Below are 55,743 nucleotides of genomic sequence, written 5' to 3'. Positions count from 1 at the left end.
CGGCTGTTCAAGCTGGCGGTCAGCCTGGGCGGGGCCGAGAGCCTGGCCTCGCACCCGTCCAGCATGACCCACTCGGACTATACGCCCGAGGCCAAACAGCGCAGCGGCATCGGCGATAATCTGGTGCGCCTGTCGGTCGGCATTGAGAACGTCGAGGACCTGTGGGCCGACCTGCAACAGGCCCTGGCCGCGATCTGAGGTGGAAGGCGGGCGCCGTTCGCGGCGCCCGCCGATCCCGTCAGCCCGCCGCCTTCACCGCCGCCGCCACGTCGGCGACCACGCGCTTGACCAGGGCCTCGTCGTCGCCCTCGGCCATGACGCGGATCAGTTTTTCCGTGCCCGAGGGGCGGACCAGCAGACGCCCCGAACCGTTCAGCGCGGCTTCCGCCTCCACGATGGCCGCCTTGACCTTGGCGTCTTCCAGCGGCTTGCCAGCGGTGTAGCGGACGTTCTGCAGCAGTTGCGGCACCGGCTCGAACTGCCGCGCCAGGTCGCTCATCGGCACGCCGGTCTCGACCAGGACGGCCAGCACCTGCAGCGCCGCCATCAAGCCGTCGCCGGTCGTGGCGTGGTCCTTCAGGATGATGTGGCCCGACTGTTCGCCGCCGATGTTGAAGCCGCCGGCGCGCATCCGCTCCATGACGTAGCGGTCGCCCACCTTGGTGCGCTCCAGCGTCAGCCCCTCGGCCTTCAGCTTCCGCTCCAGCCCCAGGTTGGACATGACGGTGGCGACCACCCCCTTGCCGTTCAGTCGACCGCGTTTGGCCCAGTCCAGACCGATCAGGGCCATGATCTGGTCGCCGTCGACCACGTGGCCCTTTTCGTCGCAGATGATGACCCGGTCGGCGTCGCCGTCCAGGGCGATGCCGATGTCGCAGCGATAGCGCTTCACCGCCTCGGACACGGTTTCGGGATGGGTCGAGCCGCACTCGGCGTTGATGTTCAGGCCGTTCGGCTCGACGCCGACGGGGAAGACCTCGGCCCCCAGCTCATAGAGGGTGGTCGGCGCCACGCGGTAGCCGGCGCCGTTGGCGCAGTCGATGGCGATGCGCAGCCCCTTGAGGCTGAGCCGCTTGGGGAAGGCCGACTTGGCGATCTCGATGTAACGCGGCGGGGCGTCGTCGATGCGCTTGACCCGGCCCAGCTTGTTGGCGGGGGCCAGGTCCTGATCCAGCCCCTCGTCCATCATGGCCTCGATCTTCAGCTCGATCTCGTCCGACAGCTTGTAGCCGTCCGGCCCGAACAGCTTGATGCCGTTGTCCGCATAGTCGTTGTGCGAGGCCGAGATCATGATGCCCAGGTCGGCGCGCATCGAGCGCGTCATCATGGCCACGCCCGGCGTCGGCAGGGGACCGAAGGTGCGCACGTCCATGCCCACGCTGGCCAGACCGGCCACCAGGGCCGGCTCGATCATATAGCCGGACAGGCGCGTGTCCTTGCCGATCACCACCAGATGGCGGCGGTCGTCGTCGGTGCGGAACAGCTTGCCCGCCGCCAGCCCCACACGCAAAGCCACCTCGGCCGTCATCGGATGGGTGTTGGCCCGGCCGCGGATGCCGTCGGTGCCGAAGTATTTTCTCTCGCCCAAGGGCGTCGTCCTTCGCTGGCGGCGCCGGAGGATTTGCAAAGAAACCTTCCGAAACCCATTTTTTGATGTCGCCGGCCTGCGCTTCCCCTAGACGAAAATCAAAGGGCGAGACGGGCGGAACCCTCTCGCTTACCTCTTACGGCGGCGTCGCGCAAAGCGCGACCGCCCGGCCCCTTCACCGGAGCAGACCATATGTGCGGCATCATCGGCATTACGGGCGCAGGCGCCGTCGTTCCCCGTCTGATCGACAGCCTGAAGCGGCTGGAATACCGTGGCTATGATTCCGCCGGGATCGCCGCCGTCGTCGACGGCCGCATCGAACGCCGCCGCGCCAAGGGCAAGATCCGCGAGCTGGAGGCCGTGCTGACCGCCGAGCCCCTGGCCGGGACCATCGGCATCGGCCACACCCGCTGGGCCACCCACGGCGCGCCGACCACCGCCAACGCCCACCCGCACAAGGCCGGCCGCGTCTGCCTGGTCCACAACGGCATCATCGAGAACTTCGCCGAGCTGAAGGCCGAGCTGGAAGCCGAGGGCCGCGTCTTCGAGAGCCAGACCGACACCGAGGTCGTCGCCCACCTGCTGGATCACAAGCTGGCGGCGGGTCTGGCCCCGCTGGACGCCTTCAAGGCGACGCTGGACCGGTTGACCGGAGCCTATGCCCTCGCCGTCCTGATCGAGGGCGAGGACGGGCTGATCCTGGGCGCCCGTCGCGGCAGCCCGCTGGTGGTCGGCTGGGGCGAGGGCGAGATGTACCTCGGCTCGGACGCCCTGGCCGTCGGCCCCTTCACCCAGAAGATTTCCTATCTGGAAGAGGGCGATTACGTCGCCATGACCCGTTCGGGCGCGCGCATGTTCGACGCCTCGGGTCATCCGGCCGACCGCGCCGTGGTCCAGGTCTCGGCTTCGTCCGCCATGGTCGAGAAGGGCGCCTATCGCCACTTCATGGAGAAGGAAGTCCACGAACAGCCCGACAGCGTCCAGCACACCCTGTCGGAATACCTCGACCTGGTGACCGGCACGGCCAAGCCGCAAGCCGTGGACTTCGCCGCCGTCGACCGCATCCAGATCATCGCCTGCGGCACCGCCTTCTACGCCGGCCAGATCGGCAAATACGCCTTCGAGAAATATGCGGGCCTGCCCTGCGACGTCGAGATCGCGTCCGAGTTCCGCTACCGCTCGCCGGCCCTGACGCCGGGCACGGTCGCCGTGGCCGTCAGCCAGTCGGGCGAGACCGCCGACACCCTGGCCAGCCTGACCTGGTGCAAGGCGCAAGGGCTGAAGACCGCCGCCGTGGTCAACGTCCACACCTCGTCCATGGCGCGCGAGGCCGAAATCCTGTGGCCGACCCATGCCGGGCCGGAAATCGGCGTCGCCTCGACCAAGGCCTTCACCGCCCAGGTCTCGGCCCTGCTGGCCCTGGCCGTCGCCGCCGGCGTGGCGCGCGGCCGCATCGACGCGACGCGCGAGGCCGAACTGGTCAAGGCCCTGTTCGAAGCGCCGCGCCTGATCGCCGAGGCCCTGCAGATGGACGGCCAGATCCGCACCATCGCCCACGACCTGGCCAAGGCCACCGACGTGCTGTTCCTCGGCCGGGGCGCCATGTTCCCCCTGGCCATGGAGGGCGCGCTGAAGCTGAAGGAGATCAGCTACATCCACGCCGAGGGCTATGCCGCCGGCGAGTTGAAGCACGGCCCCATCGCCCTGGTGGACGAAAAGACCCCGATCATCGCCCTGGCCCCGCTGGACGAGGTGTTCGAGAAGACCGCCTCCAACCTGGCCGAGGTCGCCGCGCGCGGCGGCCCCGTCGTCATGATCGCTCCGGCGACCGCCCCCGACCCGCACGGCGCCGGCATCCGCCGTGTCGACGCCCCCGACTGCCACCCGCTGATCGCGCCCCTGGTCTATGCCGTGCCGGTGCAGTTGCTGGCCTATTACACCGCGGTCCAGAAGGGCACGGACGTCGACCAGCCCCGCAACCTGGCCAAGTCCGTCACTGTCGAGTGACGTAACCCGCAGGTGGGCGGCGTTTGGAACCGTCACGATTTCCGCCTATGAAGGCCGGCTAACGGCTGTTCAGGACGACCGATGACGACTTCTCCCGCCCGCCTTCGCAAGGCGGTTCTTCCCGTGGCCGGCCTGGGCACCCGCGTCCTGCCCGGCACCAAGACCACGCCGAAGGAGCTGCTGAACGTCGTCGATCGGCCGATCCTCAGCTACATCGTCGAAGAGGCGCGCGAGGCGGGGATCGAGCACATCGTCTTCGTCACCGGCCGCGCCAAGCAGGCGATCGAGGACTATTTCGACCACCAGATCGAGCTGGAGGCCCAGCTTCTGGCCAAGGGCAAGACCGAGCTGCTGGCGGCCATGAACGCCGAACTGGCCACGGCCGGCGAGATGAGCTTCACCCGCCAGATGCAGCCCAAGGGTCTGGGCCACGCCGTATGGTGCGCCCGCGACATCATCGGCCACGAGCCCTTCGCCGTCATCCTGCCCGACGTCATCGTCGATTCGCAGCCCGGGGCCCTGAAACAACTGGCGGACCTCTACGCCGAGGTCGGCGGCAACGTCATCGGCGTAGAGGCCGTGCCCGAAGCCGCTGCCCACAAGTACGGCATCATCGACCCTTCCGCCCAGGAAGGCCGCCGCTTCGCCATGAAGGGCATGGTCGAGAAGCCCGCGCCGGGCACGGCCCCGTCCAACATGTCGATCTCGGGCCGCTACATCCTGCAGCCGGAAATCTTCGACCTGCTGGAAACCCAGGAGCGCGGCGCCGGCGGCGAGATCCAGCTGACCGACGCCATGGACCGGCTGATGAAGACCCAGACCTTCACCGCCTATGAATACGAGGGCGTCACCCACGACTGCGGCGACAAGATCGGCCTCTTGCGCGCCAACGTCGCCCTGGCCCTGAAACGCCCCGACCTTGGCGAGGCGACCCGCGCGGCGATCACCGCCCTGCTCTGAGCGTCCACGCCGGACCCGGACCGGGAACGCGCTTGTGAAGGTCCCGGCGACTGAACGAGGCGTTTCCCTCAGAACAAAGACCGCGCTGGCCTGTTGTCAGGCATCAGTCGGTCGCTGGTCTTTTTGAGGAGGGACAAGCGCAGCGGAAGGGCGATCAGGAGATCGCAAGATGCAATCGACGATCATAGGGGCAGCCTTGCTGCTCGCCATCGCCGCCCCGAGCGGCGCCGAGCCGCAAGCGACACGGCCCGCAAGAAACGCCGAAACCGTCATCGTTTCGTACGCCGACCTCGACCTGAGCCAGCCGCCGGGGTCAAAAATTCTGGACCACCGCCTCAGGGCGGCGGCGCGACGCACCTGCAGCGACGCCAATCTCGTCATGAGCCACTATCTGGTGCGCCACGCCTGCATCAAGGACGCCGTGGCGGACGGTTGGGCGCAGGTCGCCGCCCGCCGCTCGACCCAATCCGCCGAGAGCCGCACGGTCACGCTTGCGGCCCTGCGCACCCCGGACCAGCCCTAGAGGCCGCCGCGCGCTCCCACCGTCGCGGAGCGCGCGCCGCGCTTTCGCCCGCCTTCGCCATCAGCTAGGCAGGAAGGAGAGAGAGACGACACAGGGTTCGACCGATGCGCGTGATGATTCTGGGCGGCGACGGCTTCTGCGGCTGGCCCACGGCGCTGCATCTGTCGGCGCGCGGCTGGGAGGTGCTGATCATCGACAACCTCAGCCGCCGCAACATCGACAATGAGCTGGAGGTTCAGTCCCTGACCCCCATCCGCACCATGGGCGAGCGCATCGCCGCGTGGCGCGAGGTCTCGGGCCGCACGATCGACTTCGTCAACCTGACCGTGGGCAAGGAGTTCGACCGCCTGGTCGCCCTGATCCGCGACTGGAAACCCGACAGCGTCGTCCACTTCGCCGAGCAGCGCGCCGCCCCCTATTCGATGAAGTCGGCGCGGCACAAGCTCTACACCGTCGACAACAATCTGAACGCCACCAACCACCTGCTGGCGGCCATCGTCGAGAGCGGGCTGGACGTCCACCTGACCCACCTGGGGACCATGGGGGTCTATGGCTACACCACGGCCGGCCTGCGCATCCCCGAGGGCTATCTGAAGGTCACGGTGGACACCGACTTCGGCCCTTCCGAACAGGAGATCCTGTTCCCGCCGAACCCCGGCAGCATCTATCACATGACCAAGACCCAGGACGCCCTGCTGTTCCAGTTCTACGCCAAGAACGACGGCCTGCGGATCACCGACCTGCACCAGGGCATCGTCTGGGGCGCCCAAACCGAGGAAACCCGTCAGGACGAACGCCTGATCAACCGTTTCGACTATGACGGCGACTACGGCACGGTGCTGAACCGCTTCCTGATGCAGGCTGCGGTCGGCTATCCGCTGACGGTGCACGGCTCGGGCGGCCAGACGCGCGCCTTCATCCACATCCAGGACACGGTGCGCTGCGTCGAGCTGGCGCTGAAGAACCCGCCCAAGTCGGGCGACCGGGTCAAGATCCTGAACCAGATGACCGAGAGCCGCCGCGTGCGCGACCTGGCGCATATGGTGGCCGACATGACCGGCGCCGAGGTCCACAACGTGCCCAACCCGCGTCAGGAGGCTGACGAGAACGAACTGGTCGTCGCCAACGACCAGTTCCGCGACCTGGGGCTGAAGCCCATCACCCTGGCCGAGGGCCTGCTGGCCGACGTGACCGACATCGCCCGCCGCTACGCCGACCGCGCCGACCGGACCAAGATCCCTTGCGTCTCCAGTTGGAACGGCAAGCGCGCCCAAGCGCTGCAGTCTCAGGCGGCGGACATCACGCCCCCCGCCGCCGCCAAAACCGCCTGACTGCATCGCCTGACCGGACCGCCATGACCCAGCCTGCCCCCGCCGCCCTGTCCCTGCTGGTCTTCGGCGGCGGCTATCTGGGACTTGAGGCGGCGCGCGAGGCCATCCGACGCGGCGGCCGCGCCTTCGCCACCTCGCGCGATCCGAGCCGGCGCGCGGAGTTGACGTCGGCCGGCGTCGTCGCTGTCGACCCCGCCGACGCCAAGGCCCTGCAAGCCGCCGTCGTCGCCGCCTCGGCCATCCTGATCACCGCCGCGCCCGACAGCGCCGGCTGCCCCGGCCTGAAGGCCCTGATCCCGGCCATCACCGCCGCGGGCGCCTATCCCGACTGGATCGGCTATGTCTCCTCGACCGCCGTCTATGGCGACCGGGCGGGCGGCTGGGCCTTCGAGGACGACGAACTGAACGCCGCCAGCCTGGAGGGCGCGCGCCGGGTCCGGGCCGAGCGGGACTGGCTGGACGCCGGGCGCGGCATGGGGCTGACGGTGCAGATCTTCCGCCTGCCCGCCATCTACGGCCCGGGCCGCTCGCCGGTCGATCGCCTGCGCGACGGCGCGGCGCGGTTGGTGCGAAAGCCCGGCCAGGTGTTCAACCGCATCCATGTCGAGGACGCCGTCGCCGGCGTCTTCGCCTCCATGGCCCGACCGCATCCGGGCCGCGCCTACACCCTGGCCGACGACGAGCCGGCCCCGGCGGACGTGGTGATGGAGTGGACGGCGGCGCGCCTAGGCCTGCCCAACCCGCCCGAGGTGGCGCTGGACGACCCGTCGGTGTCGGACGCCATGCGGCGCTTCTACAACGACTCCAAACGCCTCTCGAACGCCCGCGCCAAGGCCGAACTCGGCTGGCGACCGAAATACCCGACATGGCGCGAGGGGATCGAACCCCTGCTGCCGACGCGTAATTAGACCCTTGCCCCACACATGCCGTCACCCTCGGGCTTGACCCGAGGGTCGGGGCCGGCGCGAGCGCCTCCAACCAAGTGCCCGCTGAACGCTCGATCCTCGGGTCAAGCCCGAGGATGACGGCATGAAGTCGGACACGCCCGTCTTCGGCGCTCAAGCAGCGAGCGACCGCGTCGCGCGCGTTAGCGCCCCTTCCCTCTTAGAAAGGAAGAATGTTCCGCTGGCGGCTGTAGCTCATGGTGCCGACGTTGGCGCCCAGGCGCAGGCCGACGCCGGTGCGGATGGGGGCCAGGACGATGCCGTCGGCGCGCTGATAGTTCACGCCCAGGCCGGCGACCAGATAGGCCGAGCCCTCGACGCCGGGGTAGCGGCGATAGAGCATGTCGGGGTGATAGAGGCCGTAGACCAGGGTGAAGACCCGGCTGGCGTTGCCGCCCACGTCCCAGCCGATCGAGATGCCCTGCCAGAAGACCTCCTGCGAGGCCGACAGGTCCTTCATGTGCAGGGCGCCGCGGCCGTAGCGAACGCCGATGGCGGCGGCCCCGGCGGCTTCCTCACCGGCGATATAGGCGGTCGGACGGTCGCCCTGTTCGGCGAAGACGCGCTCGAGGGCCGAGCCCATGGCCTCGGCGGCGATGCCCATTTCACGCGAGCCGGCCGAGACCAGTTCCTCGAAGGTGTAGGCCTGGGCCGTCTGGTCCGAAGCGATCGGGTAGTTGGGGTCGGTCGGCTGGCGCGTCGTGGCGCAGGCGCCGAGGCCCACGGGAAGCGCGCCGGCGGCGGCGAGACCAAGGCTGGAACGGATCAGTTGGCGGCGATGCATGTCGAGGCTCCTGACAGAGGACGGGGCGCCCATCGTCGCGGGCTTGGCCTACCGTCCGTGTCTTTTGCGGCAGCCTTGGGGCTTCAAGGTTAACGGAACCTTGCTTGGCCGTATTCGCGGCGGTCCCAGCCGATCAAGGCTTCGTCAGCAGGGCTCAGGCAGCCCGAGGCGCGGCCCATAGCGGCCTCAAGCAGCGCAAAGCGCGATAGCCCCCCAACAAAGAAAGAAGCCGGAGCTTTCGCTCCGGCTTCGTATCAGCTCCTCAGGACGCCGCCGGCCTTGGCCGCAGCGGCGACGACCTTGGCCGTCAGGGCCTCGATCTCGGCTTCGGTCAGGGTGGCGGCGCGCGGCTGGATCTCGACCTCCAGGGCGACCGACTTCTGGCCCTCGGGCACGCCCTGGCCGCGATAGACGTCGAAGACGCGCACCTCGGCGATCAGGGCCTTGTCGGCGCCGACGACCGCGCGGGTCAGATCGCCCACGGCCTTGGCCTCGTCCAGCAGGAAGGCGAAGTCGCGGCTCAGCGGCATCAGGTTGGGCAGGTCCGCCGCGCCCCGCGCCTTGCCGCCTTTTCCACGCGGTTCCGGCACGGCGTCGAGGATGATCTCGAAGGCCAGCATGGGACCGTCCGCGTCCAGGGCCTTGAGCACGCGGGGGTGCAGGGCGCCGAACTCGACGATGACGTTCTTCGGACCCAGTTGCAGGCGGGCCGAGCGGCCGGGGTGCCACCAGTCCTGGTTGCTCCCTTGCGCCAGTTGCAGCGAGGCGACCGGGGCGCCGATCTCTTCCAGCAGAGCGAACAGGTCGCCCTTGAGGCCGAACAGGGCGTCCTCGCCTGCGCCGCCCCAGTGGCGGTCGGGGTGGGGCGCGATCAGACCGGCGATGGCGGTGCGCTGGCCGTTCGGCTGATCGTTCAGATAGACGGGGCCGATCTCGAACAGAGCCGCGTCGGCGTGGCCGCGCGCGGCGTTGCGGGCCGCCGCCTGGATCAGGTTGGGCAGGATCGACGGCCGCATGCAGTCAAGGTCGGCCGCGATGGGGTTTTCCAGCACCAGGCGATCATCGCCGCCGCCGAACAGGACGGCGGTGGACTGCTTGGTGAAGGACCAGGTCACGGCCTCGGCGTAGCCCAGGGCCGCCAGGGCGCGACGGGCGACGCGGACGCGGGCCTGACGCGGATTCAGCACGCCGCCGGGGGCGCGGGCGACCTCGGGCAGGGGCGTATGCGGCAGGGCGTGGAAGCCCTCGATGCGCGCCACTTCTTCCACCAGATCGGCCGGGCCTTCGACGTCGCGGCGCCACGACGGCGGCACCACGGTCCAGGCCGCGCCGCGCATGACGGTGAAGCCCAGCGCGGTCAGGATTTCGAAGATGCGGTCGTCGGTCAGGCTCAGGCCCGACAGGCGCTTCACATAGGCCGGGTCGAAGGCGAAGCCGGCGGGGGCGGCCGGGGCCTGACCCGTCACCGTGATCTCGGACGGCTCGCCGCCGCACAGGTCGAGGATCATCTGGGTGGCCAGCTCCAGGCCCGGGACGACCGAGGCCGTGTCCACGCCGCGCGCGAAGCGGTACTGGGCGTCCGAGCTGATGCCCAACGAGCGGCCCGTCTGGGCGATGACCAGAGGGTCGAACCAGGCGCTCTCGACGAAGACATCGACCGTCTCGTCCGAACAGCCGGTCGACTCGCCGCCCATGACGCCGCCCAGACCGATGGGACGCTCGCCGTCGGCGTCGGCGATGACGCAGTCGGCGTTTGAGGCGGCATAGGTCTTGCCGTCCAGGGCGATCAGGTGCTCGTGCTCGCCCGTATCCTTGGCGACCAGACCGGCGCGCACGACGATCGTCTGGCCCGACAGCTTGGCCACGTCATAGACGTGCAGCGGCCGCGCCCGGTCGTAGGAAATCAGGTTGGTGATATCGACCAGACGGTTGATCGAGCGCAGGCCGATGGCCGTCAGACGGTGCTGCAGCCAGGCCGGCGACGGCCCGTTCTGCACGCCGCGGATCACGCGCCCGGCGAAGACCGGGCACAGGTCAGCGTTGTCGATCCGCACCGTGATCGGCGAGGCGAAGCCGCCGGCGACCGGCTGGATCTCCGGCGTCGTCAGCTTGCCCAGACCCGTCGCGGCCAGGTCGCGGGCGATGCCCGCCACGCCCAGCCAGTCGGGGCGGTTCGGCGTCACCTCGAAGTCGATCACCGGCTCGGCGCCGAAGACCCCGGCGGCGGGCATGCCGACCTGCAGATCGTCGCTCAGCTCCAGGATGCCGTCGCTGTCGTCGGCCAGTTCCAGCTCGGCGCCCGAGCACAGCATGCCGTGGGACACCACGCCGCGCACCGGCTTTTCGACCAGAGTCACGCCCAGGCCGGGCACATAGGCGCCGATGGGGGCGTAGATGGTGGTCAGGCCCGGCCGTGCGTTCGGCGCGCCGCAGACGATCTCTTTCAGACCGTCGACCGTTTCGACCTGACAGACCTGAAGCCGGTCGGCGTTGGGGTGACGCTCGGTCGAAAGGATCTTGGCCACGGTGAAGGGCGCCAGCGCCGCGATGGGGTCATGGACTTCCTCGACCTCCAACCCGGCCATGGTCATGGCGGCGGCGACCGCTTCGACGTCGGCGGTCGTGTCGAGGTGTTCCTTCAGCCAGGAAAGGGTGAACTTCATGCCGCAGCTCCGTCGCCGAGCGCCTGGACCATATTGTCGAGAAAGCCCGATGCGCCGGTGAAGCCGACGCCGAGGAAGCGACAGTTGATGAACTGGCAGTTCTTGAACGGCACCACGCCGACGACCTGACGCGGCCCCAGGGGCGACAGCATCAGATTGCGCGGATCGCCGTTGGAGACGCCCATGTCGCAACCGTCGAACGAGCAGCCTTCCACCGGCAGGATCACGGCGGGTCCCTCGATCAGGCAGCCTTCGAAGCGGCGGTTCTCGATCATCTGCGAGCCGGCGCGCGCCGTCTCGAGAAACAGCTGCGGCAGCCAGACGTTGACGTTGGCGTAGGTCGGCCCCGCGCCGAGGGGCTCAAGGGTGATGGCGGCGTTGTTGTTGACGTCGGTCATGCCTGAGCCGCCTGTTCGCGCGCGCTGAGAAGGTCCTGTTCGATGCCGTCCAGCAGTTCCGACGATCCGGTAAAGCCGACCTGCACGAACCGGCACCGCACGAAGCGGCAATTGCTCACGCCGACCGCGCCCGCGATCAGTTCGCCACGCGGCTCGAGCAGCAGGGTGCGCGGGTCCTTGGCCACGCCCATGTTGCAGCTGTCGAAGCTGGTGCCGTTCATCACGGCCATCACCGCCGGCCCCTCGATCAGGCATTCTGTGAAGGTCTTGTCGGCGATAGAGGTCTGGCCGGCGTTCATATGATGGACCGCCAGCGAAGGCAGCCAGACGGCCTCCTTCTCGAAGCTTGTGCGGGCCACCAGTTCGCGGCCGAACTTTTCTTCGGCGGACATCGGGGTCTGGTCGGTCATGTCAAAGCTCTCGAAAATCAGCTGAGGCCGCTGGCCGGGTTCGGCGCGGCGAAGGCGGAGAAGCCGTAGTGCGCCAGCCAGCGCGTATCGGCGTCGAACATGGGGCGCAGGTCGGAGACGCCGTATTTCAGCATGGCCAGGCGATCGACGCCCATGCCGAAGGCGAAGCCCTGATACTCGTCCGGGTCGATGCCGCAGTTGCGCAGCACGTTCGGGTGAACCATGCCGCAGCCGAGGATCTCGAGCCAGTCCTCGCCCTCGTTCAGCGTCAGCTTGCCGCCCGAGCGGTCGCAGCGAATGTCCATCTCCGCCGACGGCTCGGTGAAGGGGAAGTGGTGGGGGCGGAAGCGGGCGTTGACGTCGTCCAGCTCGAAGAAGCGGGCGATGAAGGTCTCCAGCGTCGTCTTCAGATGACCCATGTGGATGTCGCGGTCGATCACCAGGCCTTCGATCTGGTGGAACATCGGCGTGTGGGTGGCGTCGGAATCCTTACGGAAGGTGCGGCCGGGCGCGATGATGCGGATCGGCGGCTTCTGCGACATCATGGTCCGCACCTGCACCGGGCTGGTGTGGGTGCGCAGGACCTTGCGCTCGCCCGTTTCCGGGTCGGGCTTGAGGAAGAAGGTGTCGTGCATTTCCCGCGCCGGGTGCTTGGGCGGGAAATTCAGGGCGGTGAAGTTGTGGAAGTCGTCCTCGATGTCCGGGCCCTCGGCCACGGCGAAGCCCATCTCGGCGAAGATGGCGATCATCTCGTCCATGACCTGCATGGTCGGATGCACCCCGCCCTTGCGGCGCGGGCGGCTGGGCAGAGTCAGGTCGACGCGCTCGGCCAGCAGACGGGCGTCCAGCTCGGCGGCCTCCAGCGCGGCCTTCCTGGCGGCGATGGCGGCGGTCACGCGGTCGCGCAGGCCGTTGATGATCGGCCCCTGTTCGCGGCGTTCATCGGGGCTGAGCGCGCCCATCCCCTTCAGCAGGGCGGAGACGGTCCCCGTCTTGCCGAGGGCGGCGACGCGCACCTCTTCGATCGCAGCGACGCTTTGGGCCGCTCCGATGGCGTTGATCAGGTCGAGTTCTAGCTGGGCGAGATCGGTCATGGTCCGCAGCGTCTAGCCCGCCACGGCCGTCTCGCAAAGCCTTCAGCGTCGATCAGGCTCAGTCGGCCCCTCAATCCGCGAGGACGAAACTGATCTTCATGTTGACCCGGTATTCGGCGATCTCGCCGTTGCGGACCACGATCTTCTGATCCTGGATCCAGGCCCCTTCGACATGACGCAGGGTCTTGTCAGCCCGGGCGATCCCCTGGGCGATGGCGTCGTCGAAGCTGACGGTGGATGACGCGGTGATCTCGGTGACGCGAGCAATGGACATCGGCGAAGCCTCCTCAACCGCCGGATCGCCATTCGACCCGGCCGTCGAACCCCAACGCCTGATCCGACCAAAAGGTCAGGCTTGGCCATGAAAAACGCCCGCCCCGAGAGCGGGACGGGCGTTTTTGTCTTCTTGCTTCAGCGCCCGGCTCCTGGAGCCATGAGCGCGATCGCGAGACTTAGGCGGCCAGAGCGGCGCGGACCTTCTCGGCGATGGCCTTGAAGCTGGCTTCGTCGGCGGCGATCGTCGACAGGACCTTGCGGTCCAGCACGATGCCGGCCTTGTCCAGACCGTGGATGAACTGCGAGTAGGTGAAGCCTTCCAGACGGGCGGCGGCGTTGATGCGCTGGATCCACAGGGCGCGGAACGAACGCTTCTTGTTGCGACGGTCGCGGTAGGCGTACTGGCCTGCGCGGTCGACGGCGGCCTTGGCCGTGCGGATGGTGTTCTTGCGGCGGCCGTAGAAGCCCTTGGCCTGCTTAAGAACCTTCTTGTGTTTGGCGTGGGACGTTACGCCCCGTTTGACGCGAGCCATGTGTCGCTATCCTTTCAAATTCTTACGTAGAGATCAGATCGAAACGCGCGCGCCTATCAGGCGTACGGCATGTAGGATTTGATCTTCTTGGCGTCGGCGTCGGCCATGACCGAGGTGCCGCGGTTCTGGCGGATGTACTTGGAGTTGTGGCTGATCAAGCGGTGACGCTTGCCCGCAACGCCGGCCTTCACCTTGCCAGTGGCCGTGAATTTGAAGCGCTTTTTGGCGCCAGACTTCGTCTTCAGTTTCGGCATTTTCACTCTCTATCTTTTTAGTGGGCTACCGCCCCTTGGGCTGCTTGAGCCCATGAGACGGTGCTGAAACGAACTGCCCAGGCATGCCTGTTAGCCCGGCGGTTCGGTACGCGAAGGGGCGGCTTTTACGGCGCCGCCCCCCCAAAAGCAAGACGCCCGGCCCAGACATCTGTCCGGAGCCGGGCGTCTGAACTGGATCCAAGACCCCTGCTCAAGTCGCGAGCCGCCGCGCGGCGAGCATAGCGACCTGAAAAGCCTCGCCGAGAGGCTCGGCCGCTTAGCGCGGCGCCAGGATCATGATCATCTGGCGGCCTTCCATACGCGGAGCGTATTCGACCTTGGCGACTTCGTCGAAGTCGGCCTGCACCTTGTTGAGCAGCTTCATGCCCAGTTCCGGGTGCGCCATTTCACGACCGCGGAAGCGCAGGGTCACCTTGACCTTGTCCCCCTCCTCGAAGAAGCGATGCATCGACTTGGCCTTGACCTCATAGTCATGGGTGTCGATGTTCGGACGGAGCTTGATTTCCTTGAGCTCGACGACCTTCTGACGCTTGCGCGCCTCGGCCTTCTTCTTCTGCTCCTGGAAACGATGCTTGCCGTAATCCAGGATCTTGCAGACCGGAGTCTCGGCGTTGCCGACGATCTGGACCAGATCGAGGCCGGCCTCTTCGGCGGCTTCCAGGGCGGCGGACAGCGGCATGACGCCCTGTTTCTCACCGTTCTGATCGATCAGCAGAACGCGGGTGGCGCGGATTTCCTGGTTGATGGGCGGCCCGTCCTTGACGGGCGGCGCTTGCATGGGACGGCGAATGGGCGTCGTTTCCTTATGTGATCAGAAGATAGTTTGGTTGGTAGGCGATAATCTCGCAGGGATCAGCGCGCGACAGAGCGGCGCGTTCCCGGCGGCGGGAATATGACGACTGAAGCCCTGTAATTCAAGGCTGGTCGGGGTTTGCGCCGCCGATGTAGGCGTCGTGCAGCGCCAGCACCCCTTCAAAGACATGATCGACCGTCAGGTCCTCGATCGGCGCGAACTGGCCGCGCGTCTCGTTGGAGGCGACCGTGCGCGTCTTCGGCCCCCAGGGTCCATAGAGCCACCACTCGGTCGGACCGAACAGACCCAGCGTCGGTCGACCCAGCGCCGCCGAGACGTGCATCAGCCCACTGTCATTGCCCACGAACAGGGCCGCCCGGTCGATGACGGCGGCCGAGCAGAGGATGTCGCCCTTGCCCACGCAGTCGATGCCGCGCTCTCCGGCGGCTTCCAACGCCGGGGTCGCGGGCGGCCGGTCGCCGGGGCCGCCGACGGGCATGAAGCGCCAGCCGTCGAAGCGCGGCTCCGCCTTCAGCTTCTCGACCAGCTGACCCCAGCGGTCGGCGGGCCAGGACTTGCCCGGCTGGTGGGCGATGGGCGCCAATGCCAGGATAGGAGGCGCGATGATCGGGCCGGAGCCCGGCCCTTGCGCCAGTTGCGGGTCGATGACGGCGGCGGCCTCGGCGCGGGCCTGATCATCAAGGAAGATTTCGGGGGCCAGGGGTGTGTCTGAGCCCATCAGGCGCGACACCATCTCGACCTTGCGCAGCCCGGTCTCCCAGCGGCGATTATAGACGACGCGGCGCTTGGCCGGGATCAGGTAGGCCAGGGCCGAGCCGCGGATGTCGACGACCAGATCCCACTTCGTGCCGCGCACCTGCTTCCACAGATCGACCCAGTGCCCGGCGGCCTTCTTCTTGTCGAGGATGATGACCCGCTCGACGTTGGGCGCGGAGCGGAAGAAGGGCGCGGGCGGACGGCCGCAGGCCACCGTGATCTGCACCCCCGGCAACTGGCGCGCGATCTCGCGGATCACCCCCGAAGAGATGACGCAGTCGCCGATGCGGTTCGAGGAGACGAAAAGGGCTTTGGGTGCGGACAAGCGGGGCCCTCGCGGCCTGTGAAGAAACGCCGTCTCTGCTAAAGCCATTCCGCGCCGAATGACAGTCCGAGGAGCCTTCATGTCCGACTTCGACACGCTGAACCGCCCCGACGGCGAGACCCTGGCCTTCAAGACGGTGAAGGGCGCAGGTCCGACGGTCGTCTGGGTCGGCGGCTTCCGCTCGGACATGGAAGGGACCAAGGCCCTGACTCTGGAGGCGGCGGCGCGCGAGCGCGGCTGGAACTACGTCCGCTACGACCACTTCGCCCACGGCCAGTCCTCCGGCGACTGGAAGCAGGCCACCATCGGCCGCTGGCGCGAGGACGCCGTCGCCCTGATCGACAGCCTCGACGGCCCCGTCATTCCCGTCGGGTCGTCGATGGGCGGCTGGGTGTCGCTGCTGGCGACGCTGGCCCGGCCGGATCGGGTCAAGGGTCTGGTGCTGGTCAATCCGGCCCAGGACTTCACCGAAAAACTGATGTGGCCGGGTCTGGCCGACCACGAGCGTCAGGCCATCCTGCGCGAGGGCGAGACGGTCATCACCGAGGAGGGCCTGGGCTCCTACGTCCTGACCCGGCGCATGTTCGAGGAGGCCCGCGACTGGCTGCTGCTGGACGGGGTGATCGACATCAGCGCGCCGATCCACGTGCTGCAGGGCCGCGCTGACGACGTGGTGCCCTGGCGCCATCAGGTCGAACTCGCCGAACGCCTGACCGGCGGCGACCTGCGCCTGGACCTGATCGAGGGCGGCGACCACCGGCTGTCGTCGCCGCGCGATCTGAACCGGCTGGTCGAAGCGGTGGAGGCGATGCGGGGCTAGCACAGCTTTCCTCCCCACTTTGTGGGGAGGGGGACCGCGTAGCGGTGGAGGGGCCTGCCCGGCTGAAGCGGCCCCTCCGTCACGTCGGCTGCGCCGCCGCGCCACCTCCCCATTGCATGGGGAGGAGAAGCTCAGGTCGTCACAGAATAAACCGGCTCAGGTCGATGTTCTTGGCCAGTTCGCCGACCTTGTCGCGCACCATGTCGCCGTCGAAGGTCAGGGTCTGGCCCGACAGGTCCGAGGCCTTGAAGCTGGTCTCCTCCAGCACCCGCTCCAGCACGGTCTGAAGCCGGCGCGCGCCGATGTTCTCGACCGTGTTGTTGGCGGCCACGGCGGCGTCGGCCATGGCCTCGACCGCATCATCGGTGAAGACCAGGGTCACGCCCTCGGTCTCCAGCAGGGCCTGGTTCTGGCGGATCAGGTTGGCTTCCGGCTCGGTCAGGATGCGCTTGAAGTCGTCGCGGGTCAGGGCCTTCAGCTCGACCCGGATCGGCAGGCGGCCCTGCAGTTCGGGCAGAAGGTCCGACGGCTTGGCGACGTGGAAGGCGCCCGAGGCGATGAACAGGACATGGTCGGTCTTGGCCGGCCCGTACTTGGTCGAAACCGTCGTGCCCTCGATCAGGGGCAGCAGGTCGCGCTGCACCCCCTCGCGTGACACGTCGGCGCCCGATGCGCCCTGACGCGCGGCCACCTTGTCGATCTCGTCGAGGAAGACGATGCCCTCGTTCTCGGCCAGCAGCAGGGCTTCCTTGGTCAGGCTTTCCTGATCCAGCAGCTTGTCGCTTTCCTCGGTGACGAGGGGCGGGACGGCCTCGGCCACGGTCAGCTTGACCGTCTTGGTGCGGCCGCCGCCCATCTTGCCCAGCAGGTCCGACAGGTTCAGCAGGCCGACGTTGCCGCCGCCCTCCAGCCCCTGGATCGGCGAGGCCGTGTCGGCCAGGGCGATCTCGATCTCCTTGTCGTCCAGTTCGCCGGCGCGCAGCTTCTTGCGGAAGGCGTCGCGGGTGGCCGCTTGCGAGCCTGCGCCCACCAGGGCGTCCAGAATCCGCTCCTCGGCCTGGCCTTCGGCGCGGGCCTTGACCCCGGCGCGGCGCTTGTCGCGCACCATGACCAGGGCGCTCTCGACCAGGTCGCGCATGATCTGATCCACGTCGCGGCCGACGTAGCCGACCTCGGTGAACTTGGTCGCCTCGACCTTGAGGAAGGGCGAGCCGGCCAGCCTGGCCAGACGCCGGGCGATCTCGGTCTTGCCGACGCCCGTGGGGCCGATCATCAGGATGTTCTTGGGCGTGACCTCGTCGCGCAGGTCTTCCGGCACACGCTTGCGGCGCCAGCGGTTGCGCAGGGCCACGGCCACAGCGCGCTTGGCGTCGTCCTGGCCGACGATGAAGCGATCCAGTTCGGAGACGATTTCGCGGGGGGAAAGGTCGGTCATGGGTCAGGCTGTCCAGAAATATTCAGATGGCGCTCAAGCAGCGAGCCGCCGCGCGGCGAGCGATAGCGCCCTACAAACTCTCGATGGTCAGATTGCCGTTGGTGTAGACGCAGATGTCGGCGGCGATCTGCATGGCCTTGCGGGCGATCTGTTCGGCGTCCATCTCGGTATGCACATCGATCAGGGCGCGGGCGGCGGCCAGGGCGTAGTTGCCGCCCGAGCCGACGGCGGCCACGCCGTATTCCGGCTCCAGAACGTCGCCTACGCCGGTCACGGTCAGGATGGTGTCCTTGTCGGCGACCAGAAGCATGGCCTCCAGGCGGCGCAGGTAGCGGTCGGTGCGCCAGTCCTTGGCCAGTTCGACGCAGGCGCGGGCCAGTTGATCCGGATACTGCTCCAGCTTGGCCTCCAGCCGCTCGATCAGAGTCAGGGCGTCGGCCGTGGCCCCGGCGAAACCGGCCAGCACCTTGCCGCCCGCCAGGGTGCGCACCTTGCGCGCCGCGCCCTTGACGATGGTCGGCCCCATCGAGACCTGACCGTCGCCGGCGATGACGGTGCGGCCGTTCTTGCGCACCGCCAGGATGGTGGTGCCGTGCCAGTCGGGGAAGCTTGAGGTCTGGGTCATGACGACCAGATGGCGAGGATTGATGGCCCTCGCAAGACGCCCATACGCCACATGGGGCCGCACGAGCGTCCGCACAGCTTGCCTGTCGGCCGCGCCCGTGACACGGAGCCTTCCCCCTGCAGTCGCGTCGCTTTCGCGTTTAGTTTGAGTACCGCCTTGCTTCTTCACCGCGCCATCTACGTCAGCGACGCCGTCGACGACGCCGCGACAAGCCTCCTGATCCTGGCCGAGATCCTCGGCCAATCGGAGCGCCACAACCGCCGCGACGGCCTGACCGGCGCGCTGATGCGCCATGACGGCCGGTTCCTGCAGGCCATCGAAGGGCGCCGCGCCGACGTGGATCGGCTGATGGACCGGCTGCGCGCCGATCCGCGCCATGAGAACCTCCGCCTGCTGTCGGACCTGGATGTGGCCGCGCGTCTCTTCCACGAATGGCCGATGACCCTGGCCCAGCTGACGCCCGAGGCCGCGCGCGGGCTCAACGGGGCGTCGCTGGACCAGCTGAGCCCCGACCGCGCCGAGGCGCTTCTGGTCGCGGCGGCCGAGGCCCTGCCCGTTCCGGCCTGACGCCGCCCGCTGACGGCCCGTCCCGACTGCGCTAGACAGGCGGCGTGACCCAGCCCTCCGCCCCCGCCGCGCCCGTTCGCTTCTCCGACGAGGAGGTGGACCGCTACGCCCGCCAACTGGTGCTGTCCGAGATCGGCGGCCCCGGCCAGCAAGCCTTGAAGCGGGCCCGCGTCCTGATCGTCGGCCTAGGCGGCGTCGGCGCCCCTGCCGCCCTCTATCTGGCCGCCGCCGGGGTCGGGACCCTGGGCCTGATCGACCATGACGCGGTGGCCCTGTCGAACCTGCAGCGCCAGATCATCTTCACCACCGCCGACGCCGACCGGCCCAAGGTCGAGGCGGGGGCCGCGCATCTAGCCGCCCTCAACCCCCATGTCGCCGTCGAACCCTTCGCCCGGCGGCTGACGCCCGACAACGCTCGCGCCGTGATCGAGCGGTTCGATGTGGTGCTGGACGGCACCGACGACTTCGAGACCCGCTTCGCCGTCAACGCCGCCTGCGTCGCGGCGGGCAAGCCCCTGGTGTCCGGGGCCCTGGGCCGCTGGAACGGTCAGGTCGGGGTCTTCGCCGGCCGCCCCTGCTACCAGTGCCTGGTGCCCGAGACGCCCCCCGACGCCGAGACCTGCGCCCGCGTCGGCGTCGTCGGCGCGCTGGCCGGCGTCATCGGCGCCATGGCGGCGCTGGAGGCGATCAAGCTGATCACCGGCGCGGGGGAAGCCCTGACCGGCCGGCTGATGCTCTACGACGGCCTGGCCGGAACCAGCCGGGTCGCGCGCATTGCGGCCGACCCGGCCTGTCCCGTCTGCGGCGATCAGGCGAAGGCGGTGCGCAGCAGCCCGACGTAGCGGCGCATCAGGCTGCGTTCGATGTCGTCCTCCCAGTCGGCGTGGCCGGCGCCGGACACCTCGACGTAGTCGACGCTCTTTCCCGCCGCCTTGAGGGCGTCGTTCATGCGCCGGGACTGATGCACCGGCACCACCGCATCATCCTCGCCGTGGACCAGCAGGACGGGGCAGGCGATCTCGGCGGCGCGACGGCGCGGCGACGCCGCCTCGATCATGGCCCGGTCTGCCTGCGGATCGCCGATGCGATCGACCCAGAGCTGGAAGACATAGCTGTCGGGGCTGTCGTCCTCGCGTCGCACATAGTCCAGCATGTCGCCCGGATCGCCCACGCCGCAGATGGAGATCGCCGCCTTGTAGAGATCCGGCCGCCGCACGGCCCCCATCAAGGCCGCGTAACCGCCGTAGCTGGCGCCCATGATCGCCACGCGGTCGGCGTCCAGTTCGTGCCTCCGCACCGCATGGGCGACCGCGTCCTCGACGTCCTCCTGCATCCGCTCGCCCCAGCGCCGGTAGCCCTCGCGGGCGAAGGCCTTGCCGAAGCCGCCGGAACCGCGGAAATTCGGCTGCACCACCCACCAGCCCTGGGCCGCCAGGACCTGGGCCTGACGATCCCAGCCATAGATGTCGCGCACCTCCGGCCCGCCGTGCACCAGGGCCACCAGAGGGCCGGGTCGGCGGGACGGCGGCGCGGTCAGGAAGGCCTCGATGACAGCGCCGTCCCGCGTCGGCACGGCCAGGACTTCGACCGGCCCCAGCCGGTCGGTCTCCATGCCTGTGCGCGACCCGATATAGGCGAAATTCCGCGCCCCCTTGTCGTAGAGATACCAGGCGCCCGGCTCTCGAGGCCCGGTCACATGGACGACGAAGCGGTTGCGCGCGCGATCCGCCGTTCCCAGCATGACGTTGCATTCGTCGTCGAAGAACTTGTTCATCGCCTGATGGTGGGCGGCCATGTCGGCGTCGATGAAGTCGTACTGGGCGCGCGGGGCGTAGAAGAGGCCGCCCATGAAGTCGCCCTTGGCGTCCAGCAGTGGCGCGCTGATGTCGAGGCCGGCGCGGGACGCCTTGGGCGCCCCGAACTCGAGGCTTTCGAGGTCAAGTTCTCGGATCGACATGACGTCTTCGCCGTCCAGCCGGGCCGCCACGAGGGCGACGCCGGGCCGCTCGGTCGGGGCGATCCAGAAGAAGGACCGCGCCTGTTCGATCGACTGGCGCCAGACGCGCTTCCATGAGCCTCGCTCGTCGGCGCGGACGAAGACATTGAACATCGACCCGCGCGCATTGGCGTCCACGCGCATCACCGGCACGCCGTCGCGCGTCGCCCAGGTCAGGGTGTTGGTGTTGCCGGTGTCGACCAGGCTGGCCCGCCCCGTCTCGACGCTCACCCGATGCAGGGCCAGCCGGCCGCTGTATTCCCGCGCCGCCATCAGCACATGATCGGGATCATTCGGCAGATAGTCGACGACCGCGCCCAGGTTCAGGGATTCACGCTGCCGGTTCCGCTCGTTGCCGAACAGAACCACGGCCCCGCCGGTGTCGAGATCGACCGAGATCATCCGGCGGCTGTGCAGATCGACCTTTCGCGACACCAGCTTGCTGCCGATGGACGCGGTTCCGCCCGCCGTCAAAGGGATGGCCAGGCGCATCAGCACGCGTCGGTCGTTGGCCCAGGCCAGGGTCTCGACCTCCTGATCGCCGATCGGCACGACCCGGCGCGGCCCGGTCGGGTCGGCGGCGTCGACCACCTCGACCGCCAGCCGGCGCGCGCCGTTCTCGCCGATGTTGCGCAGGACGGCCACGCGGTCGCCGGCCGGAGACAGCGCCGCCGCCACCACCACGTCAGGCGTGAAGAAGGCGTCGAGAGAATGCGGCTGGCGCTCCTCGCGGGCCTGCGCCGCGCCGCCCCCGAACACAGTCCCGAACGCGCCGCCGATCGCCAGACCGGCGCCGAAGCCCAGCAGGCCGCGACGGCTCAGATCCGCGATCAGACGATCGTGACGAACGTCCGCGCGCCATCGGCGCCCGACCTTGGATCCGTGTCTCATGCATCCCCCGCTGGCGACATCGCGTCGCTGCCGGGATCAGATGCGAGAACGACGTTCTTCGTCAATCCTGCAAATGGCGGCCTTGCGCCTAAAGCATGGCCGGGATGACCCGGTCCGGCGGACGGTGGCCGTTCTGATAGGTCATGATGTTGGCGATGACGCGGTCGCCCATGTCCTGACGGGCCTCGATCGTGGCCGAGCCGAGGTGGGGCAGCAGCACCACGTTCGGCCGGCCGACCAGGCCCGGATGCACCGCCGGTTCGTGCTCGAACACGTCCAGGCCGACGCCGAACAGGGCGCGGCGGTCCAGGGCCTCCACCAGCGCCGCCTCGTCGATCAGCTCGCCGCGCGCGGTGTTGACCAGAATGGCGTGGGGCTGCAGCCGGGCCAGACGCTCGGCCGACAGCAGGTGGTGGGTGTCTTTCGTGGCCGGGCAGTTCAGCGAAACGACGTCCATCCGCGCCAGCATCTGATCCAGATCGTCCCACCAGGTGGCGCCCAGCTCCTCGGCGATCATGTCCGAGATCGGTTTGCGGTTGTGATAGTGGACCTGCATGCCGAAGGCCTTGGCCCTACGAGCCAGGGCCTGGCCGATGCGGCCCATGCCGACGATGCCCAGGCGCTTGCCCCACAGCTTGCGGCCGCACATCCAGGTCGGGCTCCAGCCCTCGAACTGGCCCGCCGCGACGACATTGGCGCCTTCGACGATGCGGCGACTGACGCCGAGGATCAGGCTCATGGCCAGGTCGGCGGTGTCCTCGGTCAGGACGCCGGGGGTGTTGGTGACGATGAGCCCGCGCCCCACGGCGGCGTCGATGTCGATGTGATCCACGCCCGCGCCGAAGTTGGCGATCATCTTCAGCTGCTCGCCCGCGCTCGCGATCAACTCGGCGTCCAGATGGTCGGTGATGGTCGGGACCAGGACGTCGGCGCGCTGCAGGGCGGCGGCCAGGGCCTCGCGGTCCATCGGACGGTCGGTCAGGTTCAGCTCGGCGTCGAAAAGTTCGCGCAGACGCGTTTCCACCGCGTCGGGCAGGCGTCTGGTTAATACGACCTTAAGCTTGCGAGCGGACATAGGGGGCCTGGGTTTCAACGGGCGGAAGCGCCCGTGCGGGACGGGTCGATCCGGTGTCTAGCAAAGCTGTGGTCAGGTTCAAAAGTTTCCGGCGTATCGCCGTCATCGCCGCGGTTCTGGGATCGGGCGTCTTCGCGGGCGCCAGCGCCCGCATGCCTGACGGTCGGCCGACGCCGACCGGGCTGGAAGTGCCGCGCTGGGTCACGCTCAAATCCTCTCAGGTTCGCGCCCGCCAGGGACCGGGTCTCGATTACGAGATTCTGTGGGAATACCGCGCCGCGGGCCTGCCTGTCCAAGTGATCGCCGAGACCAAGGAGTGGCGCAAGATCTGCGACCCCGACGGCTCGGTCGCCTGGATCCACCGCACCGTGGCCTCGGGCCGCCGCAGCGTGTTCAACCGCTCGGCCGAAGAGATCATGATCCACTCCGGCCGCTCGACCGCCTCGTCGGTGCGGGCGCGCCTGTCGCCGCGCTCCATCGTCTCGCTGGACGAGTGCGAAGAGGGTTGGTGCCGGGTTCGCGCGCGCAAGATCCGAGGCTGGCTGCCCGAGCGCGCGGTGTTCGGAACCCAGTCGCGCGCCTTGTGCAACGCCGCCCGGCCCGCCGGCGCCGGACGTAGCTAGGCTTCACAACAGTTGAGCGGGCGCGCAGGGTCGTGTAACCCGCCCGCAACACTTCCGGAGCGTCAGCCTTGAGCCAGTCCCAATATCCGTCGTCGTTCGATCACGAAGGCCTGCTGGCCTCGGGCCGTGGCGAACTGTTCGGTCCGGGCAACGCCCAGCTTCCGGCCCCGCCGATGCTGATGTTCGACCGCATCAAGACCATCACCGCCGACGGCGGCGACTACGGCAAGGGCTATGTCGAGGCCGAACTCGACATCAATCCGGACCTCTGGTTCTTCCAGTGCCACTTCATCGGCGATCCGGTCATGCCGGGCTGCCTCGGCCTGGACGCCATGTGGCAGTTGGTCGGCTTCTACCTCGGCTGGATCGGCGGCCCCGGCAAGGGCCGCGCGCTCGGCGTCGGCGAGGTCAAGTTCACCGGCCAGGTGACGCCGGACGTCAAGAAGGTGGTCTACAAGGTCCACCTGAAGCGCGTCATCAACCGCAAGCTGGTCATGGGCATCGCCGACGGCGTGCTCGAGGCCGACGGCGAGGTCATCTACACCTGCGCCGACATGCGCGTCGGCTTGTTCGGCGGCGTGGTGGCGCCGACCGAAGCCTGACCCCATTTAACGCAGACCGCGGTCAACGCGGCGCCTGAAGACTGAATGTTAGGAAACACCATGCGGCGTGTCGTCGTCACCGGATTGGGCATCGTCTCCTCCATCGGCACCGGCCAGGACGAGGTCACGGCCTCCCTGCGCGAAGCCAAGTCGGGCGTCCAGCACGCCGCCGACCATGCTTCCCACGGCTTCCGCTCCCAGGTCTGGGCGCCGCCGGCGCTTGGCGTCACGGCCGAGGACTGGGCGCCGCTGGTGGACCGCCGCGCCGCCCGCTTCCTCGCCAACGGCACGGCCTGGGCGCACATCGCCTTTGAAGAGGCGCTGAAGGACAGCGGCCTGACCGCCGAAGAGATCAAGGACGAGCGCATCGGCCTGATCGTCGGCGAGGGCGGCCCCTCGACCCAGGTCATCCTCCAGGCGGCCCAGACCACGATCGAAAAGGGCTCGCCCAAGCGCATCGGCCCGTTCGCCGTGCCCAAGGCCATGGCCAGCGGCCCCTCGGCCGTCCTGGCCACCTGGTTCGAGCTGAAGGGCATCAACTATTCGATCTCCTCGGCCTGCGCGACCTCGGCCCACTGCATCGGCGCGGCCGCCGAACAGATCGCCTGGGGCAAGCAGGACGTGGTCTTCGCCGGCGGGTGCGAGGACATCGACTGGTCCATGTCGAACATGTTCGACGCCATGGGCGCCATGTCCTCCAACTTCAACGAGACGCCCGCCAAGGCCAGCCGCGCCTATGACAAGGACCGCGACGGCTTCGTCATCGCCGGCGGCGCCGGCATCGTCGTGCTGGAAGAATACGAACGCGCCGTGGCGCGCGGCGCGACCATCTACGCCGAAGTCACCGGCTACGCCGCCAACTCGGACGGCTATGACATGGTGGCCCCCTCGGGCGAGGGCGCTGAACGCTGCATGAAGCTGGCCCTGAAGATGGCCGGCGACCCCCGCATCGACTACCTCAACCCGCACGGCACCTCGACGCCGGTCGGGGACTCCAAGGAAATGGGCGCGGTGCGCAACGTCTTCGGCGACGACCTGCCGATGATCTCCTCGACCAAGTCGCTGACGGGCCACTCGCTCGGCGCGGCGGGCGCTCAGGAAGCCATCTACTGCCTGCTGATGATGAAGCACGGCTTCGCCGCGGAGAGCGCCCACATCGAGAACCTGGACCCCGAGTTCGAGGGCATGCCGATCCTGCGTCAGCGCCACGACGGCGAACTGAAGCACGTCATGTCCAACAGCTTCGGTTTCGGCGGCACCAACGGCACCCTGATCCTGTCCAAGGTCTGATTTCGGCCCGGCGAGCGAAAAATCTCGCAGAACACGAAAAGGCCCCCATTCGGTCCTTCGCCCGCCCGGAACGGATGCCAGAGATACACCATCGGCCTGTCGGAGTTCGGAAGAGTCCCGGATCCTGAACAGCCCCCCCAGCCCCCCAGGATTTTTCCGCTAAAGGGCTTCGACGGGTCGATGCTTCCTCCAAGCGAGACGCCCGCGCCAGCCTCCCCTCCCCCTCCTGGCAGCGCGGGCGTTTTGCTGTCCGGCCCCCGAAAACCGAAGCGCGGACCGAGGATCAGCCGGGCAGGCTGACCGCCGTCCGCTCGCCGTCCCGCAGCACGGTCAGCTCGATCGGCCCGCTGGCGCCCTGCAGCGCGCGGGCCAGCGCCGCCATGCCGTCCACGCCCGCGTCGCCCGCCGCGACCACCACGTCGCCGGCCTGCAGTCCCGCGACCGCCGCGACCGAGCCGCCCTCGACCACCGTGATCTGAGCGCCGGCGCCCTCTCCGGCGTTTCTGAAGGTCAGGCCGCGCGCCATCGCCGCGCCGGCGCCGAGGCGCACCGCGACGGGATCGGCCGAGGCGACCGTCAGGCTGGCCGTCGTCTCGCGCCCGCCGCGCAGATAGACGACCGGCAGGGTCGCGCCCGGCCGGGCGATGCCGACCGTCGCCTGGACCGAGCCGGCGTTGGCCACGGGGCGGTTCTGGATGCGAGTAATGACGTCGCCGGGGCGCAGGCCCGCCTGTTCGGCGGGCGATCCCGGCTCGGCGTCATAGACCACCGCCCCGCGCACGATGCTCAGGCCCAGGTCGCGCGCCCGCTCGGCCGTCAGCGAGCCGACGGCCGCGCCGATCCGGCCGCGCTTGACCTCGCCCGAGGCGCGCAGCTGATCGACCACGAACATCATGATCCGCGTCGGCACGGCGAAGGCGATGCCGTCGTTGCCGCCGCCCATGCCGCCCGAAAGGATGGCCGTGTTGATGCCGATCAGCCGTCCCCGGCTGTCCAGCAGCGGCCCGCCCGAGTTGCCCGAGTTCACCGCCGCGTCGGTCTGGATATAGTCCTCGATGGCGTCGCCCATGCCCGAGCGGTTCAGGCCCGAGATCACGCCCATGGTCAGGGTCTGATCCAGCCCCAGAGGATAGCCGACCGCGAAGGCCAGGTCGCCGGTGCGCAGGGTGTCGGAATCGACCGTCTGGACCTGGGACAGGCCCGACGCGTCGATCTTAAGCACGGCGATGTCGGTGGCCTTGTCGGCGCCGATCAGGGTCGCGTCGAACAGGCGGCCGTCGATCAGATCGACCGTGAACTTCTGGCCGTTCTCGATGACGTGGTGGTTGGTGATGATGATGCCGGCGGCGGCGTCAATGATGACGCCCGATCCGCCCTGGGCCGGCTTGGGGTCGCCTTCCGAACTGGGACCGCGCGACTGGCCCAGCGTCGTGACCTGCACCACCGCGGGCAGGGAGGCGTCCAGACCGGCGGCGAAGGTGAAGACCCCGCGCCGCGCGTCATAGGGCAGGCCCTGCACCGCAGGGGTCTGGGCGGCGGTCGCGGCCGGGGCCGCGACAACCGGCGCCGCGCTCAGGATCAGGACAAGGGCGGCGCCGGTCGAGGCCAGCATTGTGTGTCGCGTCATGGTCGGTCCCTTCGCAGGCAGTCAGCCTAGCGCGAGAAGTCCGCCGTGACGACAGCCTCGACCGTCGGGAAGCGAACCTGTCCCCTAGAAGGCGCTCTGGCCCGTGATGGCCCGGCCCAGGATCAGGGCGTGGACGTCGTGGGCGCCCTCGTAGGTGTTGACGGTTTCCAGGTTCATGGCGTGGCGCATGACGTGCAGTTCGCCGGTGATGCCGGCGCCGCCGTGCATATCGCGGGCCTCGCGCGCCACGGCCAGGGCCTTGCCGCAGTTGTTGCGCTTCATCAGGCTGATGGCTTCCGGCACCCAGGCGCCGGTGTCGAGCAGACGGCCCAGGGCATAGGCGCCCTCGAAGCCGAGGAAGATCTCGGTCTGCATGTCGGCCAGCTTCTTCTGCACCAGCTGGCGCGACGACAGCGGGCGGCCGAACAGCATCCGCTCGCCGACATAGTCGCGGCTGGCGTGGAAGCAGAACTCGGCGGCGCCCATGGCGCCCCAGGCGATGCCGAACCGCGCCTTGTTCAGGCAGGAGAAGGGACCGCGCAGGCCCTGCACGCCCGGCAGGATGTTGGCTTCCGGCACGAAGACGTCGTTCAGGCCGATGTCGCCGGTGATCGAGGCGCGAAGCGACAGCTTGTCGCCGATCTTGTCCGTGGTGAAGCCGTCGAAGTCGCGCTCGACGATGAAGCCGCGGATCTTGTCATCCAGCTTGGCCCAGACGATGGCCAGGTCGCTGATCGGCGAGTTGGTGATCCAGTATTTGGCGCCGTTCAGGCGATAGCCGCCGTCAACCTTGACGGCTTTCGTCTTCATCGAGGCCGGGTCCGAACCGCCGTCGGCCTCGGTCAGGCCGAAGCAGCCGATCAGTTCGCCCGCCGCCATCTTCGGCAGAAATTTCATCTTCTGCTCTTCCGAGCCGAAGGCGTAGATCGGGTACATGGCCAGCGACGACTGGACGCTCATGGCCGAGCGATAGCCGCTGTCGACGGCCTCGACCTCGCGCGCGATCAGGCCATAGGCGACGTGGCTGGCTTCCGAGCCGCCGTATTGTTCCGGCAGCATGGCGCCGAGGAAGCCCATCTCGCCCATCTCAGTCATGATCGCGCGATCAAACACTTCGTCACGGAAGGCCTCGACCACGCGCGGCAGCAGGGCCTCGCGGGCATAGGAGCGCGCCGCGTCCTGGATCATCCGCTCATCGTCGGTCAGGCGGCCGCGCAGGTCGAACGGGTCGTCCCAGCGGAAGGTCTGTTGCGAAGCGTGCGAGCCGTCGGCCATCGGTGTTTCCTGCGCGAGTGTGCGGGGTTCTGTGGTCGTCACGCGCAATCGAGGGGCGTGACGATGCGACCCCTGTTCCGGCGGCGGGTTTAGGCCAAAATGCATCGGACGGGTAGAGGGGCGCGGGGAACCGCGTTAGGTTGAGGCCATGTCGAGCACGTTTTCACGTCTGTTCCGCGATCACCCGCGCGAGGTCAGCGAGACCTATCTCGAGCACATGGCCGCCTCGGCGCGTTTCGGCTTCAAGCTGATCCGGCTGGCCGGTTGCGCCTTCATGCACGCGGTCGTGCCGGGTGTGCACAAGAGCACGGTGTCCGACGCCATTCGCGGCATGGCCCGCGACATGGGCGGCCGCGCCGAGGAAGCGCGCGAATGCCGCATGAAGAACGCCGGCGTCTGGGACGTCGGCCTCTAGGTCTTCTCGACGCGCCGACGGCGGGCTAGTCAGGGCACATGACCCAGACTCAAGGCCCCCTCTCCGGCGTTCGCGTTCTCGACCTTTCCCGCGTTCTGGCCGGTCCCTGGGCGACGCAGACGCTCGCCGACCTCGGCGCCGAGGTCATCAAGATCGAGCGGCCGGGCGAGGGCGACGACACCCGCCACTGGGGCCCGCCCTTCACCACTGCGACCGACGGCTCCAAGGGCGACGCCGCCTATTTCATGTGCGCCAACCGGGGCAAGAAGTCGGTCGAGCTGGACATCGCCAGCCCTGAGGGCGCCGAAGCCGTGCGCCGACTGGCCGCGACCTGCGACGTGGTGGTCGAGAATTTCAAGACCGGCGGGCTGAAGAAGTACGGCCTCGACTACGCCGGTCTGTCGGCCGTCAATCCGCGCCTGGTCTATTGCTCCATCACCGGCTTCGGCCAGGACGGGCCTCGCGCTACCCACGCCGGCTATGACTACATGATCCAGGCCATGGGCGGACTGATGTCGATCACCGGCCAGCCGGACGGCGCGCCGGGCGCCGAGCCGATGAAGGTCGGGGTGGCGGTCGTGGACCTGTTCACCGGCTTGTATGCCTCCAACGCCATCCTGGCCGCCCTGTGGCACGCCCGCGCGACCGGCGAGGGCCAGCAGGTCGACATCGCCCTGTTCGACGTCCAGGCGGCCATGCTGGCCAATCAGGCGACCAACTTCTTCGTCTCCGGCAAGGCGCCGACGCGGATGGGCAACGCCCACCCCAACCTGGCCCCCTATCAGCCCTTCCCCTGCTCGGACGGCATGGTGGTCATCGCGGTCGGCAACGACGGCCAGTTCCGCGCCCTGGCCAAGGCCCTGGGCGTCGAACCCATGGGCGCCGATCCGCGCTTCGCCACCAATGCCCTGCGGGTCCAGCACCGGGTCGAGTTGTCGCCCACCCTGTCGGCCCTGACGGCGGGCTTCACCATGAAGGGGCTGATGGCGGCGCTGGAGGCGGCGGGCGTGCCCTGCGGCCCGGTCAACACCATCGACCAGGTGTTCGAGGCGCCGCAGGCCCTCCATCGCGGCCTGACCGTCGAACAGTCGCGCCCCGACCTGGCGACCCCGATCCGCACCGTCGCCTCGCCCATCCGCCTGTCCAGGACCCCCGTCCGCTACGACGCCCCGCCGCCCAAGCTGGGGCAGGACACAGCGGCCGTGCTGGCCAGCCTCAAGGGCGACTGAGCCGGAATTGAAAACGGCGGCTCCCGAGAGAGCCGCCGTCGTCAGTCTTCGCAACGCTTACAGACCTTACAGGTCCAGCAGGGCGCGCGCCGGGTCTTCCAGCAGTTCCTTGATGCGGACCAGGAAGGTCACGGCTTCCTTGCCGTCGACGATGCGGTGATCGTAGCTGAGGGCCAGGTACATCATCGGGCGGATCTTGACCTCGCCGTTGATGGCCATCGGGCGCTGCACGATGTTGTGCATGCCCAGGATGCCCGACTGCGGCGCGTTCAGGATCGGCGTCGACATCAGCGAACCATAGGTGCCGCCGTTGGTGATGGTGAAGGTGCCGCCCTGCATCTGATCCATGGTCAGGGCGCCGTCACGGGCGGCCTTGCCCAGGGCGCCGATGCCCTTTTCGATGCCCGCCAGCGACAGGGTGTCGGCGTCGCGCAGGACCGGAACCACCAGACCCTTGTCGGTGCCGACGGCCACGCCGATGTCGTAGTGGTTCTTGTAGATGATGTCCGTGCCGTCGATCTCGGCGTTGACGGCCGGGATTTCGTGCAGGGCCTGAACCACGGCCTTGGTGAAGAAGGACATGAAGCCCAGCTTCACGCCGTGGCGTTTCTCGAAGACGTCCTTGTACTGGGCGCGCAGGGCCATGACGTTGGTCATGTCCACCTCGTTGAAGGTGGTCAGCTGGGCGGCCGTGTTCTGGGATTCCTTCAGGCGACGGGCGATGGTCTGACGCAGGCGCGTCATCTTCACCCGCTCCTCGCGCGGCTGGTCGGCGCGCGGCGCGGCCGGGGCTGCCGCGGCGGCCGGAGCCGGAGCGGCGGCGCCGATGGCGGCGATGGCGTCAGCCTTGGTGATGTTGCCCTTCGGACCCGAGGCCGACAGCGAGGCCGGGTTCAGGTTGTTTTCCGACACCACGCGCTGGACGGCGGGCGACAGGTGAGCCGAAGCCTGGGCCGAACCCGTGTTGGCCGGAGCGGCGGCGACGGGGGCTGCAGCGACCGGAGCTGCGGCGGCGCCCGAAGCGGAAATCGAGCCGATGACCTGACCCGGGGTCACGGTCGAACCATTGTCGGCGACGATGGTCAGGACGCCGGCGGCCGGGGCCGAGACTTCCACCGCGACCTTGTCGGTCTCGATCTCGACCAGCAGTTCGTCCTTGGCGACGGTGTCGCCCGACTTCTTCAGCCAGGTGCCGATCGAACCCTCGGCGACGCTCTCGCCCATGGTCGGGACGGCGATCGAGACCGAGGCGCCGCCCGAAGCGGCCGGAGCGGCAGCGGCCGGGGCCACAGCAGCGGCGGGCGCAGCGGCCGGAGCCGAAGCGCCTTCGCTCACCGAACCCAGGACCGTGCCGGGAACCACGGTGTCGCCTTCAGCGGCGTTGATCGCCGCCAGGACGCCGTCGGCCGGGGCCACGACTTCCAGCGAAACCTTGTCGGTTTCCAGCTCGACCAGGACTTCGTCCTTCTTGACGGCGTCGCCGACCTTCTTGGTCCACTTGGCGATGGAGGCTTCGCTGACGGATTCACCGAGGGCGGGGGTGAGGATATCGGCCATGGTTCGGTCCAGTGTCTTTTTGTGTCTTGGCGTATCTATAGGTCAGGCAAGGCCGATCAGGCCATGGCCTCGGCGAGGAAGGTCTCGAGTTCCTTCAGGTGGCGGCTCATCAGGCCGGCCGCCGTGGAGGCGGAGGCCGGACGCCCGACGTAACGCGCGCGCTTGGCCTTGATGTCCATCTTCTCGAGGGTCAGCTCAATCCACGGATCGACGAAGGTCCAGCCGCCCATGTTCTTGGGCTCTTCCTGACACCAGACCAGGTCGGCGTTGGGGAAGCGGGCCAGCTCGGTCGAGATCGACTTGATCGGCCACGGATAGAACTGTTCGAGGCGCAGGATGTAGATGTCGTTGATCCCGGCCTTCTCGCGCGCGTCCAGCAGGTCGTAATAGACCTTGCCCGAGCAGACGACGACCTTGCGGATCGCCTTGTCGGCGACCAGCGAGACGCCGGCCACTTCCGGACGCAGCTGGGCGTCGTCGCGCAGCACGCGGTGGAAGGACGAACCCTCGGCCATGTCGGCCAGGCTCGACACCGCCTTCTTGTGACGCAGCAGCGACTTGGGCGTCATCAGGATCAGCGGCTTGCGGAAGTCCCGGTGCATCTGGCGACGCAGGATGTGGAAGTAGTTGGCCGGGGTGGTGCAGTTGGCGACCTGCATGTTGTTCTCGGCGCACTGTTGCAGGAAGCGCTCGAGGCGGGCCGAGGAGTGCTCGGGGCCCTGGCCTTCATAGCCGTGCGGCAGCAGCATGGTCAGGCCGCTCATGCGCAGCCACTTGCGTTCGCCCGAGCTGATGAACTGGTCGATGACCACCTGGGCGCCGTTGACGAAGTCGCCGAACTGGCCTTCCCACAGGGTCAGGGTGTTCGGGTCGGCCAGCGAATAGCCGTACTCGAAGCCCAGCACCGCTTCTTCGGACAGGGCCGAGTCGATGACCTCGAAGTGAGCCTGGCCGTCGCGCAGGTGGTTCAGCGGGATGTAGCGTTGCTCGGTCGTCTGGTCGGTGATGCCCGAGTGACGCTGCGAGAAGGTGCCGCGCACCGAGTCCTGGCCCGACAGGCGAACGTTGTAGCCCTCGTCCAGCAGCGAGGCGAAGGCCAGGCTTTCGGCCGTGGCCCAGTCGATGTTCTGGCCGCTGTCGATGGCTTCGCGGCGGCCCTCGACGACGCGTTTCAGCGTCTTGTGGATGTCGACGCTGTTGGGGATCTGGGTCAGGCGGTGTCCGTAGTCCCGCAGCTTGTCAGCCGGGACGGCGGTGTCGCCGCGTTGGGCGGCGTCGTCGGTCTTTTCGGCGCCCAGGCCCTGCCACTGGCCGTCCAGCCAGTCGGCCTTGTCGGCCTTGAATACCTTGCCGGCCTCGAACTCGGCGTCGAGGAAGGCCTCGAAGCGAGCGACCTCGGCGTCGACCTCGGCTTGCGTCACCACGCCCTGTTCGACCAGGCGCTTGGCGTAGATCTCGCGCGTCGAGGGCTGGGCGCGGATCTTCGAATACATCAGCGGCTGGGTGAAGGTGGGATCGTCGCCTTCGTTGTGGCCGAAGCGGCGGTAGCAGAACATGTCCACCACCGCGTCCTTGTGGAACTTCTGACGGTATTCCGTCGCCACCTTGGCGGCGAAGACGACCGCTTCCGGATCGTCGCCGTTGACGTGGAAGATCGGGGCCTGAACCATCAGCGCCACATCCGACGGATAGGGCGACGAGCGCGAATTGCGCGGGCTGGTGGTGAAGCCGATCTGGTTGTTGATGACGAAGTGCAGGGTGCCGCCGGTGCGGTAGCCCTTCAGTCCCATCAGGGCGAAGCACTCGGCCACCACGCCCTGGCCGGCGAAGGCGGCGTCGCCGTGGATCAGCAGGGGCACGACCTTGGAGCGGTCCAGCGCCCATTCGGCCTCGGGCTTGCCGGCGTTGGCGTCGCGGATGTCGAAGGCCTGCTTGGCGCGCGCCTTGCCCAGGACGACCGGGTTGACGATTTCCAGGTGCGACGGGTTGGCGGTCAGCGACAGGTGGACCTTGTTGCCGTCGAACTCACGGTCCGACGAGGCGCCCATGTGGTATTTGACGTCGCCCGAACCCTCAATGTCCGACGGCACGGTCGAACCGCCCTGGAACTCGTGGAAGATGGCCTTGTAGGGCTTGCCCATGACGGCGGCGAGCGTGTTCAGGCGGCCGCGGTGGGCCATGCCGAAGACGATCTCGTCGACGCCCAGGTTGCCGCCGCGCTTGATCACCTGCTCCAGCGCCGGGACCATGGCCTCGCCGCCGTCCAGGCCGAAGCGCTTGGTGCCGGGGAAGCGCTTGTGCAGGAAGCGTTCGAAGCCCTCGGCCTCGATCAGCTTGTGCAGGATGGCCAGCTTGCCTTCCTTGGTGAAGGCGTTCTGCTCGAACTTGTCGGGGCCTTCGAAACGCTGCTGCAGCCAGGATTTTTCTTCCGGCTCGGCGATGTGCATGTACTGCACGCCGATGTTGCCGCAGTAGGTGCGCTTGAGGATCTCCAGCACCTGGCGGATCGAACCCGTCTGCAGGCCCAGGACGCCGTCAAGGAAGATCGGGCGGTCCAGATCGGCGGCGGTGAAGCCGTAGAATTCGGGGGTCAGCTCGGCGTTTTCGACCGGCTGTTCGATGCCCAGCGGGTCCAGCGTCGCCTGCAGGTGGCCGCGCACGCGATAGGCGCGGATCAGCATCAGGGCGCGGATCGAGTCATGGGCGGCGGCGCGCACGTCGGCGGCGGTCAAGGCGCCGGAAGCGGCTTCCGCCGGAGCGGCCGGACGCGGGCCGGGCTTGCCGGCGGCGGCCTTGGGGTCGACCTTGGGGGCGGGCCAGCGGCCGTCGAAGACAGCCGTTTCCTCGGTCGGCTCGGTGGCGGCGCCACGGCCCCAGGCGCCGGCGCCGGCGGCCTGTTTCACCTGGGCGGCGTTGTCCTTCAACTGATCGAAGAAGGCGCGCCATTCCCCCGACACCGAGCCGGGGTCTGCGGCCCATTTTTCGTGCAGGTCCTCAATGAAGGCGGCGTTCGCGCCATAGAGGAAGCTGGTCTCGGCAAAGACCTGGTTCAGCCGACCTGCATCGTCCGCCATTTTTCTCTCGTCGTCCTACAATTCCGGCCGCGCGCGCACGCCTGCGCGGTGAGCGGCGCCGCTCATATAGGCCGTGTTTCCTTACTGGTCATGACCGAAGCGGGGCGGACAGGGTGGAAATTGGTCGAATCCGCAAGAAAAAACGCCTCCGGACGAATCCGGAGGCGTTTCAAAAGGTCACAGGGCGCGAAAATTCGCCCCGGAACGTCGTTCGGTCGCGCTCACCGTCCTTTTCGCCACCGTAGAGGGTGACCCCGGCGAACTCGCTCAAGCAGCGAGCCGCCGCGCGGCGAGCGTAGCGACCTTGCTGCGCTCAAGAAGCGAGCGACCGCGTCGCGAGCGTAGCGCCCTGAAAGGCCTTAGCCCTTCAGCACTTCCAACAGCGTGTGGCCCAGGCGCGCCGGCGACGGCGAGACGCGGATGCCCGCGGCCTCCATCGCAGCGATCTTGGATTCCGCGTCGCCCTTGCCGCCCGAAACGATGGCGCCGGCGTGGCCCATGGTGCGGCCGGCCGGAGCCGTACGACCGGCGATGAAGCCGGCCATGGGCTTGGAGCGGCCCTTCTTGGCTTCGTCGATCAGGAATTGAGCGGCGTCTTCTTCGGCGCCGCCGCCGATTTCACCGATCATGATGATCGAGGTGGTTTCCGGGTCGGCCAGGAACATTTCCAGGACGTCGATGAACTCGGTGCCCTTGACCGGGTCGCCGCCGATGCCGACGGCCGTGGTCTGGCCCAGGCCGGCGTTGGTGGTCTGGAACACGGCTTCATAGGTCAGGGTGCCGGAGCGCGAGACGACGCCGACCGAACCCTTGGAGAAGATGTTGCCCGGCATGATGCCGATCTTGCACTGGTCCGGGGTCAGGATGCCGGGGCAGTTCGGGCCCAGCAGGCGCGAGTTGGAGCGGTCCAGGCGAGCCTTGACGCGCACCATGTCCAGCACCGGGATGCCTTCGGTGATGCAGGTGATGAAGGGGATCTCGGCCTCGATGGCTTCGATGATGGCGTCGGCGGCGCCTGCCGGCGGGACGTAGATGACGGTGGCGTCGGCGCCCGTGCGGTCCTTGGCTTCAGCGACCGAGCCGTAGATCGGCAGGGTTTCGCCGTGCGAGCCGGTCCAGTTGGTGCCGCCCTTGGTCGGGTGCACGCCGGCGACCATCTGGGTGCCGTGATAGGCCAGGGCCTGTTCGGTGTGGAAGCCGCCGGTCTTGCCGGTCAGGCCTTGCACGATGATCTTGGTGTTCTTGTCGACGAGAATGGACATCTGATGGCTTTCTTTAAACAGTCAAATCGTTGAATTATTGGGAATAATCAGGCCGAACGAGCGAAGGAGAAGGGTCTGCAGGCCGTTGACGACATAGATCCGCCTGAACAACTCGACCTCGGCGCCCTGGCGGCGCGCCCGGCCGTAGATCGTCGATTGCAGGCGCCTCTTGCGTCCCATCTCGTGGGTGTCCTGAACCGCCAACCGCCGATCCCACTTGCAGCGCCATTGCTCCAGGCAGATGGCGTCGTAGTGGGCCAGGAGCAGTGACTTGGCCACCGCAGCCTGCAACGGAACGCCGCCCCGCTTCGATTCATGGATATCGACCGAAATGTCGGCGATACCGGCTCGAATCGCATGCTTGCCCATGTCGTGACCCAGCAGCCCCTTGGTGAAGAAGCCGCCGCTCCCCGGATAGAAGAGGTGGGGCAGGATAGCGCTGAAAGGCCGTCCATAGGACTTTCTGAAGAAGGCCGCGCCGTACTCCTGGGACAGGTCGTGCCGCTCGTCATAGATCGCCTCGACGGTGCGGAAGATCACCGATTCCCTCTCCGGCTCTATCGAAGAAAGAAGCTCGGCGATCGCCCCGTCACCCAGAATGAACTCGTCCACATCCACGAACAGGAGCCAGTCGGCGCTGGCTTGCCGATAAGCGAAATTATAGACGGCCCGCTGCCGGTCCTCGACGCTTTCCGGCCGTGAAACGCCCAGCTCGCGCCAGAAGTTCTCGTCGCAGGCGATGACCTCGCCGCCGGCGAGGTCGGTCGCCATCGTCACCGGGCCGTCGAAGAAGACGCGGATGCGATCCGCGCCCCGACGACGATGGTGCTCGATGAAAGCTGCGATGTGTCGCTCCGGCGCAAGCGCCAGAGCGACGACTTCGAACTGGGCCAAGGCCTCTCTCCGACCGAACCTGTTCAGGGACGGTAAGCGAACGAACTCAGCCGACCGCCGCGACGATCTTCTGGGCGGCGTCGTCGAGGTCGTCCGCGGCCGTGATGGCCAGGCCGCTCTCGTTCAGGATCTTCTTGCCCAGCTCGGCGTTGGTGCCTTCCAGACGCACCACCAGCGGCACCTTCAGGCCCACTTCCTTGACGGCCGCGACCACGCCTTCGGCGATGACGTCGCACTTCATGATGCCGCCGAAGATGTTGACCAGGATGCCCTGGACGGCCGGGTCAGCGGTGATGATCTTGAAGGCCGCCGCGACCTTGTCCTTGCCGGCGCCGCCGCCGACGTCGCAGAAGTTGGCCGGCTCTTTGCCGTACAGCTTGATGATGTCCATGGTCGCCATGGCCAGACCGGCGCCGTTGACCATGCAGCCGATGTTGCCGTCGAGCGCCACGTAGGCCAGGTCCCATTCCGAGGCTTCGATTTCCTTGGCGTCTTCCTCGGTGACGTCGCGCAGTTCCTTGATGTCGGGGTGACGGAACAGGGCGTTGCCGTCGAACGACACCTTGGCGTCCAGAACGCGCAGGCGGCCGTTTTCCATGACGATCAGCGGGTTCACTTCCAGCATGGCCATGTCCTTCTCGACGAAGGCTTTGTACAGGGCCGGGAACAGCGACTTGCCGTCTTCGCGGGCGTCGCCGTCCAGCTTCAGCGCGTCCGACAGGGCAGCGCAGTCGGCTTCGGTCACGCCGGTCGTCGGGTCGATGACGACGGTGATGATCTTTTCCGGGGTGTCGTGAGCGACGGCTTCGATGTCCATGCCGCCTTCGGTCGAGACGACGAAGGCGATGCGGCCGTAGGCGCGGTCGACCAGGATCGACAGGTACAGTTCGCGCGAGATGTCGGCGCCGTCTTCGATGTAGAGGCGGTTGACCTGCTTGCCGGCGTCCGTGGTCTGGGCCGTCACCAGGGTGTTGCCGAGCATTTCCTGGGCGTGCTTGACCACGTCCTCGATCGAGAAGGCCAGGCGCACGCCGCCCTTGGCGTCAGCCGGCAGTTCCTTGAACTTGCCCTTGCCGCGGCCGCCGGCGTGGATCTGCGACTTCACGACGTAGAGCGGGCCAGGCAGTTGCTTGGCGGCGGCTTCGGCCTGGTCGGCCGAGGTGATGGCGACGCCTTCGGCGACCGGAGCGCCGAAGGCCTTGAGAACCTGCTTGGCCTGATACTCGTGAATGTTCATGTCTGATCCGCGCCGTTGGGAGGAGGGTTGTGGAAACTTTGGTCGCGCTTATAGGCGTCGCGCCTTCGCCTGCGCAACCGTCCCTCTTCTTATGGCCGCATGAGGCTTTTCTTATGCCCCAAGCTGGGCTGGATCAGTCGACCCAGTCCTTCTTGAGCGTGCGCGAGGCCCCGAACAGCAGCGCCGACGACAACAGGTAGAAGCCCATGCCGGTGTAGATGGCCCAGCGCAGGCTCTCCTCGCCGAAGCTCGGGCGCAGCAGATCCGACATCCAGCCGAAGTAGTAGATGCCGACGGCGATCCCCAGCAGGTTGTTGATCAGCAGGAACAGGGCCGAGGCCGTGGTGCGCATGACCGGCGTCGCCAGGTGCTGCACCGCCGCCGTGATCGGCCCCAGCCAGGTCAGGTTCAGGCCCGTCGGGATCAGGAAGATCAGGAAGGCCAGGGTCAGGGCCGCGGCCCCGTTCGGGTTCGCCCCCGGCATGATCGCCCCGACCAGCGCGCCCGAGTTCATGGCCAGGATGAAACAGGGCACCGAGATCAGGAAGGCGATGGCGGGCGTCAGCGGATAGGCGGCCTTGGACTTCTTGCCCAGGCGATCAGCCATGACGCCGCCCAGCCAGATGCCGGCCACGCCGCCGACCATGACGATGGCCGAATAATACCAGGCCGTCTGCGACAGGCTCAGGCCGAAGCTGCGCATGAAGAAGCTGGGCAGCCAGGCGGCGACGCCGTAGCCGCAGACCGACGACGAGGCCGCCCCGAAGGCCAGCAGCCAGAAGCTGGGCTTGGGCGCCAGGGTCCTGATCACCTCGCCGAAGGGCGGGGCCTTCTGCACGACGGGGGCGGCCCTGGGCGTTTCAACAGCGGGCGCGTCCATGCCGCCGCGCCTGGGGTCCTTGACCGTCAGACGCAGGATCGGCGCGACCAGCACGCCCAGCACCCCGACCACGATGAAGGCTGTTTGCCAACCATATCTGGCCGCAAGCAGGCCGCCGACCAGGGTGCCCGCCGCCATGCCCAGGGGAATGCCGAAGGCGTAGGCCGCCAGGGCCCGTGCGCGCTGCGACTTGGGGAAGTAGTCGGCGATCAGGGAATAGGCCGGGGCCACGCCGCCCGCCTCGCCGATGCCCACGCCCATGCGGCACAAGAACAGTTGGCCGAAGCTGCCCGCCACGCCGCACAGGGCGGTGAAGCCCGACCAGATGGTCAGGGCCGCCGTCATGATCCAGACGCGGCTGACCCGGTCGGCCAGCCAGGCGATCGGGATGGCCAGGGTCGAATAGAGCAGGGCGAAGGCCAGGCCGCCCAGCAGGCCGAACTGGCTGTCCGACAGGCCGAACTCGGCCTTCAGCGGCGCCGCCAGGATGCCGATGATCTGACGGTCGAGGAAGTTCAGCATGTAGATGAGGATCAGGACCCCCAGCACATAATAGCGATAGCCGGGCGAGACGGCCTTCTCGACGGCCTCTTGCGGCGCTGCGGCCTCGGACGTGGTCATGGCTTGCCCCCTCGGACTGGCTGTCCCGTTGTTGCGAACGGTAGCGGCGTCGCCGGGCGGTGCCAAAGAAAAAGGGCGGCGGTTCGGTCTGAACCGCCGCCCGCGATCAGATGATCAGGCGTTCAGGAGAAATTTCTCGATCAGAACTTGTATTGCAGCGAGGCCGTCACGGTGCGCGGCGGGCCGTAGTAGCCGATCAGCGAGTTGTTGAAGGCGGCGCCGAGGAAGTTGTAGCCGCCGACGCGATACGCCTCGTCCGTCAGGTTCTTGCCGTAGACGCCGACGGTCCACTTCTGGCTCGGGTCCGTCCAGACCGCCGACAGGTCGACCAGGGCGAAGGCTTCCTGATCCAGCACCGGGTTGGGGAACTCGAACTGGCTGTAGTCGTCGCGATAGCTGACCGACGGCGTCACCGCCAGCGAGCCGCCCGCCACGTCGCCGCGCCAGGTCAGGCCCAGATAGCCGGTCCACTTCGGCGCGTTCTGCAGCACCACCAGGTTCGAAATGTCCTCGAACTTGCCGGTGGTCAGGTTGAAGCGCAGGAATTCCTCAAACTTCGAGTCGAGGTAGCCGATGGCGAAGTTGGCCGTCAGGCTGTCGGTCACGACGACCGAACCTTCCAGTTCCGCCCCGAAGAATTTCGAGGAGCCGACGTTGTCGACGAAGCTGGCGATGCCGCCCACGGCCGGGACCTGGGTGGTGACCTGCTGGTCCTGATACTCGTTGTAGAAGACGGCCGAGGCGAAGCTCAGACGACGATCGAAGGCCGAGCCCTTCAGCCCGATCTCATAGGAATCGACCGTTTCCGGCTGATAGCCGTTGACCGTGTTCGGCGTCAGGATGGCGTCGCCGCGCATGTCGAAGCCGCCCGACTTGAAGCCCTTGGAATAGGAGGCGTAGCCGGTGATGCGGTCCGAGAAGTCATAGGACAGCGAGGCCTTGGGCGTGAACTGGTCGAACTGGTTCGAGCGGGTGTAGTCCGTGCGCAGCAGCAGGGGGTTGCGCGCCGTGCCGCCCAGCAGCGGACTGCGGGTCGCGCCCAGATAGTTGGCGCGGAAGACGTGGCCGGTCTTGTCGTCCAGCGTGTAGCGGGCCCCCAGGCCCAGGTGCAGGCGATCGGTCAGGTCGAGGTTGACGTCGCTGAACAGGGCGACGCTGGTCGTCTTCACATAGCCGGCGGTGCCGATGACGATGCCCAGGTTGCCCAGGATGGTGTCGAAGGCGCCCGAGGCCGTGCCGTCCAGATAGAAGATGCCGGCCACGCCCTGGATCCGGTCGGTGCTGAACAGCGCCTGGAATTCCTGGGTGAACTGGTGGTCGCCGTAGACGGCGGGGATGTCCAGCGTCGGCGCCGGGGTGTTGTCGAAGTCGATCAGGGTGTCGGTGTCGCCGGTGCGATAGGCGGTGATCGACTTGACCGACCAGACGTCGCTCAGGTCGATCTGGGCGGTCAGCGACACGCCTTCGGTCGTCACCTTGTTCTTGTCGCCGAGGCCGGCGTGGGTGTCGTAGACGCTGCCGGGGATGCCGGCGCCCGGACCGACGCCGGCGACTTCGCGGTGGCCGTGACGCGGGTTCGACTTGTCCTCGACCCGGTCATAGGCCAGGCGGAAGAAGGCGTTGTCGTAGGGCTGGAACTCGACGCTGGCGCGGCCGGCCAGAACGTCCTTGTCATAATGTTCGGCGCCCGTGTTCAGGTTCTCGCCGTAGCCGTCGCGGTTGTAGCTGGCGATCGCGCCGCCGATGCGCAGCTTGTCGCTGACCGGCATCGAGCCCTGGGCCAGAAGATCGATCTGGTTGTAGCTGCCGTAGGCGCCGCGCAGGGTCAGTTCGGGCGACTCGGCGTCCAGGCGCGAGGTGACGTACTTGATCGCCCCGCCGACGGTGTTGCGGCCATAGAGCGAGCCCTGCGGCCCGCGCAGGACTTCGATGCGCTGAATGTCGAAGATGTCCAGGACGGCGCCTTGGGGACGGGCGACATAGACGTCGTCGATATAGAGACCGACGCCGGGCTCGAAGCCCCACAGCGGGTCCTGCTGGCCGATGCCGCGGATGAAGGAGATCAGCGTGGAGTTCGATCCGCGCGCGACCTGAACCGTGGCGTTCGGGGTCTGCTGCTGCAGGGCGGTGATGTCGGTCGCGCCGGTTTCCTCCAGACGCTCGGCGCCCAGGGCCGAGACCGAGACCGGAACGTCCTTCAGGGTTTCCTCGCGGCGGCGCGCGGTGACGATGATGTCGTCGACGTTCGAAGCCTGGGTTTCGGTCGAGGCGTCCTGCGCCACGGCGGTGGCCGAGAGCGCGCCCCAGGCGGCGCCCGCCAGCAAGACGGTCTTCACGAGTCTGTTCATTTGGATCCCAATCCCTGTTTCCAGCCCAATCGACGCTTTTATTCAGCGTTCAATGATTTTCATGGACCGTGCCGATGTTTCGCCGGTCTGTCAAACGGCCACGCTGGAAGCGCCGCAAATGGCCTGCGCCTGTGGCGCCGTTGCACTGAGGGTCGAAGCACGACTAGCTTGCGCGCATGAAACCTGACGACGACACCGCCCCGACCCTGCCGCCCGTCGTCGCCGCTCCGGCCCGTCGCGGCCGGCCCAAGAAGACCAAGACCGCCGCCGCCGGCGAGACCCGCGACGCCATCCTGAACGCCGCCGAGGACCTGTTCTCGAAACATGGCTTCTACGGCGTCACCATCCGCGAGGTGGCGCGCGAGGCGGGCGTGGATACGGCCCTGGTCCACTACTACTTCGGGGCCAAGAAGGAGTTGTTCGACGCCGTCTTCACCCGCCGCGCCGAGGTCTGGAACAACGAGCGGGTCGCCGCCGTGGACCGCTACGCCGAGGCGGCGGGCGAGGCCATGACGCTGGAGGGTCTGTTCGAGGCCTTCCTGCGCCCGCCGTTCCAGTGGTCGCTGAAGGGCGGGCCGGGGTGGAAGCACTATGCCGCCCTGGTGGCCCAGACCAACGCCAACCCGGCCTTCGGCGGCGAGACCATGGCCCGCTATTTCGACCCGGCGATCCGGCGTCTGCTGGAGTTGGTCAAGCGCGTCCTGCCCGAGGCCGAGGAGACCGATCTCTACTGGGCCTACCACAACCTGTCAGGCGCCCTGACCCTGACGCTGGGCGAGACCGGGCGCCTGGACCGCCTGTCCGGCGGCCTGTGCAAGTCCGGCGACCTGGACAGCGCCTGCGACTACATGGTGCGCTTCGCCGCCGCCGGCTTCCGCGCCGTCTGCGGCCCGAAATCGGGCGGCTGATGCGGTTTCGGGGGCAGTTGGGAGCCAAGGGCCGCGACTTCCTGCGCGGCCTGGTCGTGGCCGTCGTCGCGGGCCTGTTCCTGGCCGTCAGCGGCGCCTTCGGCTCGGGCGGCGCGCCCCTGACGCAGCGGCTGCTCTACTGGATCCCCATGCTGGTACTGGGCGGACTGTGGGGCCATGCCTGCGGCGCCCTGATCACCCGCTTCATTGATCAGGACGCCCGCCCCTGGGCCGTGACGGCGGCGCTGACGGCGATCATCAGCGGCCCCCTGACCGTCGGCGTCTGGGCCGCGACCGGCCTCTTCTTCGAGGGACGGCTGTTCCCGCTGGAGGCCCTGATCAACTTCCTGCCGCCGGTGATGCTGATCACCGCCGTGCTCAGCGCGCTGAACGTCTTTCTCGGCCGCGAACGCCCGGTCGAGACCCACGCCGCCGCCCCCGGCGCCGCGCCCGCCCGCTTCCTCGACCGCCTGCCGCCCAAGCTGCGCGGCGCCCGGCTGATCGCGGTTCAGGCCGAGGATCATTATCTGCGCCTGCACACCGATCGAGGCTCGGACCTGATCCTGATGCGGCTGGCCGACGCCCTCAATGAACTGGAAGGGCTGGAAGGCGCCCAGACCCACCGCAGCTGGTGGGTGGCCAGGGACGCCGTGGCCTCCGTCGCCCGCGGCGACGGCCGCGCCGCCCTGACCCTGGAAGACGGCCCCGTCGCCCCCGTCAGCCGCCGCTACGCCCGGGCGCTGCGGGAGGCGGGGTGGTGGTGATCACGCCTGACGCCAGCGGATCGTCGCCGGACAGATCACACAGCATCCTGTTGACCATTTCGCGACGCTGGACGTCGAAGGGCCGATCAGGGCTGACGGCGTAAAGAGCGCTGACGAAGGCGCGGTCCCAGCGACTGAATTCTCTCGGCGCCTTCCCTTCGGCGGCGTCGAAAAGACCGAGAATACTATCGTCCGCCGGGCGGTGTTCCGTCGGCAGGTCCGTGACCGCCGCAAACGCCACATAGCGCGCCAGCGCATCCGCCGGGACATCGGCGGCTCTGCGGCCGTCCACCACCAGAAGGGTTCGCGAGATCGCTTCCGACGTGCTGTAGCGCAATCGCGAGTCCACCAGTTTGGTAGAGCCGGCGTCAGCGTTCACCGCCGAAGCCGCCCCGGCGCTCTCGACCGCCCCCTCGCCTCCGCCCCTGGATGTAACGACATGCGCCCAGCGGACCGGGGTCCTCGCCTCGCGGAAGGCGCGCAAGGCCTCACCCTTGTTGGCGAAGAAGCCGATGCGGCGTTGTTCCGCGAACAGACGGGCGAACCCTTCGGCGTCCTCCGCCAGGACCACCACGACATTGGCCCGGCATCGCGTCGTCGCAGCCGACAGTCCCAGTTCGCCGACCGCCGACGCGACCTGCGTGGCGAAGGCGCGGTTCGCGCCGGGCGCTCCGCCAATGACCTGCACACAGATCGGCTGTGTCCAGCGCGCCAGCTGGCCGCGCGCCTGTCCGACGCGGCTGGGTTCGGTCAAGGCCTCGACCGTTCGCGCCACGGCTTCGGCGCGGACGCCGTGAACGACGATTTCGTCAACGGCGTAGGGAGGCTGCGTCTGCGGCGCTTCCTGCCAGCTGGCGGCCATGCCCAGCGCCAATAGCCATGCGCTCACCGTCAAGGCCGCCTCCTCTATGCGCAGCACTCAAAGAACAACGATTCTCCATTCTGCTTCTTGGCGCAAGGGCGGCCTGGTCACACCCAGTTCCCGTGGAAGGCCGCCGGCAGGGCCACGTCGGCGCGCCAGGTGGCGACGGGGCCGTCCTCGACGCGCATCAGGTCCAGCACGTGCAGTTCGCTGACCCCCGCCTTCAGGTTGATGCTCGGGCCGACCAGCCAGGCGTCGGCCTCGTGCGCGCCGCCGGGCTTGGGGACATAGACCATCTCGTCCGTCACATGGTCGGGGCCGAAGGCGAAGGACCGGGTGCGGCCTGACGACCAGTCGGTGACGGCCACCCCGCCGGCCAGGGGGCGGTCGGCGCGCTCGCCCGTCGTGTGCAGACTGAAGCGTCGGGCCAGACCGGCGCGCCGCGGATCGCCGCGCGGGAACTCGGCCACCACCCCGGTCCGCTCCAGCCGGCCGCGACCGCCGGCCTCCAGCACCACCATGGCCAGTTCGGCCGGTTCGCCGCCGAGGGGCACGCCGTTCAGGATGTCATGGGCGCCGCGCGCGGCGAAATCCATGTCCTTGTGGGCGCACAGGTCGAAGCGGATCGTGCCGTCGGCCTCCTCCCAGGCGTCGCCGACGTGGAAGAAGCCGAAGGGCGGCAGGTCGAACACCCGGCGCCGGCTCAGGTCCGCCTTGTCGATCACCAGCACCTGCGTCCCCTCCTCGGGCCGCCAGGCCATGGCCGCCGACAGGGGCATGACGTTTCGCGCATGGACCCAGGGCTGCAGCACGATGACCAGATGCCGAGCCGTGGCGGTGAAGTCGTGGACATAGCTGGCGCGCGGCAGGGGGATGACGTCGGCCGCTTCCAGCGCTCCGTCCGCCGCCAGTCGCCACACCACCGCCTGCTTGCCGTTCATCCCCAGGTTCCAGATGCGGCCGTCCGGCTCGATGCGTGGATGGGCCAGGAAGGGCATGCCCTTCAGATCCGGACGCAGGGCGACGAACTCCTCGGTCTCAAGCGTCTCGGGATCCATGGCCAGGGGCGAGCCGGCCTCCCACAGCGCCCAGAGCTTGTCGCCGACCCTGTGCACCGAGGTGTTGGCCGCGCTGGCGTCGTCGGCCGAGCCGATGCGGGCGCGCGGATCGGCCGCCGTGCCGAAGCCCGGCATCAGCATGGCCCCGACCTCGGCCTCCTGCCGCCGCTTGGGCGTGTCGGCGAAACGGGCGGCCAGCGACGCCTGACCGTCCTGAACCCGCCAGCGGCGGATCAGGCCGTCGCCGTCGAACCAGTGCTGGGCCGAGCCGCCCGGTCGGCGGAACCTGGCCGGGCCGTTGCGATAGAGGCTGCCCGACAGCCCCTCAGGCGCCCGGCCGTGGACCAGCCTCAGGGCGCGCGGCGCCACGTCGCCCTCGATGTCGGCCGTGGCCAGCGACCAGTCGGCGGTCGCCGCCAAGGCTTGCGCAGCATAGGCCCGGTCGGGGGTCAGGACGCGAGCAGCGGCCAGGGCGCCGGAAAGCGCGGCGGCGCCCATGAACAGGGTGCGGCGGGACGGGGTCATGTCGAGGGCTCCGGACATCTGGGCTTAGCGGAGACGGATGGTCTGGGCCGTCGCGCCCGAGACCTCGAACCGGGCGCGGTCCCACCTGGCCGGCCCCATGTTGCCGACCGCGTTGTTGGAGAAGGCGTAGGGTTCGGTCGGCATGCCGAACGGATTGACGTTCATCTTCCCGTCGCCGTCCACGTCGTGGAAGGCCTTCATGCCGTAGGCGCCGGCGGGCAGATTCTCGAACACGGCGTCGCGCCCGCCCGCCGCCACGTCGACGCGGGCGACCCGCGTCGGGGCGCCGCCCTCATAGGCGGCCTCGGCGTCGTAAAGGGCCACCATGACCGCGCCGGTTTCGGCCCCGGTCTCGAAGGTCAGGGTCAGGCGGTTGTCGGCGGCCTGAGAGGCGGACTGAGAAGCAGACTGGGCGAGGGCCGGCGAAGCGAAAGCCAGCAAGGCGGCGACAGCGAGGGTGCGGATCATGGCGGGTCCTTTCGGGACGGCTGAAGAAGTCGCCGCCTTCCTCCGCCTCACCGCCGGGCCTTGCCAGCGGCCTTGCGTCCGCGACCGCCGCGCCTTCGCCAACGACCACCGCCGACCGCTCGCGAAGCGCGAATGAACAGCTTGTCCTCGCGCGCGTCGCGCCCTGCGTCAGCAGTCCGGCTTGCCCCCCGCGCGCCATGGCCGTAAGTCGCAGAACCATGACCCAGTCCGCCCCCGCCGCCGTCGCCGCCCCGCTGATCTGCCCCTCCATCCTCGCCAGCGACTTTTCCAAGCTGGGCGAAGAGGTCCGCGCGCTGGAGGCCGCGGGCGCCGACTGGATCCACGTCGATGTGATGGACGGCCACTTCGTCCCCAACCTGACCCTCGGCCCGGACGTGATGAAGGCCCTGCGCCCGCACACGACCCTGCCGTTCGACGTTCACCTGATGGTCGCCCCGGTGGACCCCTGGCTGGAGGCCTTCCGCGAGGCCGGCGCCGACGTGCTGAGCATCCACCCCGAGAGCGGCCCCCACGTTCACCGCACCCTCGGCCGCATCCGCCAGCTAGGCGCCAAGGCCGGTCTGGTCTTCAACCCGGCCACGCCGCTGTCGATCCTCGAGGAAGCCGTCGACCTGGTCGACCTGGTGCTGATCATGTCGGTCAACCCGGGCTTCGGCGGCCAGAAATTCATCCCCTCGGCGCTGAAGAAGATCGAACGCGCCCGCGCCATCCTCGACCGCGCCGGGTCCAAGGCCCACCTGCAGGTGGACGGCGGCGTCATCGCCGACAACGCCGGGGCCTGCCTGTCCGCCGGGGCCGACGCCCTGGTCGCCGGCTCCTTCGTCTTCAAGGGCGGGCCGGACGCCTATGCCGCCAACATTCAAGCCCTGAAGGCCGCCGCCGCGTGAGCCCCCTCGCCCCCTTCGCCCCGCGCGAAACGGAAGGCGGCCTGAACGAGGGTCATATCCCCGGCCTGCGCGGCGCCCCGGTTCGCACCCCGGTGCGCGCGGGCGGCGGGCCCAAGACCGATCCCGCCCTGTGGGCCGCCGTCGCCGGACAGCTGGCGGCGCGCCAGCTGTGGATCGAGCTCTACGGCCTGCCCGGCTATATGCTGACGCTAAGGGGCGCCCGCGCCGACGGCTTCGCCGTCAGTCCGCGCGACTTCCGTCCCCTGCGTGAAGAGGCGCCGCGTCCGCTGCTGTCGGGCCGTTTCACCCTGGCCGGGCTCAGCCTCGACGCCGAGGGTCCCGCCGACCTGTGGAACCGCCCCACCCCCAGCCGCGCCTTCGCCGTCGAACTGCACGCCTTCGTCTGGATGCCCGAGATGATGGCCCACGGCGATCGCGGCGTGCGCGAGGCCCTGGCGCTGACATTGGCCTGGGACGACATCTTCAACCGCTGGTCGCCCTTCTCCTGGGACCCCGACATTCTGGCGCGGCGCACCTACAACCTGGCCTGCGCCGGGCGGCGCCTGGCGGGGGTCGCGACCGAGGCCGAGCGCCTGCGCCTGACCGACATTCTGGCGCGGCAAGCCCGCCAGTTGCTGCGTCCGCCCGGCGGGCCGATGGGCCGGGCCGAGCGCCTGACCGCCGCCGCCGTGGCCGGCTGCGCCCTGGCCGGCAAGGCGGGCGAAGCCATCCGCCGCACCGCGCTGAAGCGCCTGCCCCACGCGCTGGAAGCTGCCGTCGCCGCCGACGGCCATCACGCCGCCCGCGCCCCCGAAATGGGGCTGGAGCTGCTGCTCGACCTGCTGACCCTGGACGACGCCCTGGCCCAGTTGTCCGAGCCGACGCCCGAGGCCGTCGCCGCCGCCATCTCGCGCCTGACCACCAGCCTTCGCGTTCTGGCCCTGCCCGACGGTCGGCTGGCCGCCTTCCAGGGCGGCGGTTCCTCGACGCCCGAGCGCGTCTCCGCCGCCCGAGCCCATGACGAGACCCCGGCCCCGCCCGCCAGCGGCGCCGTCGGCGGTCTGGTGCGCATTTCCAGCCCCTTGCTGACCGTCATGGTCGATGTCGAGGCCCCGGCGCGCGGCGCCTGGTCGGCCGCCGCCTGCGGCCAACCGGCTGCACTAGAAGTCGTCTGCGGCCGCGACCGCCTGTTCACCTCGGCCGGCTGGACCCCGCGCGCCCTGGACCGTCAGGCCCTGCGCCTGACGCCGGGCGCCTCGACGCTGACGCTCGGCGAACAGCCGCTGGGCGAACCCCTGTCCGGCTGGAAGTCCGAGCTTCTGGGTCCGCGCCTGGTCGGCCCGACCCTGCACGTCAGCCGCGACCACCGCGAAGGCGACGGCGCCGTCTGGCTGGAGGTCGAGCACGACGGCTGGATGCCCGGCTACGGCCTGATGCATCAGCGCCGCCTCTATCTGGATCAGCGGATGGACGAACTGCGCGCCGAGGAGCGGCTGCATCCGCCGGAGAACCGCCCCGACGTGACCCGCGCCCTGGCCGCCCCCTACGCCCTGCGCTTCCAGCTGGAGCCCGGCGTCCAGGCCTCGCTGGCCCGCGACCGCCGCTCCATCCTGCTGCGCGGCCATTCGGGACGCGGCTGGTGGTTCCGCAGCGACGGCCCCGACGTGGCCATCGAACCCGCCGTCCACGTCGACGAGGGCCTGACCCGACGGTCCCTGCAGATCGTCGTCCGCGGTTCCGCCCGCACCGACGCGGACACCAAGATCCGCTGGAAGCTGAGCCCCGCAGGCGCGGCGGGCGACCCGCACTAGTGCTGATGATCTGTCAGCGTTGGACCTACCGGGTCGGCAACTCGACCGTGATGGTGGACAACGCCTTCAACTGGCTGGGCTGGGCTCAGGAACGGTTGAGGGTCAACGACGAGACCGTCCAGGACAGCCAGGGCATGTTCCGCACGCACCAGGCCTATGCTGAGCCCTGGTTGACCATGATCGGCGAGGGCGAACTGTCGGTTCGCATGTCGGCACGCATCCTGAGCATTCAGTGCGTGCTTTTGTTGAATGGCGAGCGGCTAGAGCCTGAGACCTACATGGCGGCCCGATGGTCGGGACCCAAGAACAGCTGGCCGCCAGAAGCGGACTGGCGCCCCGCGCAACGGGGCGACTTCATGGTCGTGCCCAAGGCTGAGGCCGCCAAGGGCTGACGCCGCGCCCCGATGGTGCTAGAGGCCGCGCCATCTCCCCGCCCCAGCTGTTAACGGACGCCGCCCATGCCCGCCGCTCCCGACTTTCCGCCCGCCCCGGACGCGATCAAACCTGTCCGTGCCCTGATTTCATTGTCGGACAAGGCGGGGCTCGAGGATGTCGCGCGCACCCTGGCCGGTCTCGGCGTCGAGCTGGTCTCGACCGGCGGCACCAAGGCGGCGATCGCGGGCTATGGCCTGCCGGTCAAGGACGTGGCCGATCTGACCGGCTTCCCGGAAATGATGGACGGCCGGGTCAAGACCCTGCACCCCGTCGTGCACGGCGGCCTGCTGGGCGTGCGCAACGCCCCGGCCCACGCCGAGGCCATGACCGAGCACAAGATCGGCGCCATCGATATCGTCTGGATCGACCTCTATCCGTTCGAGAAGACAGTGGAATCCGGCGGCGGTTTTGAAGCGGCCATCGAGAACATCGACATCGGCGGCCCGGCCATGATCCGCTCGGGCAGCAAGAACCACGGCCACGTCGCCGTCGCTGTGGACGCGGAAAGCATCGGCCTGATCCTTGAGGCGCTGAAGGCCGACGGTTCGACCACGCTCAACCTGCGCAAGCAACTGGCCGCCCGCGCCTTCGCCCGCACCGCCGCCTATGACGCCGCCGTGTCGTCGTGGTTCGCCGCTCAGCTGAACGACGCCGCCCCGGCCCGCAAGTCGATCGCCGGATCGCTGGCCCAGACCCTGCGCTATGGCGAAAACCCGCACCAGACCGGCGCCTTCTACCGCACCGGCGAGAAGCGCCCGGGCGTGGCCTATGCCGAACAGGTCCAGGGCAAGGAGCTGGGCTACAACAACATCGCCGACGCCGACGCCGCCTATGAGCTGGTGGCCGAGTTCGAGGCCCCGGCCTGCGTCATCGTCAAGCACGCCAACCCCTGCGGCGTGGCCGTCGGCGCCACCCTGTCGGAAGCCTACGCCCGCGCGCTGGAATGCGACGCGGTGTCGGCCTTCGGCGGCGTCATCGCCGTCAACCGCCCGCTGAACGGCGAGGACGCCCGCGCCATCACCGGCATCTTCACCGAGGTCGTCATCGCCCCCGGCGCCGACGAGGAGGCCAAGGAGGTCTTCGCCGCCAAGAAGAACCTGCGCCTGCTGATCACCGACGGCCTGCCCAACCCCCACGGCGCGGGCGAGGTCTTCCGCTCGGTCGCCGGCGGCTTCCTGGTCCAGTCGCGCGACCGCTCGCTGATCAAGCCCGAAGACCTGAAGATCGTCACGCGCCGCCAGCCGACGCCGACCGAGATCCAGGACATGCTGTTCGCCTTCACCGTGGCCAAGCACGTCAAGTCCAACGCCATCGTCTACGCCAAGGACGGCCAGACGGCCGGCATCGGCGCCGGCCAGATGAACCGCCGCGACTCGGCCCGCATCGCCGCCATCCGCGCCAAGGAAGCCGGCGAGGCCAAGGGTCTGGCCCATTCGCTGGCGCAGGGCTCGGCCTGCGCCAGCGAAGCCTTCTTCCCCTTCGCCGACGGCCTGCTGGAAGCCATCGCCGCCGGCGCCACGGCGGTGATCCAGCCGGGCGGTTCGATGCGCGACGCCGAGGTCATCGCCGCCGCCGACGAGAACAACATCGCCATGGCCTTCACCGGCGTCCGCGTCTTCCGGCACTAAGCACTAAGAGCGCTAACGCGAGCCGCGCGGCGGCTCGCTGCTTGAGCGCAAGAAGGGCGCTGCCGGTCGTCGGCAGCGCCTTTTCTTTTGCCCGCGTCAGTCCTCGATCACCTCGTGCGAGCCGGCGCGGCCCAGACGCCAGTAGCCGGCGACCTTCATCCATTTCGGATTGAAGGCGCGAGCGGCCAGCAGGGCGGCGCGCATCGACCGCGCCACCGAGGACTCGCAGGCGACCCAGACATAGGCGTCGCTCGGGTCGATCCGGCCCGCCGCCTCAACCGCCGCCGCTGTCAGGGCCTCGGGCCGACCGCGCGGGCCGCCGTTGCGGTGCACCCAGACGATTTCAACACTCGCAGCGCTGGGCAGAACCAGTTCGCCCAAGGCGTCCGCGACCTCGATGCAGGCGACCGCCCGAGCCCCGGCGGGCAGTTCCTCCAGCCGCCGGGCGATGGCGGGGATGGCCGCCTCGTCGCCGACCAGCAGGTGCTCAGCGAAGCTGGTGGGCACCAGGAAGGAGCCGCGCGGCCCGCCCAGACCCAGTTCGTCCCCTACCTGCGCAGCCTCGGCCCAGGCGGTCGCCGGACCGCCGTGACCGACCGCAAAGTCGATGGTCAGCCGCCGGTTCGCGGCGTCAAAGGCGCGCGGGGTGTAGTCGCGCGCCACCGGCTTCGGCTCCGAAAACACCGGACCGTCCGGCCCAAGCGTCGGCAGGATCACCGCCTGACCGCGCGGCGCGGGAAAGATCTTCACATGATCGTCGAAGCCGGGGCTGAAGAAGCCCTCCAGTTCGTCGCCGGTCAGGACGATCCGCTTCAGCACCGGCGTCAGTTGTTCGACCGTCTCGACGCGGGCGCGGCGGAACTTCAGTTCATGGCGGACCCGGCGCGGCAGGCGCAGAAGCGTCTCGGTCATGCCTGGCGCACCTTTTCCGCCGCCGCCTCGATCAGATCGGCGATCGCCTCGACCTCGGCCTCGCTCAGCGGCGGCTCCTGGGTCAGGCGCTGGTGGGTCGCCGTGCGGAAGGCCTCGATGGCCTGGGCGATGCGAGCCGGACGGTCGGGCCGGCCGCGCAGGGCCTTCATCTTCATCTCGATGTGCGCCAGGGCCTCGGCGTTTTCCGTCAGCAGACGACGGCCCTCGTCGGTGACGGCGTAGCGCTTCTTGCCGCCCTCGGCGGCGACGCTGACGGCGCCCATGTCCTCCAGCAGAGCCAGGCTGGGATAGATGACGCCAGGGCTGGGCGCATAGGTCCCGCCCATGCGGCTTTCGATCGCCTTGATCAGCTCATAGCCGTGGCTCGGCTTGTCGGCGATCATCGACAGCAGCACCCAGCGCAGGGCGCCGTGCTCGAACATGCGTCCGCCGCCGCCGCGTCGGCCGTGGCGCTCGCCGCGCATTCGGCCTTCGCCCATGCCCGGTCCGCGCCCGCCCTCGGGTCGCATGTGGCGGCCATGCCCACCCCGGCTGAACCCGCCGCCCATGCCATGTCCGCCGTGACGGCCGCGTCCCAGACCGCCGCCTGTTTTCTCGATCCCCTTGGATTCTCTCATGTCGCTTCCCTCACTCAGATATATCGAATTGATGCATAGATATATCGATATATCGAAACCGCAAGACCCTTCCCTCACGACCACGACCCATTAAGTTGGGAGAATGGATACGCTCAAAGCCCGCTGGGCCATGCTGGAACCGCACACGACCGTGGTCGGACCCGACGACGACCGGCCGCGTCCGGCGGTGCTGCTGTTCCACGGCTGCGGGGGTCTGCGGGACCATCTGCCGCGCTACGCCGAGGCGGCCAAGGCGGCAGGCTGGCGCGCCTTCATCATCGATTCCTACGCCCCGCGCGGCTGGAACCGGGCCTTCACCCTGACCACGGTCTGCACCGGTCTGGTACTGCGCGGCTATGAGCGGGCGGGCGACCTGCTGGCCGCCATCGACGGGATTTCAAAGCGTCCCGACGTCGATCCGACCATGCTGTCGCTGGCCGGCTGGAGCCACGGCGGCTGGTCGATCATGGAGATGATGAGCGAGGACCCGCAACCGGGCCGCATGGGCGTGGCCGACCCCGGCGCCGCCGATCTGTCAGGGGTCAAGGCGGTGTGGCTGGCCTACCCCTATGTGGGCTTCTGGGCCTTCAACCGGATGAAGCCGTGGCGGCACTGCCCCCGCGTCCTGGCCATGACAGCCAAGCGCGACCACCTGACCACGGTGTCGAACGCCGAACGGGTCAACGCCATGATCCGCGATTGCGGCTCCGAGGTCGAAAGCTGGATCGCCGAGGGCACTCACGCCTTCGACGAACCGACCAGCAACGGCCCCATGCGCCACCACCCCGAGCTGACGCTGGAGGCCCTGCGCCGCTTCGCCGCCTTCCTCAAGGACGTGGCGCCCGACGCCTGACGATCAGCCCAGGCGGGCCGTCACCGTGATCTCGGAGCGCACCGTATGGGCCATGTCGCAATGCTCGTGCGCGGCGTGGTGCAGGGCGTCCAGTTCGGCCTGATCCGGCTGACGTCCGCTAAAACTCGTCAGCGGGTTCAGGGCGACGCGCGCCAGATAGCGCTTGCCCGCCGCGTTCTTGTCCAGTTCGCCCGAGGCCTCGTCCAGATAGCGGTCGACCGTCAGACCGGCGTTGGCGGCGAAGGCCAGGAACCACAGCATGTGGCAACTGGACAGGGAGGCGATCATCGCCTCCTCCGGGTCCACGCCCGCCGGGTCCGACAGCGGGATCGGCACGCCCGAGGGCGCCGAGGAGCCGGGCACCACCGCCCCGCCGTCGAAGCGCCAGACGTGGGCGCGGCTGTATCGCTTGTCGACGAAGGCCTGATCGCCCCGCGTCCATTCCACCACTGCGCCGTGTCCGCTCATCTGACCTCTCCTCTAGCCCTCGCCCAGCGAGGTATAGATCATGCGCGCCCGCGCCTGAAATCCCAGCCCCCGATAGAAGGTGATGGTCGCCTCGTGATCGGCGAAGGCGTGCAGGAAGGCCGCTTCCCCTGTCGCCAGAATTTCGCTGACCACGATGCGGGACAGGGCGGCGGCGTAGCCCTTGCCGCGATGATCGGGGCGGGTGCAGACCCCGCTCAGTTCGGTGAAGCCGTCGACGCGCAGCCGCCGCCCCGCCATGGCGACCAGTTCGCCGTCTTGCTTGATCCCGACAAAGGGGCCCAGTTCGCGGGTGCGCGAGCGGAACGGGCCGGGCCGCGTCAGGGTGGCCAGAGCCAGCATGGCGGGGGCGTCCGCCTCACCCAGCACCTCGATCACGCCGTCCAGCGGCGCGGTCAGCCCGACCGGCGTCAGAGCCGTCGCCGTCATCTGCACCAGAGCGACCTGTCCAGCGATCGGCGCCCCCTCGGGCAGGACCCCGGCCATCGGTCCGTCCTCACGTTCGACCAGTCCGGCGCCGGGGTATCGCCGCGCCAGTTCGGTCAAAGCCTTACGGCTCTGCGCCGTGGCGTCGGCCGCCGCCAGAAAGACGCCGACCTCCGGATCGAGACGCACGGCGGCCGCCCCGGAATCGGGTGTCGTAAACCGCGACAGGCGTGTCGTCAGGGCGTTGAAGACGGCGCGATCAAGAGGATGGGTCATGACCCGACGATCTAGGCGCGAAGACCCCGCGGCGAAAGCCGCCGCGGCGCCGTCACGTCCGAAAGCCGCCGATCAGCCCTGCCAGAAGCCGACGATCTTCTTGACCTCGTCCACCACCGGCTGAGCAACCTCGCGGGCGCGCTCGGCGCCGACGGCCAGGGCGCGGTCGATCTCGGCCGGGTCGGCCATCAGGCGGCGCATCTCGGCTGTGACCGGGGCCATGGAGGTGACGGCCAGCTCAGCCAGCCTGGGCTTGAAGGACCCGAAGCCCTGGCCGCCGAACTCGGCCAGAACGGCCTCGCGCGTGGTGTCCGACAGGGCGGCGTAGATGGCCACCAGGTTCTTGGCCTCGGGCCGGCCGTCCAGACCCTCAAGCGTGTCGGGCAGGACATCCATGTCCGACTTGGCCTTCTTGATCTTGGCGGCGATGGTGTCGGCGTCGTCGGTCAGGTTGATGCGCGACAGATCCGACGGATCGGACTTGCTCATCTTGGCCGAACCGTCGCGCAAGGACATGACGCGGGTGCCCGGTCCCTGGATCAGGGGCTCGGGCTGAGGGAAGAAACCCGGCGCGCCGAAGTCGTTGTTGAACTTGGCGGCGATGTCGCGGGTCAGCTCCAGATGCTGCTTCTGGTCCTCGCCGACCGGCACCTCGGTCGCCTTGTAGAGCAGGATGTCCGCCGCCTGCAGCACCGGATAGGTGTAGAGGCCGACGCTGGAGCGTTCCTTGTGCTTGCCCGACTTCTCCTTGAACTGGGTCA

At 68.6% G+C, this 55,743-nt stretch carries 53 protein-coding genes (2 of these 53 cut by a window edge); 21 read left to right on the top strand and 32 right to left on the bottom strand.

Annotated elements, in window-relative coordinates; all coding sequences use genetic code 11:
* Positions 1-198, top strand: the 3' portion of a protein-coding gene (locus tag AC3IS2_RS15075) for a cystathionine gamma-synthase family protein (protein WP_489198600.1). 1,089 nt of this gene lie to the left of the window's left edge; only the last 198 of its 1,287 coding nucleotides appear in the window; its start codon lies off the left edge, out of view; the stop codon is at positions 196-198.
* A gap of 40 nt (positions 199-238) precedes the next feature.
* On the opposite strand, the gene glmM is transcribed toward AC3IS2_RS15075, so the two are convergent.
* Positions 239-1,588 carry a phosphoglucosamine mutase gene (gene glmM, locus AC3IS2_RS15070; protein WP_489198599.1) on the bottom strand — a complete coding sequence of 450 codons (1,350 nt, stop codon included), beginning with the start codon at positions 1,586-1,588 and terminating at the stop codon, positions 239-241.
* Between the two features lie 192 nt (positions 1,589-1,780).
* Between glmM and glmS the strand changes: the two genes are divergently transcribed.
* From glmS to AC3IS2_RS15045, 5 genes are all read left to right on the top strand, one after another.
* Positions 1,781-3,595, top strand: a complete 1,815-nt coding sequence (glmS, locus tag AC3IS2_RS15065) for a glutamine--fructose-6-phosphate transaminase (isomerizing) (protein WP_489198598.1) — start codon at positions 1,781-1,783, stop codon at positions 3,593-3,595.
* Between the two features lie 81 nt (positions 3,596-3,676).
* Positions 3,677-4,555 (top strand): UTP--glucose-1-phosphate uridylyltransferase GalU, encoded by an 879-nt coding sequence (gene galU, locus AC3IS2_RS15060; protein ID WP_489198597.1) that lies wholly within the window; start codon positions 3,677-3,679, stop codon positions 4,553-4,555.
* Positions 4,556-4,724: 169 nt separating this feature from the next.
* Positions 4,725-5,078, top strand: coding sequence for a UrcA family protein (locus AC3IS2_RS15055; protein WP_489198596.1), 354 nt, complete (start codon positions 4,725-4,727; stop codon positions 5,076-5,078).
* 104 nt (positions 5,079-5,182) lie between these two features.
* Positions 5,183-6,409 (top strand): NAD-dependent epimerase/dehydratase family protein, encoded by a 1,227-nt coding sequence (locus AC3IS2_RS15050; RefSeq protein ID WP_489198595.1) that lies wholly within the window; start codon positions 5,183-5,185, stop codon positions 6,407-6,409.
* A 23-nt stretch (positions 6,410-6,432) separates the two neighbouring features.
* Entirely contained in the window at positions 6,433-7,317 is an 885-nt protein-coding gene (locus AC3IS2_RS15045; protein WP_489198594.1) for a Rossmann-fold NAD(P)-binding domain-containing protein, read from the top strand.
* Positions 7,318-7,513: 196 nt separating this feature from the next.
* On the opposite strand, the gene AC3IS2_RS15040 is transcribed toward AC3IS2_RS15045, so the two are convergent.
* The 10 genes from AC3IS2_RS15040 to AC3IS2_RS14995 form a co-directional block, all read right to left on the bottom strand.
* Positions 7,514-8,137 carry an EipA family protein gene (locus AC3IS2_RS15040; protein ID WP_489198593.1) on the bottom strand — a complete coding sequence of 208 codons (624 nt, stop codon included), beginning with the start codon at positions 8,135-8,137 and terminating at the stop codon, positions 7,514-7,516.
* Between the two features lie 254 nt (positions 8,138-8,391).
* Positions 8,392-10,800 carry a phenylalanine--tRNA ligase subunit beta gene (gene pheT / locus AC3IS2_RS15035; RefSeq protein WP_489198592.1) on the bottom strand — a complete coding sequence of 803 codons (2,409 nt, stop codon included), beginning with the start codon at positions 10,798-10,800 and terminating at the stop codon, positions 8,392-8,394.
* A complete protein-coding gene (locus AC3IS2_RS15030) occupies positions 10,797-11,198 on the bottom strand; it encodes a hypothetical protein (RefSeq protein WP_489198591.1) in 402 nt (133 codons plus the stop codon). The genes pheT and AC3IS2_RS15030 overlap by 4 nt, the downstream gene beginning before the upstream one ends.
* Positions 11,195-11,608, bottom strand: coding sequence for a hypothetical protein (locus tag AC3IS2_RS15025; protein ID WP_489198590.1), 414 nt, complete (start codon positions 11,606-11,608; stop codon positions 11,195-11,197). Before AC3IS2_RS15025 ends, AC3IS2_RS15030 begins: the two co-directional genes overlap by 4 nt.
* 17 nt (positions 11,609-11,625) lie before the next feature.
* Positions 11,626-12,702 carry a phenylalanine--tRNA ligase subunit alpha gene (gene pheS, locus AC3IS2_RS15020; RefSeq protein ID WP_489198589.1) on the bottom strand — a complete coding sequence of 359 codons (1,077 nt, stop codon included), beginning with the start codon at positions 12,700-12,702 and terminating at the stop codon, positions 11,626-11,628.
* Between the two features lie 70 nt (positions 12,703-12,772).
* On the bottom strand, positions 12,773-12,976 hold the full coding sequence (locus tag AC3IS2_RS15015) for a dodecin family protein (protein WP_489198588.1): 204 nt from the start codon (positions 12,974-12,976) through the stop codon (positions 12,773-12,775).
* Between the two features lie 178 nt (positions 12,977-13,154).
* Complete coding sequence (gene rplT / locus AC3IS2_RS15010) at positions 13,155-13,511, bottom strand: 50S ribosomal protein L20 (protein WP_105562776.1); 357 nt, start codon at positions 13,509-13,511, stop codon at positions 13,155-13,157.
* A gap of 56 nt (positions 13,512-13,567) precedes the next feature.
* Positions 13,568-13,765, bottom strand: coding sequence for a 50S ribosomal protein L35 (gene rpmI, locus AC3IS2_RS15005; protein WP_003166435.1), 198 nt, complete (start codon positions 13,763-13,765; stop codon positions 13,568-13,570).
* Positions 13,766-14,042: 277 nt separating this feature from the next.
* Complete coding sequence (infC, locus tag AC3IS2_RS15000; RefSeq protein ID WP_312781453.1) at positions 14,043-14,564, bottom strand: translation initiation factor IF-3; 522 nt, start codon at positions 14,562-14,564, stop codon at positions 14,043-14,045.
* A gap of 136 nt (positions 14,565-14,700) precedes the next feature.
* Positions 14,701-15,681: a glycosyltransferase family 9 protein gene (locus AC3IS2_RS14995; protein ID WP_489198587.1), complete on the bottom strand. Its 981-nt coding sequence runs from the start codon at positions 15,679-15,681 to the stop codon at positions 14,701-14,703.
* Positions 15,682-15,760: 79 nt separating this feature from the next.
* On the opposite strand from AC3IS2_RS14995, the gene AC3IS2_RS14990 reads away from it, so the two are divergent.
* The gene (locus tag AC3IS2_RS14990; RefSeq protein WP_489198586.1) at positions 15,761-16,501 is read left to right on the top strand and encodes an alpha/beta fold hydrolase; all 741 of its coding nucleotides are present in this window, start codon (positions 15,761-15,763) and stop codon (positions 16,499-16,501) included.
* Between the two features lie 139 nt (positions 16,502-16,640).
* Here AC3IS2_RS14990 and hslU read toward each other — a convergent pair whose 3' ends face one another.
* Positions 16,641-17,936, bottom strand: coding sequence for an ATP-dependent protease ATPase subunit HslU (hslU, locus tag AC3IS2_RS14985; protein ID WP_489198585.1), 1,296 nt, complete (start codon positions 17,934-17,936; stop codon positions 16,641-16,643).
* A 70-nt stretch (positions 17,937-18,006) separates the two neighbouring features.
* Positions 18,007-18,561 (bottom strand): ATP-dependent protease subunit HslV, encoded by a 555-nt coding sequence (gene hslV, locus AC3IS2_RS14980; RefSeq protein WP_184266871.1) that lies wholly within the window; start codon positions 18,559-18,561, stop codon positions 18,007-18,009.
* Between the two features lie 156 nt (positions 18,562-18,717).
* Between hslV and AC3IS2_RS14975 the strand changes: the two genes are divergently transcribed.
* Both AC3IS2_RS14975 and AC3IS2_RS14970 read left to right on the top strand, forming a co-directional pair.
* Entirely contained in the window at positions 18,718-19,128 is a 411-nt protein-coding gene (locus tag AC3IS2_RS14975) for a BLUF domain-containing protein (protein WP_489198584.1), read from the top strand.
* Positions 19,129-19,172: 44 nt separating this feature from the next.
* A complete protein-coding gene (locus tag AC3IS2_RS14970) occupies positions 19,173-19,970 on the top strand; it encodes a HesA/MoeB/ThiF family protein (RefSeq protein ID WP_489198583.1) in 798 nt (265 codons plus the stop codon).
* On the opposite strand, the gene AC3IS2_RS14965 is transcribed toward AC3IS2_RS14970, so the two are convergent.
* Positions 19,937-22,015, bottom strand: coding sequence for an alpha/beta hydrolase family protein (locus AC3IS2_RS14965; RefSeq protein WP_489198581.1), 2,079 nt, complete (start codon positions 22,013-22,015; stop codon positions 19,937-19,939). The two genes, AC3IS2_RS14970 and AC3IS2_RS14965, sit on opposite strands and share 34 nt — an antisense overlap.
* 88 nt (positions 22,016-22,103) lie before the next feature.
* Complete coding sequence (locus tag AC3IS2_RS14960) at positions 22,104-23,090, bottom strand: 2-hydroxyacid dehydrogenase (protein WP_489198580.1); 987 nt, start codon at positions 23,088-23,090, stop codon at positions 22,104-22,106.
* A 53-nt stretch (positions 23,091-23,143) separates the two neighbouring features.
* Here AC3IS2_RS14960 and AC3IS2_RS14955 point away from each other — a divergent pair, with 53 nt between their 5' ends.
* The 3 genes from AC3IS2_RS14955 to fabB all read left to right on the top strand — a co-directional run bounded on the left by AC3IS2_RS14955 (position 23,144) and on the right by fabB (position 25,605).
* Positions 23,144-23,713, top strand: coding sequence for an SH3 domain-containing protein (locus AC3IS2_RS14955; protein WP_489198579.1), 570 nt, complete (start codon positions 23,144-23,146; stop codon positions 23,711-23,713).
* A 68-nt stretch (positions 23,714-23,781) separates the two neighbouring features.
* The gene (gene fabA, locus AC3IS2_RS14950; RefSeq protein WP_331034087.1) at positions 23,782-24,315 is read left to right on the top strand and encodes a 3-hydroxyacyl-[acyl-carrier-protein] dehydratase FabA; all 534 of its coding nucleotides are present in this window, start codon (positions 23,782-23,784) and stop codon (positions 24,313-24,315) included.
* A 60-nt stretch (positions 24,316-24,375) separates the two neighbouring features.
* Complete coding sequence (gene fabB, locus AC3IS2_RS14945; protein ID WP_489198578.1) at positions 24,376-25,605, top strand: beta-ketoacyl-ACP synthase I; 1,230 nt, start codon at positions 24,376-24,378, stop codon at positions 25,603-25,605.
* 283 nt (positions 25,606-25,888) lie between these two features.
* Here the strand turns inward: fabB and AC3IS2_RS14940 are convergent, their stop codons facing one another.
* The gene (locus AC3IS2_RS14940) at positions 25,889-27,232 is read right to left on the bottom strand and encodes a trypsin-like peptidase domain-containing protein (RefSeq protein WP_489198577.1); all 1,344 of its coding nucleotides are present in this window, start codon (positions 27,230-27,232) and stop codon (positions 25,889-25,891) included.
* A gap of 84 nt (positions 27,233-27,316) precedes the next feature.
* Positions 27,317-28,507 carry an acyl-CoA dehydrogenase gene (locus AC3IS2_RS14935; protein WP_489198576.1) on the bottom strand — a complete coding sequence of 397 codons (1,191 nt, stop codon included), beginning with the start codon at positions 28,505-28,507 and terminating at the stop codon, positions 27,317-27,319.
* A 148-nt stretch (positions 28,508-28,655) separates the two neighbouring features.
* Here AC3IS2_RS14935 and AC3IS2_RS14930 point away from each other — a divergent pair, with 148 nt between their 5' ends.
* Both AC3IS2_RS14930 and AC3IS2_RS14925 read left to right on the top strand, forming a co-directional pair.
* On the top strand, positions 28,656-28,922 hold the full coding sequence (locus tag AC3IS2_RS14930) for a DUF6356 family protein (protein ID WP_489198575.1): 267 nt from the start codon (positions 28,656-28,658) through the stop codon (positions 28,920-28,922).
* A 38-nt stretch (positions 28,923-28,960) separates the two neighbouring features.
* Positions 28,961-30,151 (top strand): CaiB/BaiF CoA transferase family protein, encoded by a 1,191-nt coding sequence (locus AC3IS2_RS14925; RefSeq protein WP_489198574.1) that lies wholly within the window; start codon positions 28,961-28,963, stop codon positions 30,149-30,151.
* A gap of 66 nt (positions 30,152-30,217) precedes the next feature.
* On the opposite strand, the gene odhB is transcribed toward AC3IS2_RS14925, so the two are convergent.
* The 7 genes from odhB to AC3IS2_RS14890 all read right to left on the bottom strand — a co-directional run bounded on the left by odhB (position 30,218) and on the right by AC3IS2_RS14890 (position 42,024).
* Positions 30,218-31,708, bottom strand: a complete 1,491-nt coding sequence (odhB, locus tag AC3IS2_RS14920) for a 2-oxoglutarate dehydrogenase complex dihydrolipoyllysine-residue succinyltransferase (protein WP_489198572.1) — start codon at positions 31,706-31,708, stop codon at positions 30,218-30,220.
* Between the two features lie 56 nt (positions 31,709-31,764).
* Complete coding sequence (locus tag AC3IS2_RS14915) at positions 31,765-34,782, bottom strand: 2-oxoglutarate dehydrogenase E1 component (RefSeq protein ID WP_489198570.1); 3,018 nt, start codon at positions 34,780-34,782, stop codon at positions 31,765-31,767.
* 359 nt (positions 34,783-35,141) lie between these two features.
* Entirely contained in the window at positions 35,142-36,044 is a 903-nt protein-coding gene (gene sucD / locus AC3IS2_RS14910; RefSeq protein WP_489198569.1) for a succinate--CoA ligase subunit alpha, read from the bottom strand.
* 21 nt (positions 36,045-36,065) lie between these two features.
* Complete coding sequence (locus AC3IS2_RS14905) at positions 36,066-36,938, bottom strand: glycosyltransferase family 2 protein (RefSeq protein WP_489198568.1); 873 nt, start codon at positions 36,936-36,938, stop codon at positions 36,066-36,068.
* A 46-nt stretch (positions 36,939-36,984) separates the two neighbouring features.
* Positions 36,985-38,175, bottom strand: a complete 1,191-nt coding sequence (gene sucC, locus AC3IS2_RS14900; protein ID WP_489198567.1) for an ADP-forming succinate--CoA ligase subunit beta — start codon at positions 38,173-38,175, stop codon at positions 36,985-36,987.
* Between the two features lie 133 nt (positions 38,176-38,308).
* A complete protein-coding gene (locus AC3IS2_RS14895) occupies positions 38,309-39,676 on the bottom strand; it encodes a spinster family MFS transporter (RefSeq protein ID WP_489198566.1) in 1,368 nt (455 codons plus the stop codon).
* A 140-nt stretch (positions 39,677-39,816) separates the two neighbouring features.
* A complete protein-coding gene (locus tag AC3IS2_RS14890; protein WP_489198565.1) occupies positions 39,817-42,024 on the bottom strand; it encodes a TonB-dependent receptor in 2,208 nt (735 codons plus the stop codon).
* A gap of 176 nt (positions 42,025-42,200) precedes the next feature.
* Here AC3IS2_RS14890 and AC3IS2_RS14885 point away from each other — a divergent pair, with 176 nt between their 5' ends.
* A complete protein-coding gene (locus AC3IS2_RS14885) occupies positions 42,201-42,932 on the top strand; it encodes a TetR/AcrR family transcriptional regulator (protein WP_489198564.1) in 732 nt (243 codons plus the stop codon).
* The gene (locus tag AC3IS2_RS14880) at positions 42,932-43,696 is read left to right on the top strand and encodes a LytTR family DNA-binding domain-containing protein (RefSeq protein WP_489198563.1); all 765 of its coding nucleotides are present in this window, start codon (positions 42,932-42,934) and stop codon (positions 43,694-43,696) included. The genes AC3IS2_RS14885 and AC3IS2_RS14880 overlap by 1 nt, the downstream gene beginning before the upstream one ends.
* On the opposite strand, the gene AC3IS2_RS14875 is transcribed toward AC3IS2_RS14880, so the two are convergent.
* The 3 genes from AC3IS2_RS14875 to AC3IS2_RS14865 all read right to left on the bottom strand — a co-directional run bounded on the left by AC3IS2_RS14875 (position 43,650) and on the right by AC3IS2_RS14865 (position 46,609).
* On the bottom strand, positions 43,650-44,591 hold the full coding sequence (locus tag AC3IS2_RS14875; RefSeq protein ID WP_489198562.1) for a hypothetical protein: 942 nt from the start codon (positions 44,589-44,591) through the stop codon (positions 43,650-43,652). The two genes, AC3IS2_RS14880 and AC3IS2_RS14875, sit on opposite strands and share 47 nt — an antisense overlap.
* Positions 44,592-44,665: 74 nt before the next feature.
* Positions 44,666-46,141 (bottom strand): carotenoid oxygenase family protein, encoded by a 1,476-nt coding sequence (locus tag AC3IS2_RS14870; protein WP_489198561.1) that lies wholly within the window; start codon positions 46,139-46,141, stop codon positions 44,666-44,668.
* 24 nt (positions 46,142-46,165) lie between these two features.
* The gene (locus tag AC3IS2_RS14865) at positions 46,166-46,609 is read right to left on the bottom strand and encodes a DUF2141 domain-containing protein (RefSeq protein WP_489198560.1); all 444 of its coding nucleotides are present in this window, start codon (positions 46,607-46,609) and stop codon (positions 46,166-46,168) included.
* A 218-nt stretch (positions 46,610-46,827) separates the two neighbouring features.
* Between AC3IS2_RS14865 and rpe the strand changes: the two genes are divergently transcribed.
* The 4 genes from rpe (at position 46,828) to purH (ending at position 51,391) form a co-directional block, all read left to right on the top strand.
* Positions 46,828-47,517 carry a ribulose-phosphate 3-epimerase gene (gene rpe, locus AC3IS2_RS14860; RefSeq protein ID WP_489198559.1) on the top strand — a complete coding sequence of 230 codons (690 nt, stop codon included), beginning with the start codon at positions 46,828-46,830 and terminating at the stop codon, positions 47,515-47,517.
* Positions 47,514-49,328 carry a heparinase II/III family protein gene (locus AC3IS2_RS14855; RefSeq protein WP_489198558.1) on the top strand — a complete coding sequence of 605 codons (1,815 nt, stop codon included), beginning with the start codon at positions 47,514-47,516 and terminating at the stop codon, positions 49,326-49,328. The genes rpe and AC3IS2_RS14855 overlap by 4 nt, the downstream gene beginning before the upstream one ends.
* A 5-nt stretch (positions 49,329-49,333) precedes the next feature.
* Complete coding sequence (locus tag AC3IS2_RS14850; RefSeq protein WP_489198557.1) at positions 49,334-49,720, top strand: hypothetical protein; 387 nt, start codon at positions 49,334-49,336, stop codon at positions 49,718-49,720.
* 66 nt (positions 49,721-49,786) lie between these two features.
* Positions 49,787-51,391 carry a bifunctional phosphoribosylaminoimidazolecarboxamide formyltransferase/IMP cyclohydrolase gene (gene purH, locus AC3IS2_RS14845; protein ID WP_489198556.1) on the top strand — a complete coding sequence of 535 codons (1,605 nt, stop codon included), beginning with the start codon at positions 49,787-49,789 and terminating at the stop codon, positions 51,389-51,391.
* 96 nt (positions 51,392-51,487) lie between these two features.
* On the opposite strand, the gene AC3IS2_RS14840 is transcribed toward purH, so the two are convergent.
* Positions 51,488-52,303 carry a siderophore-interacting protein gene (locus AC3IS2_RS14840; RefSeq protein WP_489198555.1) on the bottom strand — a complete coding sequence of 272 codons (816 nt, stop codon included), beginning with the start codon at positions 52,301-52,303 and terminating at the stop codon, positions 51,488-51,490.
* A complete protein-coding gene (locus tag AC3IS2_RS14835; RefSeq protein WP_489198554.1) occupies positions 52,300-52,941 on the bottom strand; it encodes a PadR family transcriptional regulator in 642 nt (213 codons plus the stop codon). The genes AC3IS2_RS14840 and AC3IS2_RS14835 overlap by 4 nt, the downstream gene beginning before the upstream one ends.
* Before the next feature lie 103 nt (positions 52,942-53,044).
* Between AC3IS2_RS14835 and AC3IS2_RS14830 the strand changes: the two genes are divergently transcribed.
* On the top strand, positions 53,045-53,794 hold the full coding sequence (locus AC3IS2_RS14830; protein ID WP_489198553.1) for a dienelactone hydrolase family protein: 750 nt from the start codon (positions 53,045-53,047) through the stop codon (positions 53,792-53,794).
* A 3-nt stretch (positions 53,795-53,797) separates the two neighbouring features.
* Here AC3IS2_RS14830 and AC3IS2_RS14825 read toward each other — a convergent pair whose 3' ends face one another.
* The 3 genes from AC3IS2_RS14825 to trpS all read right to left on the bottom strand — a co-directional run.
* The gene (locus AC3IS2_RS14825; protein WP_489198552.1) at positions 53,798-54,262 is read right to left on the bottom strand and encodes an OsmC family protein; all 465 of its coding nucleotides are present in this window, start codon (positions 54,260-54,262) and stop codon (positions 53,798-53,800) included.
* A gap of 12 nt (positions 54,263-54,274) precedes the next feature.
* Positions 54,275-54,982: a GNAT family N-acetyltransferase gene (locus tag AC3IS2_RS14820; RefSeq protein WP_489198551.1), complete on the bottom strand. Its 708-nt coding sequence runs from the start codon at positions 54,980-54,982 to the stop codon at positions 54,275-54,277.
* Positions 54,983-55,054: 72 nt separating this feature from the next.
* A protein-coding gene (gene trpS / locus AC3IS2_RS14815) for a tryptophan--tRNA ligase (RefSeq protein ID WP_489198550.1) crosses the window boundary here: on the bottom strand, positions 55,055-55,743 show its 3' portion. It continues 376 nt past the right edge of the window; the window shows 689 of its 1,065 coding nt (coding positions 377-1,065); its start codon lies off the right edge, out of view — the gene reads right to left on this strand; it ends in the stop codon at positions 55,055-55,057.

Source organism: Brevundimonas sp. KH_025 (genome assembly GCF_057839885.1).
This window is presented reverse-complemented; position numbering and strand designations above follow the sequence as displayed.

Coding starts and splice junctions, on each gene's coding strand:
- hslV (WP_184266871.1), bottom strand. CDS start 18,561: ATGACCCAGACCTCAAGCTTCCCCGACTGGCACGGCACCACCATCCTG.
- rpmI (WP_003166435.1), bottom strand. CDS start 13,765: ATGCCGAAACTGAAGACGAAGTCTGGCGCCAAAAAGCGCTTCAAATTC.
- AC3IS2_RS15040 (WP_489198593.1), bottom strand. CDS start 8,137: ATGCATCGCCGCCAACTGATCCGTTCCAGCCTTGGTCTCGCCGCCGCC.
- AC3IS2_RS15045 (WP_489198594.1), top strand. CDS start 6,433: ATGACCCAGCCTGCCCCCGCCGCCCTGTCCCTGCTGGTCTTCGGCGGC.
- pheT (WP_489198592.1), bottom strand. CDS start 10,800: ATGAAGTTCACCCTTTCCTGGCTGAAGGAACACCTCGACACGACCGCC.
- AC3IS2_RS14870 (WP_489198561.1), bottom strand. CDS start 46,141: ATGACCCCGTCCCGCCGCACCCTGTTCATGGGCGCCGCCGCGCTTTCC.
- AC3IS2_RS14895 (WP_489198566.1), bottom strand. CDS start 39,676: ATGACCACGTCCGAGGCCGCAGCGCCGCAAGAGGCCGTCGAGAAGGCC.
- pheS (WP_489198589.1), bottom strand. CDS start 12,702: ATGACCGATCTCGCCCAGCTAGAACTCGACCTGATCAACGCCATCGGA.
- AC3IS2_RS14990 (WP_489198586.1), top strand. CDS start 15,761: ATGTCCGACTTCGACACGCTGAACCGCCCCGACGGCGAGACCCTGGCC.
- AC3IS2_RS14825 (WP_489198552.1), bottom strand. CDS start 54,262: ATGAGCGGACACGGCGCAGTGGTGGAATGGACGCGGGGCGATCAGGCC.
- sucC (WP_489198567.1), bottom strand. CDS start 38,175: ATGAACATTCACGAGTATCAGGCCAAGCAGGTTCTCAAGGCCTTCGGC.
- sucD (WP_489198569.1), bottom strand. CDS start 36,044: ATGTCCATTCTCGTCGACAAGAACACCAAGATCATCGTGCAAGGCCTG.
- rplT (WP_105562776.1), bottom strand. CDS start 13,511: ATGGCTCGCGTCAAACGGGGCGTAACGTCCCACGCCAAACACAAGAAG.
- AC3IS2_RS14965 (WP_489198581.1), bottom strand. CDS start 22,015: ATGAGACACGGATCCAAGGTCGGGCGCCGATGGCGCGCGGACGTTCGT.
- AC3IS2_RS14940 (WP_489198577.1), bottom strand. CDS start 27,232: ATGACGCGACACACAATGCTGGCCTCGACCGGCGCCGCCCTTGTCCTG.
- AC3IS2_RS15015 (WP_489198588.1), bottom strand. CDS start 12,976: ATGTCCATTGCTCGCGTCACCGAGATCACCGCGTCATCCACCGTCAGC.
- AC3IS2_RS14850 (WP_489198557.1), top strand. CDS start 49,334: ATGATCTGTCAGCGTTGGACCTACCGGGTCGGCAACTCGACCGTGATG.
- AC3IS2_RS14835 (WP_489198554.1), bottom strand. CDS start 52,941: ATGAGAGAATCCAAGGGGATCGAGAAAACAGGCGGCGGTCTGGGACGC.
- AC3IS2_RS14890 (WP_489198565.1), bottom strand. CDS start 42,024: ATGAACAGACTCGTGAAGACCGTCTTGCTGGCGGGCGCCGCCTGGGGC.
- hslU (WP_489198585.1), bottom strand. CDS start 17,936: ATGACCGACCTTTCCCCCCGCGAAATCGTCTCCGAACTGGATCGCTTC.
- rpe (WP_489198559.1), top strand. CDS start 46,828: ATGACCCAGTCCGCCCCCGCCGCCGTCGCCGCCCCGCTGATCTGCCCC.
- fabB (WP_489198578.1), top strand. CDS start 24,376: ATGCGGCGTGTCGTCGTCACCGGATTGGGCATCGTCTCCTCCATCGGC.
- AC3IS2_RS15050 (WP_489198595.1), top strand. CDS start 5,183: ATGCGCGTGATGATTCTGGGCGGCGACGGCTTCTGCGGCTGGCCCACG.
- odhB (WP_489198572.1), bottom strand. CDS start 31,708: ATGGCCGATATCCTCACCCCCGCCCTCGGTGAATCCGTCAGCGAAGCC.
- glmS (WP_489198598.1), top strand. CDS start 1,781: ATGTGCGGCATCATCGGCATTACGGGCGCAGGCGCCGTCGTTCCCCGT.
- AC3IS2_RS14830 (WP_489198553.1), top strand. CDS start 53,045: ATGGATACGCTCAAAGCCCGCTGGGCCATGCTGGAACCGCACACGACC.
- AC3IS2_RS14935 (WP_489198576.1), bottom strand. CDS start 28,507: ATGGCCGACGGCTCGCACGCTTCGCAACAGACCTTCCGCTGGGACGAC.
- AC3IS2_RS14915 (WP_489198570.1), bottom strand. CDS start 34,782: ATGGCGGACGATGCAGGTCGGCTGAACCAGGTCTTTGCCGAGACCAGC.
- AC3IS2_RS14865 (WP_489198560.1), bottom strand. CDS start 46,609: ATGATCCGCACCCTCGCTGTCGCCGCCTTGCTGGCTTTCGCTTCGCCG.
- AC3IS2_RS15055 (WP_489198596.1), top strand. CDS start 4,725: ATGCAATCGACGATCATAGGGGCAGCCTTGCTGCTCGCCATCGCCGCC.
- infC (WP_312781453.1), bottom strand. CDS start 14,564: ATGCAAGCGCCGCCCGTCAAGGACGGGCCGCCCATCAACCAGGAAATC.
- AC3IS2_RS14840 (WP_489198555.1), bottom strand. CDS start 52,303: ATGACCGAGACGCTTCTGCGCCTGCCGCGCCGGGTCCGCCATGAACTG.
- AC3IS2_RS14930 (WP_489198575.1), top strand. CDS start 28,656: ATGTCGAGCACGTTTTCACGTCTGTTCCGCGATCACCCGCGCGAGGTC.
- AC3IS2_RS15025 (WP_489198590.1), bottom strand. CDS start 11,608: ATGACCGACCAGACCCCGATGTCCGCCGAAGAAAAGTTCGGCCGCGAA.
- AC3IS2_RS14960 (WP_489198580.1), bottom strand. CDS start 23,090: ATGTCCGCTCGCAAGCTTAAGGTCGTATTAACCAGACGCCTGCCCGAC.
- AC3IS2_RS15030 (WP_489198591.1), bottom strand. CDS start 11,198: ATGACCGACGTCAACAACAACGCCGCCATCACCCTTGAGCCCCTCGGC.
- AC3IS2_RS14925 (WP_489198574.1), top strand. CDS start 28,961: ATGACCCAGACTCAAGGCCCCCTCTCCGGCGTTCGCGTTCTCGACCTT.
- purH (WP_489198556.1), top strand. CDS start 49,787: ATGCCCGCCGCTCCCGACTTTCCGCCCGCCCCGGACGCGATCAAACCT.
- AC3IS2_RS14880 (WP_489198563.1), top strand. CDS start 42,932: ATGCGGTTTCGGGGGCAGTTGGGAGCCAAGGGCCGCGACTTCCTGCGC.
- AC3IS2_RS14820 (WP_489198551.1), bottom strand. CDS start 54,982: ATGACCCATCCTCTTGATCGCGCCGTCTTCAACGCCCTGACGACACGC.
- AC3IS2_RS14885 (WP_489198564.1), top strand. CDS start 42,201: ATGAAACCTGACGACGACACCGCCCCGACCCTGCCGCCCGTCGTCGCC.
- galU (WP_489198597.1), top strand. CDS start 3,677: ATGACGACTTCTCCCGCCCGCCTTCGCAAGGCGGTTCTTCCCGTGGCC.